General features: G+C 70.3%; 53 protein-coding genes (2 of these 53 only partly in view). 30 read left to right on the plus strand and 23 right to left on the minus strand.

All coding sequences use genetic code 11. The features are described 5' to 3' along the window. Together ACLQ29_RS11290 and ACLQ29_RS11295 are read right to left on the minus strand one after the other, a co-directional pair. Window positions 1-1,051: the 5' portion of an arabinofuranosidase catalytic domain-containing protein gene (locus ACLQ29_RS11290; RefSeq protein WP_425771554.1), read on the minus strand. Its footprint begins 554 nt before the window's first position; only the first 1,051 of its 1,605 coding nucleotides appear in the window; its start codon is at window positions 1,049-1,051; its stop codon lies beyond the left edge, outside the window. Between the two features lie 180 nt (window positions 1,052-1,231). Continuing rightward, on the minus strand, window positions 1,232-3,067 hold the full coding sequence (locus ACLQ29_RS11295) for an RICIN domain-containing protein (RefSeq protein ID WP_425771555.1): 1,836 nt from the start codon (window positions 3,065-3,067) through the stop codon (window positions 1,232-1,234). Window positions 3,068-3,364: 297 nt separating this feature from the next. Between ACLQ29_RS11295 and ACLQ29_RS11300 the strand changes: the two genes are divergently transcribed. From ACLQ29_RS11300 to ACLQ29_RS11315, 4 genes are read left to right on the plus strand one after another with little or no spacing between them, the layout of a single operon-like run. Next, window positions 3,365-4,603, plus strand: coding sequence for a sugar ABC transporter substrate-binding protein (locus ACLQ29_RS11300; RefSeq protein ID WP_425771556.1), 1,239 nt, complete (start codon window positions 3,365-3,367; stop codon window positions 4,601-4,603). Window positions 4,604-4,621: 18 nt separating this feature from the next. Beyond that, complete coding sequence (locus ACLQ29_RS11305; protein ID WP_425771557.1) at window positions 4,622-5,593, plus strand: carbohydrate ABC transporter permease; 972 nt, start codon at window positions 4,622-4,624, stop codon at window positions 5,591-5,593. After that, the gene (locus ACLQ29_RS11310; RefSeq protein ID WP_425771558.1) at window positions 5,590-6,414 is read left to right on the plus strand and encodes a carbohydrate ABC transporter permease; all 825 of its coding nucleotides are present in this window, start codon (window positions 5,590-5,592) and stop codon (window positions 6,412-6,414) included. Before ACLQ29_RS11305 ends, ACLQ29_RS11310 begins: the two co-directional genes overlap by 4 nt. A gap of 32 nt (window positions 6,415-6,446) precedes the next feature. Then, complete coding sequence (locus ACLQ29_RS11315) at window positions 6,447-8,159, plus strand: amylo-alpha-1,6-glucosidase (protein WP_425771559.1); 1,713 nt, start codon at window positions 6,447-6,449, stop codon at window positions 8,157-8,159. Here ACLQ29_RS11315 and ACLQ29_RS11320 read toward each other — a convergent pair. Beyond that, window positions 8,146-9,183, minus strand: coding sequence for a LacI family DNA-binding transcriptional regulator (locus ACLQ29_RS11320; protein ID WP_425771560.1), 1,038 nt, complete (start codon window positions 9,181-9,183; stop codon window positions 8,146-8,148). The genes ACLQ29_RS11315 and ACLQ29_RS11320 overlap by 14 nt on opposite strands. Before the next feature lie 325 nt (window positions 9,184-9,508). On the opposite strand from ACLQ29_RS11320, the gene ACLQ29_RS11325 reads away from it, so the two are divergent. From ACLQ29_RS11325 to ACLQ29_RS11335, 3 genes are all read left to right on the plus strand, one after another. Then, on the plus strand, window positions 9,509-10,954 hold the full coding sequence (locus ACLQ29_RS11325) for an arabinofuranosidase catalytic domain-containing protein (protein ID WP_425771561.1): 1,446 nt from the start codon (window positions 9,509-9,511) through the stop codon (window positions 10,952-10,954). A 244-nt stretch (window positions 10,955-11,198) separates the two neighbouring features. Then, complete coding sequence (locus ACLQ29_RS11330) at window positions 11,199-11,555, plus strand: YciI family protein (RefSeq protein WP_393367231.1); 357 nt, start codon at window positions 11,199-11,201, stop codon at window positions 11,553-11,555. After that, window positions 11,552-12,784: an RNA polymerase sigma factor gene (locus ACLQ29_RS11335; RefSeq protein WP_425771562.1), complete on the plus strand. Its 1,233-nt coding sequence runs from the start codon at window positions 11,552-11,554 to the stop codon at window positions 12,782-12,784. Before ACLQ29_RS11330 ends, ACLQ29_RS11335 begins: the two co-directional genes overlap by 4 nt. 20 nt (window positions 12,785-12,804) lie before the next feature. Here ACLQ29_RS11335 and ACLQ29_RS11340 read toward each other — a convergent pair whose 3' ends face one another. Continuing rightward, window positions 12,805-13,233, minus strand: a complete 429-nt coding sequence (locus ACLQ29_RS11340; RefSeq protein WP_425771563.1) for a hypothetical protein — start codon at window positions 13,231-13,233, stop codon at window positions 12,805-12,807. A 663-nt stretch (window positions 13,234-13,896) separates the two neighbouring features. Between ACLQ29_RS11340 and ACLQ29_RS11345 the strand changes: the two genes are divergently transcribed. Then, window positions 13,897-15,198, plus strand: coding sequence for a cellulose binding domain-containing protein (locus tag ACLQ29_RS11345; RefSeq protein ID WP_425771564.1), 1,302 nt, complete (start codon window positions 13,897-13,899; stop codon window positions 15,196-15,198). Between the two features lie 121 nt (window positions 15,199-15,319). Here the strand turns inward: ACLQ29_RS11345 and ACLQ29_RS11350 are convergent, their stop codons facing one another. After that, window positions 15,320-16,057, minus strand: coding sequence for a TetR/AcrR family transcriptional regulator (locus tag ACLQ29_RS11350; protein WP_425771565.1), 738 nt, complete (start codon window positions 16,055-16,057; stop codon window positions 15,320-15,322). A 94-nt stretch (window positions 16,058-16,151) separates the two neighbouring features. Here ACLQ29_RS11350 and ACLQ29_RS11355 point away from each other — a divergent pair, with 94 nt between their 5' ends. Further along, entirely contained in the window at window positions 16,152-16,382 is a 231-nt protein-coding gene (locus ACLQ29_RS11355; RefSeq protein WP_425771566.1) for a hypothetical protein, read from the plus strand. Between the two features lie 169 nt (window positions 16,383-16,551). After that, on the plus strand, window positions 16,552-17,571 hold the full coding sequence (locus tag ACLQ29_RS11360) for a hypothetical protein (protein ID WP_425771567.1): 1,020 nt from the start codon (window positions 16,552-16,554) through the stop codon (window positions 17,569-17,571). Between the two features lie 30 nt (window positions 17,572-17,601). Here ACLQ29_RS11360 and ACLQ29_RS11365 read toward each other — a convergent pair whose 3' ends face one another. After that, window positions 17,602-18,117 carry a hypothetical protein gene (locus ACLQ29_RS11365; protein ID WP_425771568.1) on the minus strand — a complete coding sequence of 172 codons (516 nt, stop codon included), beginning with the start codon at window positions 18,115-18,117 and terminating at the stop codon, window positions 17,602-17,604. A gap of 248 nt (window positions 18,118-18,365) precedes the next feature. Between ACLQ29_RS11365 and ACLQ29_RS11370 the strand changes: the two genes are divergently transcribed. Next, window positions 18,366-19,616 carry a cellulose binding domain-containing protein gene (locus ACLQ29_RS11370; protein ID WP_425771569.1) on the plus strand — a complete coding sequence of 417 codons (1,251 nt, stop codon included), beginning with the start codon at window positions 18,366-18,368 and terminating at the stop codon, window positions 19,614-19,616. Window positions 19,617-19,935: 319 nt separating this feature from the next. Here ACLQ29_RS11370 and ACLQ29_RS11375 read toward each other — a convergent pair whose 3' ends face one another. Beyond that, on the minus strand, window positions 19,936-20,406 hold the full coding sequence (locus tag ACLQ29_RS11375; RefSeq protein WP_425771570.1) for an RrF2 family transcriptional regulator: 471 nt from the start codon (window positions 20,404-20,406) through the stop codon (window positions 19,936-19,938). A 116-nt stretch (window positions 20,407-20,522) separates the two neighbouring features. Between ACLQ29_RS11375 and ACLQ29_RS11380 the strand changes: the two genes are divergently transcribed. Next, window positions 20,523-20,990: a cupin domain-containing protein gene (locus ACLQ29_RS11380; RefSeq protein ID WP_425771571.1), complete on the plus strand. Its 468-nt coding sequence runs from the start codon at window positions 20,523-20,525 to the stop codon at window positions 20,988-20,990. 129 nt (window positions 20,991-21,119) lie between these two features. On the opposite strand, the gene ACLQ29_RS11385 is transcribed toward ACLQ29_RS11380, so the two are convergent. After that, window positions 21,120-22,388, minus strand: a complete 1,269-nt coding sequence (locus ACLQ29_RS11385; RefSeq protein WP_425771572.1) for a cellulose-binding domain-containing protein — start codon at window positions 22,386-22,388, stop codon at window positions 21,120-21,122. A gap of 454 nt (window positions 22,389-22,842) precedes the next feature. Between ACLQ29_RS11385 and ACLQ29_RS11390 the strand changes: the two genes are divergently transcribed. Then, entirely contained in the window at window positions 22,843-24,825 is a 1,983-nt protein-coding gene (locus ACLQ29_RS11390; protein ID WP_425771573.1) for a GTP-binding protein, read from the plus strand. A 70-nt stretch (window positions 24,826-24,895) separates the two neighbouring features. After that, window positions 24,896-25,813 (plus strand): fructosamine kinase family protein, encoded by a 918-nt coding sequence (locus ACLQ29_RS11395; protein WP_425771574.1) that lies wholly within the window; start codon window positions 24,896-24,898, stop codon window positions 25,811-25,813. A gap of 16 nt (window positions 25,814-25,829) precedes the next feature. Here ACLQ29_RS11395 and ACLQ29_RS11400 read toward each other — a convergent pair whose 3' ends face one another. Together ACLQ29_RS11400 and ACLQ29_RS11405 are read right to left on the minus strand one after the other, a co-directional pair. Then, window positions 25,830-26,285, minus strand: coding sequence for a hypothetical protein (locus tag ACLQ29_RS11400; RefSeq protein WP_425771575.1), 456 nt, complete (start codon window positions 26,283-26,285; stop codon window positions 25,830-25,832). Further along, the gene (locus tag ACLQ29_RS11405; protein ID WP_425771576.1) at window positions 26,282-26,683 is read right to left on the minus strand and encodes a DUF6069 family protein; all 402 of its coding nucleotides are present in this window, start codon (window positions 26,681-26,683) and stop codon (window positions 26,282-26,284) included. The genes ACLQ29_RS11400 and ACLQ29_RS11405 overlap by 4 nt, the downstream gene beginning before the upstream one ends. A gap of 130 nt (window positions 26,684-26,813) precedes the next feature. Between ACLQ29_RS11405 and ACLQ29_RS11410 the strand changes: the two genes are divergently transcribed. The 3 genes from ACLQ29_RS11410 (at window position 26,814) to ACLQ29_RS11420 (ending at window position 29,574) form a co-directional block, all read left to right on the plus strand. Further along, the gene (locus tag ACLQ29_RS11410) at window positions 26,814-27,974 is read left to right on the plus strand and encodes a sensor histidine kinase (RefSeq protein ID WP_425771577.1); all 1,161 of its coding nucleotides are present in this window, start codon (window positions 26,814-26,816) and stop codon (window positions 27,972-27,974) included. Next, window positions 27,962-28,624: a response regulator gene (locus ACLQ29_RS11415; protein ID WP_425771578.1), complete on the plus strand. Its 663-nt coding sequence runs from the start codon at window positions 27,962-27,964 to the stop codon at window positions 28,622-28,624. The genes ACLQ29_RS11410 and ACLQ29_RS11415 overlap by 13 nt, the downstream gene beginning before the upstream one ends. Window positions 28,625-28,719: 95 nt before the next feature. Further along, window positions 28,720-29,574 (plus strand): DUF4253 domain-containing protein, encoded by an 855-nt coding sequence (locus ACLQ29_RS11420; protein ID WP_425771579.1) that lies wholly within the window; start codon window positions 28,720-28,722, stop codon window positions 29,572-29,574. 87 nt (window positions 29,575-29,661) lie between these two features. Here ACLQ29_RS11420 and ACLQ29_RS11425 read toward each other — a convergent pair whose 3' ends face one another. Continuing rightward, window positions 29,662-30,930 (minus strand): hypothetical protein, encoded by a 1,269-nt coding sequence (locus ACLQ29_RS11425; RefSeq protein WP_425771580.1) that lies wholly within the window; start codon window positions 30,928-30,930, stop codon window positions 29,662-29,664. Further along, window positions 30,927-31,448: a SigE family RNA polymerase sigma factor gene (locus ACLQ29_RS11430; RefSeq protein ID WP_425771581.1), complete on the minus strand. Its 522-nt coding sequence runs from the start codon at window positions 31,446-31,448 to the stop codon at window positions 30,927-30,929. Before ACLQ29_RS11430 ends, ACLQ29_RS11425 begins: the two co-directional genes overlap by 4 nt. Before the next feature lie 120 nt (window positions 31,449-31,568). Here ACLQ29_RS11430 and ACLQ29_RS11435 point away from each other — a divergent pair, with 120 nt between their 5' ends. Then, window positions 31,569-32,093: a hypothetical protein gene (locus ACLQ29_RS11435; RefSeq protein ID WP_425771582.1), complete on the plus strand. Its 525-nt coding sequence runs from the start codon at window positions 31,569-31,571 to the stop codon at window positions 32,091-32,093. 40 nt (window positions 32,094-32,133) lie between these two features. Here ACLQ29_RS11435 and ACLQ29_RS11440 read toward each other — a convergent pair whose 3' ends face one another. The 4 genes from ACLQ29_RS11440 to ACLQ29_RS11455 all read right to left on the minus strand — a co-directional run bounded on the left by ACLQ29_RS11440 (window position 32,134) and on the right by ACLQ29_RS11455 (window position 35,964). Beyond that, the gene (locus ACLQ29_RS11440) at window positions 32,134-33,633 is read right to left on the minus strand and encodes an FAD-dependent monooxygenase (RefSeq protein WP_425771583.1); all 1,500 of its coding nucleotides are present in this window, start codon (window positions 33,631-33,633) and stop codon (window positions 32,134-32,136) included. 118 nt (window positions 33,634-33,751) lie between these two features. Beyond that, window positions 33,752-34,372 (minus strand): TetR family transcriptional regulator, encoded by a 621-nt coding sequence (locus ACLQ29_RS11445; protein WP_425771584.1) that lies wholly within the window; start codon window positions 34,370-34,372, stop codon window positions 33,752-33,754. Between the two features lie 112 nt (window positions 34,373-34,484). After that, window positions 34,485-34,745: a hypothetical protein gene (locus ACLQ29_RS11450; RefSeq protein WP_425771585.1), complete on the minus strand. Its 261-nt coding sequence runs from the start codon at window positions 34,743-34,745 to the stop codon at window positions 34,485-34,487. A gap of 295 nt (window positions 34,746-35,040) precedes the next feature. Continuing rightward, window positions 35,041-35,964, minus strand: coding sequence for an oxidoreductase (locus ACLQ29_RS11455; protein WP_425771586.1), 924 nt, complete (start codon window positions 35,962-35,964; stop codon window positions 35,041-35,043). A 56-nt stretch (window positions 35,965-36,020) separates the two neighbouring features. Between ACLQ29_RS11455 and ACLQ29_RS11460 the strand changes: the two genes are divergently transcribed. The 3 genes from ACLQ29_RS11460 to ACLQ29_RS11470 all read left to right on the plus strand — a co-directional run bounded on the left by ACLQ29_RS11460 (window position 36,021) and on the right by ACLQ29_RS11470 (window position 37,588). Further along, window positions 36,021-36,515 (plus strand): MerR family transcriptional regulator, encoded by a 495-nt coding sequence (locus ACLQ29_RS11460; RefSeq protein ID WP_425771587.1) that lies wholly within the window; start codon window positions 36,021-36,023, stop codon window positions 36,513-36,515. Between the two features lie 197 nt (window positions 36,516-36,712). After that, window positions 36,713-37,165 carry a pyridoxamine 5'-phosphate oxidase family protein gene (locus tag ACLQ29_RS11465; protein WP_425771588.1) on the plus strand — a complete coding sequence of 151 codons (453 nt, stop codon included), beginning with the start codon at window positions 36,713-36,715 and terminating at the stop codon, window positions 37,163-37,165. A gap of 84 nt (window positions 37,166-37,249) precedes the next feature. After that, window positions 37,250-37,588 (plus strand): hypothetical protein, encoded by a 339-nt coding sequence (locus ACLQ29_RS11470; RefSeq protein ID WP_425771589.1) that lies wholly within the window; start codon window positions 37,250-37,252, stop codon window positions 37,586-37,588. 43 nt (window positions 37,589-37,631) lie between these two features. Here the strand turns inward: ACLQ29_RS11470 and ACLQ29_RS11475 are convergent, their stop codons facing one another. Then, a complete protein-coding gene (locus ACLQ29_RS11475; RefSeq protein WP_425771590.1) occupies window positions 37,632-38,432 on the minus strand; it encodes an alpha/beta hydrolase in 801 nt (266 codons plus the stop codon). Window positions 38,433-38,678: 246 nt separating this feature from the next. Between ACLQ29_RS11475 and ACLQ29_RS11480 the strand changes: the two genes are divergently transcribed. From ACLQ29_RS11480 to ACLQ29_RS11490, 3 genes are all read left to right on the plus strand, one after another. Next, the gene (locus ACLQ29_RS11480; RefSeq protein ID WP_425771591.1) at window positions 38,679-39,767 is read left to right on the plus strand and encodes a hypothetical protein; all 1,089 of its coding nucleotides are present in this window, start codon (window positions 38,679-38,681) and stop codon (window positions 39,765-39,767) included. Window positions 39,768-39,901: 134 nt separating this feature from the next. Then, the gene (locus ACLQ29_RS11485) at window positions 39,902-41,662 is read left to right on the plus strand and encodes a DUF1996 domain-containing protein (RefSeq protein ID WP_425771592.1); all 1,761 of its coding nucleotides are present in this window, start codon (window positions 39,902-39,904) and stop codon (window positions 41,660-41,662) included. A 370-nt stretch (window positions 41,663-42,032) separates the two neighbouring features. Next, window positions 42,033-42,167 (plus strand): hypothetical protein, encoded by a 135-nt coding sequence (locus ACLQ29_RS11490; protein WP_425771593.1) that lies wholly within the window; start codon window positions 42,033-42,035, stop codon window positions 42,165-42,167. A 35-nt stretch (window positions 42,168-42,202) separates the two neighbouring features. Here the strand turns inward: ACLQ29_RS11490 and ACLQ29_RS11495 are convergent, their stop codons facing one another. Then, the gene (locus tag ACLQ29_RS11495; protein WP_425771594.1) at window positions 42,203-42,547 is read right to left on the minus strand and encodes a hypothetical protein; all 345 of its coding nucleotides are present in this window, start codon (window positions 42,545-42,547) and stop codon (window positions 42,203-42,205) included. Between the two features lie 184 nt (window positions 42,548-42,731). On the opposite strand from ACLQ29_RS11495, the gene ACLQ29_RS11500 reads away from it, so the two are divergent. Then, window positions 42,732-43,559: an SAM-dependent methyltransferase gene (locus ACLQ29_RS11500; protein WP_425771595.1), complete on the plus strand. Its 828-nt coding sequence runs from the start codon at window positions 42,732-42,734 to the stop codon at window positions 43,557-43,559. Window positions 43,560-43,980: 421 nt separating this feature from the next. Here ACLQ29_RS11500 and ACLQ29_RS11505 read toward each other — a convergent pair whose 3' ends face one another. After that, window positions 43,981-45,030, minus strand: coding sequence for a hypothetical protein (locus ACLQ29_RS11505; protein ID WP_425771596.1), 1,050 nt, complete (start codon window positions 45,028-45,030; stop codon window positions 43,981-43,983). Window positions 45,031-45,226: 196 nt separating this feature from the next. Between ACLQ29_RS11505 and ACLQ29_RS11510 the strand changes: the two genes are divergently transcribed. Beyond that, window positions 45,227-47,320 (plus strand): TIR domain-containing protein, encoded by a 2,094-nt coding sequence (locus ACLQ29_RS11510; RefSeq protein ID WP_425771597.1) that lies wholly within the window; start codon window positions 45,227-45,229, stop codon window positions 47,318-47,320. Window positions 47,321-47,385: 65 nt separating this feature from the next. Here the strand turns inward: ACLQ29_RS11510 and ACLQ29_RS11515 are convergent, their stop codons facing one another. Beyond that, the gene (locus tag ACLQ29_RS11515; protein WP_425771598.1) at window positions 47,386-47,613 is read right to left on the minus strand and encodes a ferredoxin; all 228 of its coding nucleotides are present in this window, start codon (window positions 47,611-47,613) and stop codon (window positions 47,386-47,388) included. After that, window positions 47,610-48,839, minus strand: a complete 1,230-nt coding sequence (locus ACLQ29_RS11520; RefSeq protein ID WP_425771599.1) for a cytochrome P450 — start codon at window positions 48,837-48,839, stop codon at window positions 47,610-47,612. Before ACLQ29_RS11520 ends, ACLQ29_RS11515 begins: the two co-directional genes overlap by 4 nt. A gap of 205 nt (window positions 48,840-49,044) precedes the next feature. On the opposite strand from ACLQ29_RS11520, the gene ACLQ29_RS11525 reads away from it, so the two are divergent. Beyond that, on the plus strand, window positions 49,045-49,587 hold the full coding sequence (locus ACLQ29_RS11525) for a hypothetical protein (protein WP_425771600.1): 543 nt from the start codon (window positions 49,045-49,047) through the stop codon (window positions 49,585-49,587). Between the two features lie 93 nt (window positions 49,588-49,680). Here the strand turns inward: ACLQ29_RS11525 and ACLQ29_RS11530 are convergent, their stop codons facing one another. Then, window positions 49,681-51,183, minus strand: coding sequence for an endo-1,4-beta-xylanase (locus ACLQ29_RS11530; protein ID WP_425771601.1), 1,503 nt, complete (start codon window positions 51,181-51,183; stop codon window positions 49,681-49,683). Window positions 51,184-51,496: 313 nt separating this feature from the next. On the opposite strand from ACLQ29_RS11530, the gene ACLQ29_RS11535 reads away from it, so the two are divergent. Further along, window positions 51,497-51,805: a hypothetical protein gene (locus ACLQ29_RS11535; protein WP_425771602.1), complete on the plus strand. Its 309-nt coding sequence runs from the start codon at window positions 51,497-51,499 to the stop codon at window positions 51,803-51,805. 137 nt (window positions 51,806-51,942) lie between these two features. Here the strand turns inward: ACLQ29_RS11535 and ACLQ29_RS11540 are convergent, their stop codons facing one another. Next, window positions 51,943-53,724: a hypothetical protein gene (locus tag ACLQ29_RS11540; protein ID WP_425771603.1), complete on the minus strand. Its 1,782-nt coding sequence runs from the start codon at window positions 53,722-53,724 to the stop codon at window positions 51,943-51,945. Window positions 53,725-54,453: 729 nt separating this feature from the next. On the opposite strand from ACLQ29_RS11540, the gene ACLQ29_RS11545 reads away from it, so the two are divergent. After that, entirely contained in the window at window positions 54,454-55,056 is a 603-nt protein-coding gene (locus tag ACLQ29_RS11545) for a lytic polysaccharide monooxygenase auxiliary activity family 9 protein (RefSeq protein ID WP_425771604.1), read from the plus strand. Between the two features lie 135 nt (window positions 55,057-55,191). Further along, window positions 55,192-56,156 carry the 5' portion of a PQQ-dependent sugar dehydrogenase gene (locus ACLQ29_RS11550; RefSeq protein ID WP_425771605.1) on the plus strand. The gene runs 280 nt beyond the window's last position, so the window shows 965 of its 1,245 coding nt (coding positions 1-965); its start codon is at window positions 55,192-55,194; the stop codon falls past the right edge of the window.

Below are 56,156 nucleotides of genomic sequence, written 5' to 3' on the forward strand. Positions count from 1 at the left end.
TCGGCACCCCGGTGAGGTGCCCGTCGCGCCAGTAGCTGTTGCCGGGGTTGATGTAGAGCGAGTACGCCTTGGCGCCGCCCACGCTCAGCGACTCGGTCGTCGCGACCGCCGGCCTGCTCTGCGGGCTGCCCGGAACCACGCTCGACCCCTGGTACCAGAGGTCGTTGCCGCGCCCGGACTGGTCGAAGACGACGGTGATGACGCAGGTGGTGCCGGCGCAGAACGAGTCCTGGGTCGCCGCGTTCGCGGTGCCACCCGTGCCGGTCAGCCCGACATTGCGGGTCGTGTTGTCCGATGAGCGCCGGACCTGGTAGAGGTTGCCGGTGTACGCCGCGTAGAGCGCCCGCGTCGTGCTGTGCGCCGCGACGCACGCAGTGCCGCCGGAGGCGTAGATGTCGCACGGACGCGCGCCGCTCGGCGGCGGACTGGTCGGCGGCGCCGAGGTCGGCGGCACGGAGGTCGGCGGCGTGTTCGGCGAGGCCCACTGCTGGTTGGCGCCACCGTTGCAGGCCCAGAGGATGACCTTCGTGCCGTTCGCGGTGGCGGCGGCGTTGGCGTCGAGGCAGAGCCCGGACTGCACGCCGGTGATGGTGCCGTTGCTGTTGACGTTCCACTGCTGGTTGTTCTGGCCGTTGCAGTCCCAGATGATCGCCTGGGTGCCGTTCGTGGTGCCCCGGCCGGAGGCATCCAGACACTTGTTGCCATACACCTGGATCTGCTTGCTCGACGTCCAGGTCCAGGTCTGGCCGGCGGCGCCGTTGCAGTCCCAGAGTTGCGTCTGGGTGCCGTTCGTGGTGCTGGAGTTGGGCACCTCGAGGCAGCGACCGGACGGCGTGCCGACGATCGGAGTGCTCTGCCCCGGCTGGATGGTGGCCGCCACGGCGGCCCCGGCGGCGAGGGGCGAGCTTCCGGGGGTGGTGCCGACGCCGATGCCGACGACGACGAGCACCCCGGCCAGGGCACCGGCCAGGAGGGTCAGACGTCGGACGCGTTGGCGTCTCGGGATGAGGTCGCGGGCTGTTCCTGGCCCGCTGCGGGACGGGGTTCGCACGAGGTGGCTCCTCGGAGTCGGGGAAGCGCGGGGAGATCGTCGACGCGCCACGGGCGGGTGGTGGCATGGCGGATCGCAGCGAATCGTATGACCTTTGTTGAATTCATGTCAATGAATGCGGTGCCGGGTGGCGCGCTGGCTGCTGGGCGGACAGCCAGCGCGTCACCTCCCCCGGGGCGACTACCGCCCCAGGATCCGCCACGTCTGGTTCAGGGTGCCGCCCTGGTTGACCGCCTTGCAGGTCCACTGGTGGACCAGCGCGCCGGCCGCCGTGGAGACGCCACTGACATCGACACACTTGCCGCTGTGCCGCGCGACGAGTTGGTAGTCGTGCGAGTCGTTACCCGAGTAGGTCACCTTGCGGAGGGTGAACTGCTGGTTGGAGGTGTTCAGGCAGGTCCACTGGTGCACGGCGGCGCCGTCGGCGGTGGACACGCCGCTGACGTCGAGGCACTTGCCGCTCTGCTGGTTGACCACGGTGTACGTGTTGGCCACGCCGGCGACCGGGCGGAAGTTCCAGAGCTGCTGGTCGCCGCCGTCGCAGTAGTTCTGCTGCTGGACGTTGCCGTCGGCGGTGCTCAGGCCGACGTTGTTGAGGCACTGCTGGGAGTGCTGGGCCACCGCCACCGACTGGAAGCTGGCCTCGGCCGGGGGCAGCAGGGTGACGGCGTAGGTGTCGGTCTGGTTGGTGTACGGCAGGGTCACCGTGGCGTTGTTGTTGGACACGCTGACCACGCTGTTCGAGACCGTGATCGGCCCCGGCACGGCGCCACCGTTGTTGTGCGGGATGCGTTGGGTGAGGACCCGGACCTGGTTGTTCTGCACGATGCCGCTCGTGGTGTCCAGGCCCTGCAGGTTGACGGTCAGGTTCCCGGTGGTGCGACCGCCGCCGATCAGGATCTTGGCCGTGCCGGCCGCCTTCGTGGCGTACGCGTCGAACGACTGGCTGGGGGTGACCCCGGCGATCTGCCCGGTCTGGGAGGCGTAGAAGCGGTAGTTCCACCACTCGCCCTTGGGCTGGTGCTGCCCGGCCGAGTTGCGGATCAACAGGTTGCCGAGGTCGTTGTGCAGGCTGCCCCCGCTGGCCCAGTTCGCCCGCAGGCCGTCGGCCCGGGCCCGTTCCAGCCGCGCGATGTACCAGGCGCCGTCGGCCGGGTTCTGCTCGTCGGGCGCGCCGTACTCGTTGATCTGGTAGGGCCGTGGGTGGGCGATGCCACGGGGGTCGAGGGTGGCGTTGGCCGCGGCGACGTTGGCGACCGGGTCGCCCGGCAGCGAGTGCCAGCTGATGATGTCCGGCACCGTGTTCGTCGAGCGGACGAAGTCCAGGTACTGGTTCCAGAAGGCGTGGTTCGTCGACGGGACGCAGGCACAGCTCGGCCCGACGATGAGCTGGTTGGGGAACTCCACCCGGAGGCGCTGGTAGGTGCGGCGCCACAGTTCGAGGTACTGGGAGATCGGGCGGTTCCAGAAGATGGTGATGTTGGGTTCGTTCCAGATGTCCCACTGCACGTTCAGCCCGGACGCGCGGACGTCGCCGATGAGCCGGGTCAGAAAGTTGTCGTAGTCGGTCCAGTTGCCGTTGTCGCCGGGGAAGCGCGAGATTCCGGCGCCGTCGGCGCCCCACAGGTCGTGCGGCAGGATGATGAACTTCCCGCCGAGGGCTGTGGTCCGACGTGCCTGGGCGAGTGTGGAGTTCCACCGGCGGTCGTACGTGCCGCCGACCCAGCCGCTGCCCGGGAGCTGCGCGCCGCCGGCCCGCATGGACTGGAACTTGACGTCTCGGTAGAAGTGGTCCGCCGGACCGCTGGCGTTCTCGGTCATGCCGTAGATCCAGCCGGACGCGCGGTAGGTCGGCGTGCCGTTGTCCGTGGCGAAGTTGACGCTTATCGACTCGTTGCCGGCCTGCGCTGGAGGCGCGGCGACGGTGACGGCGGCGGTGGCGGCGAGCAGGCCAACCGCGAGTCGGGCGGCGAGCGCGCGGGCGCGGCCTGACCTGCCGGGGGACGGGGTTTTCACGGGCGGCTCCTTGGTGGGGCGCGGGGGACGCTCTCCGGAGGGCTGCTTGCGAATCGATTCGCACGGATCGTAGGACCAGGAACTGAACCATGTCAATGAAGTGACGACGCGGTGAAGGTGGCGTTTCACAGCGCAGCCTTCGGAACACCCGATCATCTCTTGACCTGCCGACAGCGGCGGACCTATCTTCGTGCGAACCGATTTGTCGAATCGGTTCGCCTCATGGTCGGACGGTGTCCGACCCCGCGACGGTCAACCCGCACACCCACCTGACGATCGACTGAAGTGAGGCAACACATGACAGGACTCAGTCGTCGACGGCGCCTGGCCGCCGTCGCCGTGATAGCCCTTGCCGCGGTGACCGGCAGCGCCTGCTCATCGTCCTCCGACGACGGGGCCAGCGACGGCGGCGCCTACCTCGTCTGGGACCCGTATCCGCAGTTCGCCGCCGACTCCGAGTGGGTCGCACTGCTCAAGAAGTGCGGCACCTCGGCGGGGGCGGCGACCGTCGAGCGGACCGGCTACGACACCACCGACCTGACCAACAAGGCCCTGCTCGCCGCCCAGCAGAGCAACTCGCCGGACGTGCTGATCGTGGACAACCCGGTCATCTCGACACTGGCCGAGGCCGGGGCGCTCACCACCACCGAGGACAACAAGCTCGACGTCTCGGCCATGGCGCCGAACCTGCTCGGCGCCGGCCAGAGCGCGGGCAAGACGTACGGGGTGCCGATCGGCGCGAACACCCTCGCCCTCTACTACAACAAGGACCTGCTGAAGGCCGCTGGCGTCGATCCGGCCTCGATCAAGGACTGGGCGTCGCTGACCGCGGCACTGAACGCGGTCAAGGCCAAGGGGAAGAAGGGCATCACCTTCTCCGCGATCGGCACCGAGGAGGGCAGCTTCCAGTTCCTGCCCTGGTTCTGGGGCTCGGGCGCCCAACTGACGAGCCTGGACTCACCGCAGGCGGTGTCCGCGTTGACGCTCTGGACCGACTGGCTCCGGCAGGGCCTCGCCCCGAACTCGGTCATCAACAACACCCAGACCACGAGCTGGCAGGAGTTCGCCACCGGCGACTTCGCGTTCGCCGAGAACGGCACCTGGCAGCTGGCCAACGCGGAGAAGCTCGGCTTCTCCTACGGCACCATCGCCATCCCGGCCAGCGCGGGCGGGCCGGCGCCGGCGCCCACCGGCGGCGAGTTCGTCTCCATTCCGGTGCAGAAGAAGACCGCCAGGTACGAGACGTCGCAGAAGATCGTCGCCTGCCTCACCAACGCCGACAACCTGCTCACCACCGACACCACGCTGTCCTACGTCGCACCCGTCGCCGCCGTGCAGGACCGGCAGGCCGCCTCCGACCCCAAGCTCAAGGTCTGGGTGGAGGCGGTCCGGGCGGCCAAGGGCCGCACCGGTGACAACCTCGGCACGAAGTACCCGAAGATCTCGGAATCGCTGTGGACCGCGGTGCAGTCGGCCCTCAGCGGTGGAAAGTCACCGAAGGACGCGCTGACCGCCGCTCAGGCCGCGACCAGGTAACCGCGCCGAACCGACACCATGCTCCCCTCGACACACAGCTCCACTGCCGTACCGGATCCGGGTGGGGCGGCGAAGTCCGCCCCTCCCGGGCCTCCGCCGTCCCGCGCCCGCCGGCCCAACCGATGGCTGGCGTGGGGCTTCCTGGCGCCGGTCACCCTCTACCTGGTGGCCTTCTACGCCTACCCCCTCTACCGCAATCTCGACCTGAGCCTGCGCGAGTACACCGTCCGCTCGTTCGTGCAGGGCGGCGCGCCCTTCGCCGGCCTCGACAACTACCGGACGGTCCTGACCGATCCGGCCTTCGGGTCCACCCTGTCGCACACCCTGATCTTCACCGGCGCGTCGCTCGTCTTCCAGTTCGCCATCGGCATGGCCCTGGCGCTCTTCTTCCACCAGCACTTCCCGCTGTCGCGCACGTTGCGGGCGTTGATCCTCGTACCGTGGCTGCTGCCCCTGATCGTCTCGGCCTCGACCTGGTCGTGGCTTCTCAACAGTGATTCCGGGCTGGTCAACGCCGCGCTCGGAGTCGTCGGGATCGACCCGGTCAACTGGCTCACCTCGCCGGGCTGGTCGCTCGCCTCGGTGATCATCGCGAACATCTGGATCGGCATCCCGTTCAACCTGGTGGTGCTGTACAGCGGGTTACAGGCGATTCCGGTCGAGATGTACGAGGCGTCCGCGCTGGACGGCGCGTCGAGCTGGCAACGGTTCTGGGGGATCACCTTTCCGCTGCTCCGCCCCGTCTCCGCGATCACGCTGCTGCTGGGGCTGATCTACACGCTCAAGGTCTTCGACATCATCTGGATCATGACGAAGGGCGGCCCGAGCAACTCCTCCGCCACGCTCGCGACCTGGTCCTACCGACTCGGCTTCGGCAACCTGCTGCCCGAGTTCGGTCCGGGTGCGGCCGTCGGCAACCTGCTCATCGTGATGGCCCTGATCGCCGGGCTCGTCTACATCCGGATCCAGCGGAGGCAGAACCAGCCATGACCACCTCCACACCTCGGGTCTGGTGGAAGACCGCCGTCGGTCTGGTGCTGACCGGACTGATGCTCTTCCCCGTCTACTGGATGATCAACGTGTCCTTCACCCGGGACCAGGACATGCGGGCCAGTCCCCCACACCTGTTCCCGACCAACGGCACGCTGGACGGCTACCGGGCCGTCCTCGACCAGCAGTTGCCCTACCTCGGCACCAGCTTCCTGGTCGGTCTCGGCACGGTGGCGCTGACCGTGGCGCTGGCCGCCCCCGCCGGGTACGCGCTGGCGAAACTGCGGCCACCCGGCGGCACGGCACTGAGCTTCGTCCTGCTGATCGCGCAGATGATCCCGGGCATCATCATGGCGATGGGCTTCTACGCCATCTATCTCAGTTTCGGCGTCCTGAACACGCTGCCCGGACTGATCCTGGCCGACTCGACGCTCGCGGTGCCGTTCGCCGTGCTGATCTTCACGGCCTTCATGTCCGGAATCCCCGACGAGCTGCTCCAGGCGGCCGTGGTCGACGGCGCCGGTCGGCTGCGGACCTTCTGGTCGATCGTGCTTCCGGTCAGCCGCAACTCGATCGTCACGGTGTCGCTGTTCGCGTTCCTGTGGTCGTGGTCGGACTTCATCTTCGCCTCGACGCTCGCCGGCGGCGGCGACCGGCAGCCCATCACCCTCGGCATCTACCACTACATCGGCAACAACAACCAGCAGTGGAACGCCATCATGGCCACCGCTGTCGTCGCCTCCATCCCCGCCGCGGTGCTGCTGATCCTGGCCCAGCGCTACGTCTCGATGGGCGTGACCGCCGGCGCCGTCAAGGACTGACCACCCGCACCACAGAAAGGCACCCGCCACCCATGACCGTCGCCCCGTCCGGTCCGGAGTTCCCCGTCCAGGACATCCCGTTCAGCTACCGAGGAGCCTGGTTCAACATCTCCCCGGTGGTCGCCGAGAAGACGTACGCCGACGATCTGCACCTGGTCTCCCACCAGACCGGGCTACACCCCGTACTGCGGCTCTCCCCCGCGGCGGCCGATGCCACGATCGTCGCCACACCCGCGCTGCTGACCTGGCGAAACGGCACCGACCGGATCGAGGCTGTCTACGACGGCCCGGACACCCTGCGGATCCGGGGCCGACGCCTCGGCCTGCGGGTGGCAGCGGCCGCGCCCACCCTCACCCCGTTCAGCGGCACCTACCTCTACCACGACCCGGTCGACGGCTCCCACGTGTTCACCTCGTACGAGACCGGTCGCCGCTACCGGGTCACCGTTCTCTCCGGAGCGCTCCATCGCACCGCGGGGGTCGAGGCGCTCGGCAGCGCGGACCGACACGTGGACCTTCCCGGCGACCAACCGTGGGAGATCGCGATCGAGGAGTACGCCACCGCACGCCGCCCGTACGCCGGGGCGGCCACCTTCGACCAACTGTGCCGCGACCGGGCCGCCGAGTTCACCGCGTTCGTCGACGCTGTCGCACCGTGGCGCGGTGCGGAAACCCCGGCCGCCGAACTCGCCGCCTACGTCCTGTGGTCCGCCACCGTCGCCCCGGCGGGCTTCGTCACCCGGCCCGCGGTCCTGATGTCCAAGCACTGGATGGACAAGGTGTGGAGCTGGGACCACTGCTTCAACGCGATCGCCCTGGCCGCCGGCGAGCCGGAGCTGGCCTGGCACCAGTTCCAGCTGCCCTTCGACCACCAGGACGAGGCCGGTGCCCTACCCGACTCGGTCACGCACTCCGAGGTCCTGCACAACTACGTCAAGCCCCCCATCCACGGCTGGGCCCTGCGGCACCTGCGTCGCCGCCTTCCCCAGCCACCGGACCGGGCGGCGCTGACGCAGACGTACGAGCGGCTGGCCCGCTGGACCCGGTTCTGGCTCGACGCGCGTCGGGCCCCCGGCCACGACCTGCCCCACTACCAGCACGGCAACGACAGCGGCTGGGACAACGCGACCACCTTCGACGCCAACCGGGTCCTCGAGACGGCCGACCTCGCCGCGTTCCTGGTGTCCCAGCTGCGCTGCCTCGCCGACCTCGCCGGCGAGCTGGGTGAGCCCGCCGAGCAGTGGTCCCGGGAGGCCGACCGGATCCACGGCGCCATGCTGCGGGACCTGTGGGACGGCGAACGCTTCACCGCCCGCAATCCGCACACCGGCCAGCGGCGGGCGAGTCGGAGCCTGCTCGACCTGATGCCCGTCGCGCTCGGCGCCGACCTGCCGGCCCCGGTGGCCGCCGCGCTGGCCCGGGGCGTCGAAACCCACCTGACCACCCACGGGCTGGCCACCGAGCCGGTCGACTCGGCGCACTACCTCGCCGACGGCTACTGGCGTGGCCCGATCTGGGCACCCTCCACCGTCCTGGTCGAGGACGGCCTGCGGCGGGCCGGGCAGACCAGGGTCGCCGACGAGATCAGTCGACGGTTCCTGGCGCTGTGCGAGAAGTCCGGGTTCGCGGAGAACTTCGACGCCGAGACCGGGGCCGGGCTCCGGGACCGCGCGTACACCTGGACGGCCAGCAGCTACCTGATCCTGGCCGCCGGTCAGGAGGAACGGCGGGTCACGAAGGGGTAGCCGCGTCGACTCTCCGGGCCCGCACCGGACCGGTGCTGGAGCGCAACGAGATGGGCGGGCTGTACAGCCGGTGGCGTGGCACGGCGTCGGGGGCGGCGATGCTCTCCAGCAGCAGCGACACGGCCTCGGCGCCCATCTCGACCATCGGGACGTCCGCCGCCGTCAACGGGGGGCGAAAGTCCTCCGCCCAGTGTTGGGCGGCGACACCGGTGACGGAGAAGTCGCGGGGCACGGACAGGCCGGCGCCGGTCAGCGCGCGCTGCATGCCGGGCAGCGCGGCCTCGTTGATGGTGGCGACGGCCGTCACGTCCGGATGTGTCACGAGCAACTGTTCCACGCACGCCTCGCCGGCGGCGGTGTCGTCGCCGCTGCAGACCTCCACACCGGTCAGGCCCCGTTCCATCGCCGCGGCCCGGAAGCCGGCCAGCGCTCGATGGCTGGGGCCGTAACCCGCAGCCACCAGCTCGGCGGAGCGGTTCACGAGCGCCACGTGCCGGTGCCCCAGATCGGCCAGGTGGTGCACGCAGCGGGCGATCAGCCCGGAGTAGTCGATGTCGATCCAGCTCATCTCGTGCGGCTCGGCTATCCGCCCGATCGTGACGAACGGCAGACCGGCCCTGGTCAGGCGGGTCACCCGGTCGTCCGCCAGGCGAATCTCCATCAGGACCACGCCGTCCACCCGACGCCCGGTGACGATCCGCTCGAACGACCGGTCATGGTCACCACCGGACGGGGACAGCAACACATCGAGATCGTGGCGGGCGGCCGCCTCGACGACGCTCGCGACGAACCCCAACTGCATGTCGGTCAGCCGCTGGCTCGCCGGGGGAATCACCAGGCCGAGGGTGCGGGTGCGGCCCTCCTTCAGCGCGCGGGCACTGGCGTTCGGTCGATAGTCCAGCTCGTCGATGACCGCCTGGATCCGCTGCCGGGTCGTCTCCGACACGGTCCGCTTCCCGCTCAGCACGTAGGACACGGTGCTGCGGGACACCCCCGCCCGACGGGCGATCTCCCCGATGTTCATACCGCGCCCTCGAATCGATTATTGCCCCGACACGGGGACGCACCGTCTTTCGCTGACGAGCATATCCGTCCGGAATCCTCGGCCCGAGTCCGGAAGTTCCGCAGCCAGCACGGGCACAGCCGGCGATTCCGACACGTCGTGGAACCGGTGCCTGACGAGATGGATGTCGGTGGGCGCCGAACCGGACGCGCGGGCCGCGGAAGGTGGCGCAATAGATGGATGCACATTAATGTAAAAAGGTGTGACGTGTGATGTCGCTTACCACCGCACCCCACCACACCGCCGAGAGGATCCAATGAATGTGAAAAGACGCTTGCGTCGCCTGATGGCCGCTGCGGGAACCATGCTGGTTCTCGCCATCGGTGCCAGCATCTACGTGGTCTCGGACGCGCCGGGCGTCGCCCACGCCGCCGGCACGGGACCGTGCGACATCTACGCCTCGGGGGGCACCCCGTGCGTGGCCGCGCACAGCACCACCCGCGCGCTGTACGGCGCGTACAACGGCCCGCTCTACCAGGTCCGGCGGTCCTCGGACAACACCACCCGCGACATCGGCGTGCTGAGCGAGGGTGGCTACGTCAACGCCGCCACGCAGGACACGTTCTGCGCCAACACCAACTGCGTCATCACCATCCTCTACGACCAGTCCGGCCGCAACAACCGCCTCACCCAGGCACCCCCCGGCTATTTCGTCGGCCCCGCTGCCGGCGGATATGACAACCTCGCCGACGCGAAGGCGGCCCCGATCACCGTCGGTGGCCAGAAGGCGTACGGCGTCTACATCGCCCCGGGCACCGGCTACCGCAACAACAACACAAACGGTGTCGCCACCGGCGACCAGCCCGAGGGCATCTACGCCGTCGTCGACGGCACGCACTACAACCAGTGGTGCTGCTTCGACTACGGCAACGCGCAGACGAACAACCTGGCCGACGAGCGCGCCATCATGGAGACCGTCTACTTCGGTGCCAACAAGCAGTGGGGCTACGGCGCCGGCGCCGGGCCGTGGATCATGGCCGACCTGGAGTGGGGGCTGTTCTCCGGGGTGAACGCCGGGTACAACAACATCGCGTCCATCAACCACCGCTTCGTCACCGCGATGGTCAAGGGCGAGCCGAACCACTGGGCCATCCGGGGTGGAAGCGCGCAGTCGGGCGGCCTGACCACCTACTTCGACGGGCGTCGCCCCAACGGCTACCACCCGATGAAGAAGGAGGGGGCCATCCTGCTCGGCATCGGCGGCGACAACAGCATCACCGGGCGGGGCACCTTCTTCGAAGGTGTGTTGACCTCCGGCTACCCGACGGCCGTGACCGAGGATGCCGTGCAGGCAAACATCGCCGCCGCCGCGTACGCACCGAGCGGTGGCGGTAACCCGCAACAGGGCGTGCAGGTCGTGGGCGGCCAGTCCGGCCGCTGCGTCGACGTGCCGAACGGCACCACCACAAACGGCACCCAGGTGCAACTCTGGGACTGCGTCGGCAACACCGCCCAACGCTGGACCCAGACCGCCGGCAAACAACTCCAGGTGTACGGCAACAAGTGCCTCGACGCCAGCGGCCGGGGCACCACCAACGGCACCCAGGTGATCATCTGGGACTGCAACGGGGGCACCAACCAACAGTGGAACATCAACTCCAACGGCACCATCACCGGCGTCCAGTCCGGGCTCTGCCTCGACGCCAACGGCGCGGGGACAGCGAACGGCACCAAACTCCTCCTCTGGGCCTGCAACGGACAGCAGAACCAGCAGTGGTCCACCCGTAGCTGAACCCGCGTCACCACACGGTCGGTCGGGCCGCCTCCGCGCACACCGCGGAGGCGGCCCCTCCTTTCCGCCCGCACCGCGGCCGGCCGCGTCGCCCGCGCACTCGTGACCGGAACCCGGAGCCTGCGATGATCCTCCGGTCGTCGGATCGAGAATGTCGTCCCGGCTGTCGATCCAGAGCCCTGCTGGCTCGTCGTCAGAGTAAAGGCCACGACCGACGGGGCCAGCACACGATGGGACACGAGACATGGCCAAGTACATGATCCTCATCTACGGGGACGCGCAGCAGTGGGACGCCATGACCGACGAGCAGTGGAAGGCGCACGACGCCGCCCACGTGGCGTTCGTCGCCGAGGCCGGCGAGCGGATCCTCGGCGGTCAACAGCTGGAACCGGCGCCCACGGCCACCGCACTGCGCTCGGACGCGCTCGGCCAGCTCGACACGACCGACGGGCCGTTCCTGGAGACCAAGGAGGCGCTCGGCGGTTACTACCTGCTGGAGGCGGCCGACCTGGACGAGGTGCTGTCTCTCGCGGCACTGCTGCCCGAGGTGCGCGCGGCACACAGCGGCGTGGAGATCCGTCCGGTGGTCGACCACGGATGAACGACATGGTCGTCGCGGCGGTCGCGCAGGCGCACCGCCGCGACTGGGCCCAGGTGCTCAGCACGACCGCCCAGCTGACCCGCGACCTCGACCTCGCCGAGGAGTGCACCCAGGACGCGTTCACACAGGCCCTGGAGACCTGGGCCGAGAGCGGCATTCCCGACCGGCCGGGCGCCTGGCTCACCACCATCGCTCGCAACCGGGCCCGGGACGTCCTGCGCCGTGAGTCGGTGTTCCGTCGCAAGATGCCGTTGCTCGTCGCGGACGAGACGGTGCCGGGCCCCGAGGATGGTCTGGTCGACGACCGGCTGCGCCTCATCTTCACCTGCGTGCACCCCGCACTGTCCCGGCAGGCGCGGGTCGCCCTGACCCTGCGGTTGGTGTGCGGATTGTCCACACCGGAGGTGGCGCGTGCGTTCCTGGTGCCACCGACCACCATGGCTGCCCGGATCACCCGGGCCAAGAGGAAGATCGCCGCGGCCCGCATCCCGTACCGGGTACCGGGCCCGGACCAACTCGGCGAGCGGGTCGGCGCCGTCCTCGAGGTCGTCCATCTCATCTTCACGACCGGACACACCGCACCGGTGGGCGCGCACCTGGTGCGGCAGGACCTGGTGGACTGCGCGATCGGTCTGGCCCGCATGCTGCACCTGCTCATGCCGACCGACACCCAGATCAGCGCCCTGCTGGCACTGCTGCTGCTCACCACGGCACGGCAGGAGACCCGCTTGTCCGCCGACGGGCGGCTGGTGCTGCTGTCGAAGCAGGACCGCACACGCTGGAACCGGCAGCTCATCGGCGAGGGCCTGTCGTTGTTGACCGACGCGCTGCGCCGACGGCCACCGACCCGGTACGCCCTGGAAGCCGCCATAGCCGCCGTGCACGCCGAGGCGCCAACCTGGCAGGACACCGACTGGAACGAGATCGTCGGGCTCTACGACGCCCTGCTCCGGCTGTGGCCGTCACCCGTCGTCGGCCTCAATCGCGCCGTCGCGATCGGGCTACGCGACGGCCCCGAGGCCGGACTCGACGCGCTCACGCCGATGCTCGCCGATCCGGCCCTGGCCACCTACGGATATCTGAGTGCCGCCCGCGCCGACTTCCTGCGCCAGCTGCGGCGGTGGCCCCAGGCGGTGACTGCCTACGAGGAGGCGCTGACCCTTACCGACAACGACGTGGAACGCGCCTTCCTCAGCGATCGGTTGACCGACGTCAAGCGGCCAAGGTAGGGGCGGCGCCGCAGCCGACCTCAGGCATCCTGGTTGCTCGGCGCCGTCGCGCCTCGGCTGGCCATGGTGGCTATCGCCGCCGCCCCCAGCAGCAGGGCCGGAAGGGCGAACCGGAGACCGATGCCGAGGCCAAGCAGGAGCGCCCACGCCAGCATGACCAGCGCCCCGACCGTGGTGGTCGTGGCGACGGCACGGTGGGCCAGGTCCGCGATGAGGGGACAGATCACCGCGACCACCGGCACACCCAACAGGTAGAAGGCGGCAGCACCGCTGTCCTCGATCGTGAACGGCACCAGCGCAACGACGATCCAGGCGGTGGCGGCGACCGCGAGGAGTCTCAGGAGCTGACCGACGGAGTCGGGAGTGGTACCACGTCTGCGCAGACTCACGATCGCTGCGGCGACAACGAAGAGCGCGACGAGGCCGCCGACTATGGTAGCGACGTTCATTTCGCTTCCCCCGTCCTCATGACGTCAGCGGGCCTCTCGCCTCGCACGTGTGGACCGGCCACTTCTTTCGCGACGAGTTGGCGAGCTGGCGCGGGTGTTCGTCCTGACGGTACGCCGTCAGCGTGGATTTGACACGGCAGGCAAGCGCCTCACCCCCGGCCACTCGTGCGGTCCGGTAGGGGCTGCGGCAGAAGGCGGCAGGCTGACGAGCGACGCCTGCTCAGAGCGCCTGGGAACGACTCGGGCGGTTGAGCATTATATAGATGACATGCTATCTTTTGGCGCGGGAGTGAAGGGCACGCTCCCGATCACCTGAGTCGATCGACAAGGCACGCCGAGGGCGACGCCCTCCGGCCGCCCTTGCCAGTCGGTGACCAGTCCGGGCCGCTCCGCCGATGCCAGGCGAGCGCAGGCGGTTGGCGGACGATCTCGGTCCGACCGCATGCCCCAGCTTCCCCCTCCCGTCGCGGGCAACCCGACAGCGGCGGTACGGCCCGCACACCACCCGTGCCCGCCGCGCCGGCCCGATCCGTCTCGCTGACGGCGAGCGGACGGTGGGGTGTGAGCCGCCACCCACAACCTCGGTGTCACAACGGGCACGGCCGGCGGTCGCCGGCACCGCTCACCACCACCACAGGACGACAAGCGGCAAGGAGTCAGGCAATGGCGAAACATAGACAAGTCCTCTCGTTCATCGCGGGCGCGGCGGTTCTCCTGGCGGCGACCGCCGGTGGCGTGCTGAACGGCGGCCTGCGCGGAGCGGCGGTGGCCGCGACGAACGGCACGCTCGCGGCCACCGCCGGCTGCGGCAAGGCCCCCACGCTCACCAACGGGACACGCACCATCCAGAGCAGCGGCCAGAGTCGCACCTACATCCTGCGGATCCCGGACGGTTACGACCGGAACAACCCGTACCGGCTGGTCTTCGGCTTCCACTGGCTGAACGGCTCGGCCAGCAACGTCGCCTCGGCCGGCTACTACGGGCTCGCGCCGCTGTCGAACAACACCACGATCTTCGTTGCGCCCCAGGGCATAAACGCCGGCTGGGCCAACACCAACGGTCGCGACCTGACCCTCTTCGACGACATCTCGCGGCAGGTCGAGAACGACCTCTGCGTCGACACGACCCAACGGTTCGCCCTGGGCTGGAGCTACGGCGGGGCGATGAGCTACGCCGTGGCCTGCGCCCGACCCACGGTCATCCGCGCGGTCGCCGTCCTGTCCGGCGCCAATCTCAGCGGTTGCAACGGCGGCACCCAACCCGTCCCCTACTTCGGCATCCACGGCATCTACGACAGCGTGCTGAACATCTCGCAGGGCCGGGCGCTACGCGACACGTTCGTCAGGAACAACGGCTGCACCGCCCAGAGCCCGCGCGAACCGAGCCGGGGCAGCGGCACCCACATCACCACCACCTACGCGGGCTGCCGGTCGGGGTATCCCGTGCAGTGGGCCGCGTTCGACGGCGACCACACCCCGAGCCCGGTCGACGGGTCCGGCCCGAACGACTCCAGGACCTGGACCTCGGGGGAGATCTGGAGGTTCTTCAGTCAGTTCCAGTCCACCACTCCCCCCACGACCCCTCCGCCGACCACGCCGCCCCCGACCACGCCGCCGCCGACCACCCCGCCGCCGACCACCCCGCCGCCGACCGGGGAGCCGGGCAGCTGCGTCGCCACCTACCGCATGGTCAACAACTGGCCCGGCGGCTTCCAGGGTGAGGTCACGGTCACCAACAACACCACCGCCACAATCAACGGCTGGACCGTCGGCCTGACCCTGGCCAGTGGCCAGGCCATCAGCAGCCTCTGGAGCGGCACCAACACGGGTACCACCGGCAGCGTCACCGTCCGGAACGCCGCCTACAACGGCACGTTGGCTCCGAACGCGTCGGCCACCTTCGGGTTCACCGCCACCGGCGACAGCGCAACCCCACCCGCAAACATCACCTGCACCAGCCCCTGATCGACGGGCGACACCGGAGGCCCGGAGCCAGTGGCTCCGGGCCTCCGGGCCGGTCGGGGTCGTGCGCCAGAGCCGCGTGAGCTGGTGGACGGTCCGCACGGTCCCGCCGGCGGCGCGCCGGTCAGCGCGGCAGCCCGGACCGCGCCGCTGCCCGAAGGATCCCGTCGAGGCCCTCCTCGAACAGCAGGTCGTCGTCCCATCGGGTGTCGTCGAGGTGGCCGGAGGCGTCGAGGGTCGGGTACTCGTCGGCCCGCGCGGCGATGTGGTCGCGGGCGGCAGCCCGCGCCCGCGGGTCCGCGGTCTGGTGCCAGGTGGCTTCGGTGAGCGCGGCACCGATGACGTAGTTGGCAAGCATCCGCGTGGCCACCGCGAGCGGAAGTCCGCGACAGCCGCCGCGCACGAGCGCCGCCTGGAGGAACTCGGTGCGGGCGAGGACGTTGGGGCCGAGCATCGGACGTCCGATGAGATTCGGCGCCCAGGGATGGCGCAACATCGCGGCGCGCCAGGCTCGGACGAGGAGCCGGGCGTCCTCCAGCCAGTCGTCGCTCACGTCCGGGATGGTCACGTCGCCGAAGATCCGGTCGACGGCCAGGTCCAGGACGTCGTCCTTCGTCGTCACGTGCCAGTACAGGGCCGTCGCCGTCACGTCGAGTTGCTGGGCGAGGCCGCGCATGGTCAGACCCTCGATGCCACGCTCGTCCAGCAGGGTCACCGCGGCGTCGACGATGCGTCCGAGGGTCAGCGGCGCCTTCCGTCGCGGACGAGATGGCTCCGCGCGTAGCCACACCGGTGGTGACGTGCGGCCCTCTCGTGGCCCGGCCGGGGGCGTCGGCGGTACGCCCGGATCTGCGCTGGTCATGGCACCACCCTAGTCCTGCGGACAGGAAACTTAACGTCGGTAAGCCAGCTGAACATCAGACGGCAATCCGATACGTCGGCAAGGAGGTTGGCGAATGCCCCTGCTCCGAATCCACCTCGACAGCGACCGGATCACCGCCCAACGCGTTCTGCGGCTACACCAGGACGGCAAGACACACCACGAGTCGCGGGAAGCCGCACGGGCGGAGGCGTGGCGCCAGGGTCGCACCCCGGCCGGCGACCCGACCTTCGTCGGCATCACCAACGGCCGCCGCCACGTGCAGCTGCTCTACGACGTGGAGGTCTATTCCGAAACGGCCCGTTGAGCGGAGCCCGCGGCCGCCCCCTCGACAGAGGGAGCCCGCTCCCCTGCGCCGGGGAGGAGGAGTCGTCCACCGCCGCAGATCATCGACTCATGACTGCCGGTGTGTGGCTGCTGGTCGCCGAGACGGACGGCAGGGCTAACCGGCGCGAGACCGTCCACAGGGGAGTGACATGTCCGACCGTACCGCTCGTCCGCACCGACCCCCAGCCGCCGACCGGGTAGGACCGTGGGCGCTGGCGTGCGCCCTCTTCCTCGTCGGCGAAGGGGCTCTGCGTCTGTTCTGGATCGCCGGTGGCCGATGGGCGTACACCGCCTGTGACCGGACCGATCTGGTCGATCCGGCCGGGGGATGCGGTGCCGACCGCGTCGAGACACTGCCCTTCTGGGCGGGCTGGGGACCGCTGGCAGTCGGCGTCGTCCTCGCGCTTGTGGTCGTGGGCGCGGTCCGCTTCCCCGGTCGGGCCGCGACCACGGGTAGCTGGCTCGCGGCGGCACTGCTGCTGGTCACCGCGTTCCCGCTGCACCTGCTCTTCGAGGTCCCGGCGGCGTTGGCGGGACGTCCCTCGGACTGGCGTGACCTCGGTGCCCGGCTCGCCCTGCTGGCCGGTGGCATCCTGTTCACCGGGCTGGCGAACGCGTCCGGGCCCCGACGCGGGCCGGTGACTCCCGGCTACCGGCCGGTGCCCCGGTGGACACGGCGATGGGCGTACGTGGCGGTCACGCTGCCGGTGGTCGGCTGGGCCGTACCACACGGGCTCTGGGTGCTCGGGGTTCCGTTCGGCATCTCCGAGCGGGAACTGCACGACATCAACAACACCCTCTCGACGACGACGGGGGTGGCGATCACCGTCGTCCCACCGCTCGCCGGGCTGCTCGCTCTCGGGCTGGTGCAGCGGTGGGGGCAGCACATTCCGCGGTGGGTGCCGGGGCTGGGTGGGCGCGCGGTGCCCCGGCTGCTGGCGGTGGCCCCGGCCGGGGCCGTGGCGCTCACGCTCGTCACCTACGGCGTGCTGAGCAGCGTGGTGTTCGTCGGCCGGCTGGTCGCGGGCGACCTGCCCTGGTCGGACCTGCTGGACGGGTGGGCGGTGACCGCCACGCTGCTGGTGTTCCTCGGCTGGGGCGTGGCGCTGGGCGTCACGACCGCCGGCTACGCCCTGACCACCCGATCGCGTCAATCCTCCACCACCTGAGCCGAGCCAAGGGGATTTCGCCTCGCGGTGTCAGCGGTGTTCCAGGCCCCGCAGGATCAGCAGACGGGTGGACCCCATGCCGTAATGGTCGACCTCGCCGGAGATGTCGGCGACGGCACGAATGATGGGCGCGACGTCCACCCCGCGTCCGCGCGCCCTGGCGCACAGTTCCCAGATCCCGACGAGGTCGTCACGGGGGTCCTCCGACTGGTCCCGGGCCGAGATGTGCACCAGCCGCCGGCGCAACTCGGCGGCGGGGGACGACCACCGACCCGTGAGGCGGACGCCCCAACCAAAGTGGCGGTGTGCCCGGAAGATCTGGCGGACCTCGTCCCTGACCCCCTCGTCACCGGATTCGTAGGCGTCCAACAGAGTTGTCAGGGCCGCTGCCGCCTCGGCCGCCACTCCGGCCTCCTCCGCCGGCGGCAGCCCGGCTGACAGCTTCGCCTGCCAGTTCGGATCCGTCAGGTCCACCGGACGGTGGCCGATGTCCCGGAGGAGGATGTCGATGACAGCGACGTCTTCTCGAATCGCGGCGAGATCCATGCCGGCGATTGTCCTCCCCGTCACCGGCTTGGCGGGTGCGGCAACCTGAGCGGGCGAGCCCCCACGAGCCCGCCGACGACCTCCGACTGCTGGCGCTGTCGAGTCAGGCCACACATTGACACTTATCGTTACGACAGTGATAGTAACTGCACACACAGCTCCCCTCGGACCGCCTGCGGGGCCCGCGATCGGGTGGCCGACACGCCCGCGTGCCAGGAGCGTGATCGACGCATCCGCTGGAGGAGCGAATGAGAAGAAGATCGAAGATCTGCGTGGGACTGGCGGCCGCCGTCGTCCCGATCACATCCATGCTCATGGCGCTCGGCGCGACACCGGCGGACGCCGCGATCGGCGGATCCGGCCCCTATCCCGCCGACTACGAGACCTCGACCAGCCTGGCCAACCACACCATCTTCCGGCCACAGACACTCCCGTCCGAACGCCTTCCGATCGTCGTCTGGGGCAACGGCGGCTGCTCGGCCAACGGCCTCTCCCAGGGCAACTTCCTCCGCGAGATCGCCTCCCACGGCTTCCTCGCCATCGCCAACGGGGCGCCGAACGGATCCGGCTCCACCACCTCCCAGCAGCTCACCCAGTCCATCGACTGGGCCGTCGCGGAGAACTCCCGGCAGGGCAGCAAGTACTACAACAGGATCGACACGACGAAGGTCGCCGTCGCGGGCTTCTCCTGCGGAGGTCTGGAGGCCTACGCCGTCTCCAACGACCCACGCGTCACCACGACCGGCATCTTCAGCAGCGGCCTGTTGAACGACGCCGACGACTACCAACTCCGGAGACTGACCAAGCCGATCGCCTACTTCGTCGGCGGACCCAGCGACATCGCCTACCCGAACGCCATCGACGACTGGGGCAAGCTGCCAGCCGGGCTGCCCGCCTTCATGGGCAACCTGAACGTCGGGCACGGCGGCACGTACGACCAGCCCAACGGCGGTGAGTTCGGCCGGGTGGCGGTGCTCTACCTCAAGTGGCGGCTGAAGGGCGACACCACCGCCGGCGCCAACTTCGTCGGCCCCAACTGCGGTCTGTGCCGCAGCCAGTGGAGCGTCCAGCAGAAGAACCTGACGCTCGACGACGGCACGCCGCCCACCACGCCGCCCCCGACCACGCCGCCCCCGACCACACCGCCGCCCACCACGCCGCCCCCGACCACACCACCCCCGACCACGCCGCCGCCCGGCGGCACCCCCGCCTGCACCGCGGTCTACTCCGTCCAGGACCAGTGGAACGGTGGCTTCGTCGCCACCGTCACCGTCACCGCGGGAACCACCGCGCTCTCCGGCTGGCGGGTCTCCCTCAACCTGCCGAGCGGAGCTTCGGTCACGTCGGTGTGGAACGGCGTTGCCACCGGCAGTAGCGGCACGATCACCGTCGCGAACCAGACCTACAACGGACGACTCGCCGTGGGTCAGACCACCACTTTCGGCTTCCAGGGCACCGGAAACGGCACCGGGACCACCGCCACCTGCACCGGAAACTGAAGCCCACCGGATCGACCAGGCCGCTCGGCGGGCCGCTGCCACAGCGGCCCGCCGAGCGCGGTGTGGTCCTTCACCCCCCGAGTCGCAAAGTCCACGGGCAGAACACCTCGCGCGCGTCATAGCCCCTGGCCGGCCTGGACACCGACACACGCCCTAGGGCCTGTGTCAAAGCTCCTGGCCGGCCTGCGGCGGGCCCAGACGACGACCGGCCGCGTTGGAGATTCGTCCGGATACAACACCGGTATCCGGACGAATCTCCGCCTTGCCGGATCGCCGCCTGGACTCCGCCTCGGCTCGACCGAAGGCTTTGACACAGGCCCTAGCGCAGTCGCGCGATCCTGGCCCGGGTGTCGGCCGGCGCCTCGGGGTGCCCGCGCTCGACGTCGGCCCGGACGTCGGCCAGTGTCGTGCCGGCCAACTCCCGCCGCCAGGCCAGGTCGGCGCCCCGCATGGCCTGGGCGAACGCGCAGGACTGCCGATAGTCGACACCCGCGTGCTCCCCCGGCCCCTGGCGGAGGATCTGGTCGCACTGGAACAGCTCCTCCGGGCCCTCGATCGCGGTGACGATGTCCAGCAGGGAGACCGTCTCCGGCGCACGGGCCAGGTGGAAACCCCCGCGCGGACCCGAGGTCGACGTCAGGATCCCGGCCCGGACCAGGGCCTGCAGCGACTTGTTCAGGTAGGCCGGCGGCAGCTCGTAGAACGCCGCGAGGGCACCCGTCGGCACCGGGGCGTCCAGCCAGCTCAGGTTGAGACACGTGTGGAGGGCCCGTTCGACACCCTGACTCATCCGCATAATCCTGGACCCTACCTGTCCAGGAAATGGGATCAGTGTCACCCTCTCTGGCCTCGACCGTTCCTGGACATCTAATGTCTAGAAATCAGCGATCATCGAGGGAGTCGACAATGACACTGGTACGCGCGGCCCAGGCCGAGGTTCTCGACAGCGACCCGACCAGCGTGATCACACTGCTCCTCGACCCGGAGCACACCGATGGCGCCCTGACCAGCAATCGCACCCTGCTCAAGCACGGCGCCGACGGCGCGCCACCACACCTGCACACCCGCTCCGGCGAGCTGTTCTTCGTGCTCGACGGCGCCCTCGAGATGCTCGTCGGCGACGAGTTGCACACCCTGCACAGGGGAGACACGCTCTTCGTCCCGCCGAACATCCCGCACGCCTTCGCCCCCGCCGACGGACAGGACGCCGACTTTCTGGTGGTGATCACCCCCGGCAAGCCCCGGTTCGACTACTACCGGCTGCTCGACACGGTGCACCGGGGCGAAGCCACCTGGCAGGACGTCCGCGAGACCCAGGACCACTACGACAACCACTACGTGGACAGCCCGCTGTGGGCAGGCCGGCGCGGCTGACCACGAGCCGCCAACCACGCGCCGACGGATCGTGGAACCCCGCCCCGCGGTGACGTGCCCCCTGCGCGACGACCGATCGACGCGCAGGGGGACGTGAGCCACCATGCCGGACTCACCCGGCTCGACGGGTCAGCAGCCGATTCGGCTGGACCCCATCGCGACGTCGTCGTACCAGAGGGTGTCGGCCCCGCCGCCGTAGCTCTCCCAGCCCAGCTTGAGGTCGGTGAGCTGGGGCCGCCAGGTGCGGTTGTACCACTGGCCGTCGATGTCGTGTGTCGGTACGCCGTCCGCGGTCAGCCCGGCGATGGCGGTGCCGTCCAGCCAGGTACGGAGCTGACCCGCCGAGCCGTCCACCATGAACTCCAGGCAGGTCCACCGGTTGGTGGGCAGCGGAACGCTCTGCGCCACCCCCGCCGGGCTCTGCTCGGGCAGGGTCGCGTCGTCCGAGGCGCGGTTCCACTGCAGGGCGCCGTTCTGGCCACCGATCCGCAGGTCCTTGTTGCCGTCCGCGGCGTCGGTCATCGCCATCATCGTGGTGTGCTCGGTGGGCTGGGCCGTGGTGTGCCGTACCCAGATGCGGCCGTACCGGACACTGCCCAGGCTGCCGAGGTTCTTGGTGGACCTGATGAAGACGTGGTTGCAGTAGCCGGCCGCGCCGCTGATCCGGACCGCCCGGCTGCCGCTGTGCGTGGTGGCCGTGTCGATGGTGGCCGTGCCGGCGCCGGAACAGTCCGGATTCACCACGGTCCAGTCGCCGGACGGCGTCGAGCCGGTCTGGTTCTCGAAGCCGTCACAGAGCACCGCCCCGGCACACCCGGTGGGCGGCGGGGTGGTGGGCGGCGGCGTCGTCGGTGGCGCGCTGGTGGGCGGCGGGGTCGTGGGCGGCGCGCTGGTCGGCGGGGGCGTCGTCGGCGGCGCGCTGGTCGGCGGCGGGGTCGTCGGGTTCAGCGTGGTGGGCACACCCGTCGGGCTCGGCCCGGCGCCGTTGCACGGTACGCCGTTCAGGCTGAACCCGGTCGGCGCGCCACCGCTGGCGCCGTACGTGCCCTGCACGCCGAACTCGGTGACCCCGGCGGCCGGGATGCTGCCGTTGTACGACATGTTGCGGGCGGTCACCGTCGAGCCGGACTGGCTGACCGTGGCGTTCCAGCCGTTCGTGACGCGTTCGTCGCCGGCGTACGTCCAGGTGACGGTCCAACTGGAGACGGCGGTGTCGCCGGGTGACACCTTCACGTTTGCGGTGAACCCGCCGGGCCACTGGTTGGGCGTGTAGTCGACCCGGCAGCCCTGGGCGGCTGCGGCCGGGCTGGTGAGCAGGACCGTTCCGGTCGCGGTCACGGCGGCCAGTGCGGCGACGACCGCCAGGGTCGGACCGGGGCGGGCGCGGAGAATCGTCATGAGAGGTCCTTCTGCCATCGAGCGGGAGGGTGGCGGCGCGGCGACGCGCGTCCTGGACGGACACGGCACGCCAACGCGCCCTGGATGCGGCGCGGCGGCGCGCCACAACGGCTGGTCGGTGCGTACGACCGCGGTGCCCGGCTCGGGTTGGACCTGTCAGTCGCCGACGGCCCGGTTACCCGGAACCTCGGCGACGCCCCGCCTCAATCTATTGACGCGAGGCGATGTAATCAAGCGTCACCCGTCCGGGTGGGAGCACGCCACGTGACGGCCGGCCACGCGTTATTCGGTGGACCGGTCGCCCCCGGCCGTGCCAGCGTGACCCGAAGCTGGCCTGGGCCACCATCGGTCCGGCGTCACCAGGGGCAACTAACGACCGACGGGAGCACGGCGATGCGCGGACTCGAAACCTTCCCGCCCATCCGGACGCGAGCTTTCGAGGACCCGTCAGCCCATGCAGACCATCAACCTCGGCATCGTCGCCCATGTCGACGCCGGTAAGACAAGCCTGACCGAACGCCTGCTGCACGCCACCGGCGTCATCGACCGGCTCGGCAGCGTCGACGCGGGCACCACCCAGACCGACACCGGCGACATCGAGCGCCGCCGGGGCATCACCATCCGCAGCGCCGTGGCCGCGTTCGGCTTGCCCGACTGCCAGGTCAACCTGCTCGACACCCCCGGGCACAGCGACTTCGTGGCCGAGGTCGAACGCGCGCTCGGGGTGCTCGACGCGGCGATCCTGGTGCTGTCGGCCGTCGAGGGAGTGCAACCGCACAGCCGACGGATCATGCGGATCCTCCGATCGCTCCGGCTACCCACACTGATCTTCGTGAACAAGATCGACCGGGTGGGCGCCCGCACCGACGAGCTGGTCGCGGACGTGCGCCGACTGCTCACCCCGACCGTTGCCCCGCTGGGCACGGTCCGCGCGCCCGGCACCCCCGAGGCCGCCTTCCGGCGAGACGATCAGCGGTACGACCACAGCCGCGCCCACCGGCTCGCCGAGGCCCTCGCCGAACACGACGACGAGCTGCTGGCCGCCCTGGTGGACGACCTGCCGCCCGACCCGGATCGGATCGACAGGGCGCTCCGGGTCCAGGTCGCGGCCGGGCAGATCCACCCCCTGCTGTTCGGCTCGGCGATGTCCGGAGCCGGCGTACCGGAGCTGCTGGACGTCATCGCGACCCTGCTCCCGGCGTCACCACCGGCGGAACCCGAGCCGCGGGCCCGGGTCTTCGCCATCGAACGCGACCCCGCCGGCGAGCGGGTGGCGTACCTGCGGTCGTACGGCGGGAAGCTCCTGGCCCGCCAGCGGGTCGTCGCGTACCGCCGGGAGCCGGACGGCCGGGTCACCGCGACCCCCGCCCGGATCACCAGGCTCGACGTGGTCGGCGCGGCCACCGACCACGCCGAGCCGACCGGGCGGGACCATCCGCCGGCCGCGCTGACCGCCGGGTACATCGCCCGCGTCGCCGGCCTGACCGGGGTACGCCTCGGCGACCAGCTCGGCAGCCCGGCCGGCCTCGACGGGCGGTCGTACTTTCCGGCGCCGACCCTGGAGGCGGTGGTGCGACCCCGTGATCCGGCCCGGACGCTGGCCCTGCACGCCGCGCTGCTGGACATCGCGGACACCGACCCGTTCATCCGGACCCGGGTGGCCCCGGACGGCGGCACGAGTGTGCTGCTCTACGGCGAGGTGCAGCGGGAGGTGCTGGCTGCCACGCTGGCCGAGGCGTACGGGATCGAGGCCGAGTTCGGGTCGGGTCGACTGATGCACGTCGAGCGGCCAACCGGCACCGGCACGGCGGTGGAGATCATCGGGCACGGCTTCTTCGGCACGGTCGGGCTCCGGGTCGAACCCGGCTCCGGGGTGGACTACCGGCTGGAGGTCGAACTCGGCTCGCTGCCGCTGTCGTTTCACAAGGCCATCGAGGAGGCCACCCGGGCCGCTCTCGACCAGGGTTGCCACGGCTGGCCGGTCACCGACATCCGGGTCACCCTCACCCACAGCGGCTACTGGTCGCCGATCACCACGGCCGGGCACTTCCGGGACCTGACGCCGTACGTCCTCATGCGGGCGCTCGACGAGGCGGGCACCCGGGTCTTCGAGCCGTGCCGCCGGTTCGAGGCGGAGGTGCCGACCGACCGGCTCGGCGCGGTCACGTCGTACCTGGGCCGGCTCGGCGCCCGGATCGACGGCACCGACGAGAGCGCCGCCGGTTGGCGGATCGGCGGGGTGCTGCCGGCGCGGCTCGAACCGGAGGCGCAGCGGCGGCTGCCGGACCTGTCCAGCGGGGAGGGGCTGTGGTCGTCGGCGCCCGGCGGGGACCGCCTGGTGTCCGGCGACCCGCCGTGTCGGCCCCGCACCGACGGCAACCCGTTCGACCGGGTGGAGTATCTCCGCTTCCTCGCCCAACCACGGAGCCGGCCCTGAGGCGGCTCAGACCCTTCGTCGGTCCACCATGGACGCATCCGGTAGGTGTTTCGCCAACGCCTAAGCTGTGGTGACCGAGCACGCCGACCATGAGGAGTGCGCCCTGATGCGCTCGACGACGATCCTGTGGGAACGCCTACTCGCGGCCCGGATGGGCGAGGTCGTCGCGGTGCGGCCGGTGGCCGGCGGGGTTGCGGCGCTCGCGGGCATAGCCACCCGCCGGGACGCGCCATCGGTGTTCGTCAAGGCCTTCGCCGACGCGCCGGCCGACGGGGTCTTCCGCGCGGAGGCCGACGGGCTGGCCGCCCTGCGCGAGCTCGGCGGCGTGCCGACACCCGAGGTGCTCCTGGCGGACCGTGAACTGCTCGTGTTGTCGGTGTTGCACCCGAGGCCGCACAGCGAGACCTTCTGGGAGCGGCTCGCGCACCTGCTCGCCGACATGCACCTGAACACGACCCATCCCCGCTTCGGTTGGCACCACGACAACTGGCTGGGCCGCCGCCGCCAGGTCAACACGTGGCAGGACAACGGCCACGTGTTCTTCGCGGAGCACCGGCTGCTCCGGTGGCTCGGGGAGCCCCGGGTGGAGGCGGCACTCGACGCCGGAGACCGGGCGGCCCTGGAACGGCTCTGTCACCGGCTGCCCGACCTGCTGCCGGACCGGCCCGCGTGCCTGACGCACGGCGACCTGTGGACCCAGAACATCCTGGCCACCGCGGACGGGCAGCCGGCGCTCATCGACCCGGCGGTGTCCTACACGTGGGCGGAGGTCGACCTCGCCCACGTCTGGTCCACCTCGCCCCCGCCCGAGGCGCGACGGTTCTTCGAGGTCTACGCGGACCGGACCGCGCTTGACGACGACTGGCGGACCCGGATGCCGATCGTCCAGCTCCGACAGCACCTCGCCGTGCTGGCGCAGTTCGACGACGACTGGGGCGCGGCCGACCAGATCCGTGCCGTGCTCGCCCCGTTCCGGCCGCGTACCTGACCCGAGACCCCGGCGGTCACCCACTCGCCGCGCTGACGACCGCCATCATGATCAGGGTGCGTCGCCGCCGCTGACTCATCAGCGCGAAACAGGCGGTGAGCACCACCAGCTCCACCTCGGCCCACTCGCCGGTGACGTCGACGCGGATCGGTCCACCCGATCGGCGAGGAAGGCGCACCGCGAGGCGGTGTCCGTCGCGTACCAGCTCACCACCGCCACGACCGGGCACCCAGCGCACCACCCCGCCGGGCCCCGGCACGTGCGACCGACTCGGGTCGAGCCGCACCGCCACGCCGTGCCCGCCCCGGGCGATGAACCCGACGCGTGGGCGGCCGGTCGGTTCGACAGTCCAGAGGCCGGCGCCGGTGCGGATCTCACCGCACCGCCAGGTCCAGCCGGTACGCAGCGAGGCGCGCGCCCCGGAGTCGAGGACGAAGGCCCCGTCCTGCTTGCGGACGGTCAGCGCGGTCATCGGTCCAGCATTTCCGGGCGCGGCCGGGACAGGCCGAGGATGAGGACGACGCCGACGCTCAGGTGCAGCAGCGCGAGAGTCGCCTTCGCTCCCCCGCCGACGCCACTCGGCGGCCCGACCAGGAGCGACAGCAGCAGGACCGGGACCGCGACCGAGGTCCACCAGACACGGGGGCGGTTGGTCAGGCGTTCCAGCGCCGCGAGCAGCGCCCAACCGGCCAGCGCCGCGACCGCGGCGGCCACGACGACCGCGGCCACGGTGATCTGCCGGGTCGAATGTCCCGACCGGACCGCCAGGTCGACGCCCGCCACCGAGTGCAGCAGCGCGAACTCGGCCGTCGCCACCAGGATCGTGCCGGCCGCCACCGCGGCTCGTCGCGGGAGAAGGTTGTTCGTCATGCGCCGAGTCTGTGCGCCGGGGCCGGCCGGGCACGTCGGTCCGGACGCCGCGGCACGTACGTCCGCCGGCGGTGGGGCGTACTACCAAAGGAGGTGGTCCGCCCCGCCGCGAGCCCAGTAGCCTGCGCGAATGGATACGGCGACGTGCGAGGTAGCGCAGCCGAGGACGTGGCGTTCCGTCCCGGTGGGCGTGACGACTGTGGCGATCGGCGTCCTCGTCGCGTCCATGCTGTGGTCCGCCGTCCGTGCCAGCTCCGCCGCCCTGGTCGGCACCGACATCGCGCTGGCGGTGGCCGCCCTGACCCTCGTACCGGTGGTCGTCCGCCGCCCGGAGATCGGTGGCGTGCTCGCCGGCCTGCTCGTCGCGCTCTCCCCGGTGGCCACGCCGGTGGCCAGCTTCGCGGTGCTGTTCACCGCCCGCAACCGGCCGTTTCGGCAGGCAGCGACGACGGCGGCGGTCGGCGTGGCGGGCGAGGCGGTACAGGCGATCTGGCGGCCGGTGCCCAGCCTGCCGTACGGGTGGCGGCTGCTGCTGCTGGCGATCGCGTACGCGGCCCTGCTCGGCTGGGGCACCTGGGCGCAGGCCCGGCACGCCCTGCTGGCAGCACTGCGGGACCGGGCCCGGCGGGCCGAGCAGGAGCAGGAACGACGGGTCGTCGAGGCGCGGGCGGCCGAGCGCAGCCGGATCGCGCGGGAGATGCACGACGTGCTGGCCCACCGGCTGTCACTGCTGGCGGCGGCCGCCGGCGCGATGGAGTACCGGCCCGACGCACCGCCCGAGCGGCTCAGCGCCGCCGCCGGGGTGATCCGGGCCAGCGCGCACCACGCCCTCGACGAGCTGCGCGAGGTCATCACGCTGCTGCGCCGCGACGACGCCGAGTCGCCGACCGACGCACCAGCCGGGCAGACCCTCGCCGACCTGCCGCGCCTGCTCGACGAGGCTCGGGCCGCCGGGCAACAGATCGAGGTCGACGACCCGATCGGGCCGCCGGTCGACATTCCCCCGGCGGTGGGCCGCACCGCGTACCGGATCGCACAGGAGGCACTGACGAACGCCCGCAAGCACGCGGCCGGGCAGCCGGTCCGGCTGGTGCTCGGCGGCGCGCCCGGCTCCGGCCTGAGCATCGCGGTGAGCAACCCGACCACGCCCGACAGCGGTGCCACCGGCAGCATCGGCACCGGTCTGATCGGGCTCGCCGAACGGGCCGCGCTCACCGGTGGTCGCGTCGCGCACCACGTCGACGCCGCGGGGCGGTTCCACCTCACCGCGTGGCTGCCGTGGCCGACGTGACGGGCCCGATCCGGGTCGTCATCGTCGACGACGATCCCCTCGTCCGGGGGATGCTCACGCTGATGCTCGACGGCGCCGACGGGATCGTCGTCGTGGGCGAGGCCGCCGACGGCGCCACGGCGATCACCGCTGTGGACCGGCACCTGCCCGACGTGGTGCTGATGGACATCAGGATGCCCGGTGTCAACGGCATCACCGCCACCGAGCGCCTGCGTCGGCGCCACCGGCCACCCGAGATCATCGTGCTCACCACGTTCGACACCGACGAGCACGTGGTGCGAGCCCTCCACGCCGGTGCCAGCGGCTTCCTGCTCAAGGACACCCCGCCGGAGCAGATCAGTCAGGCGGTCCGCGCGGTCGCCGCCGGTAACCCGATGCTGTCTCCGGGCGTGACGCGCCGCCTCATGCAGCGGGTCGCCTCCGGGGCCGCGTCCTACGAGCGGGCGCGCGAGCGCCTGGCCCTGCTCACGCCCCGGGAACGCGACGTCGTGCTGGCCATCGCCCAGGGGCGCTCCAACGCCGAGATCGCCGGCGAACTGCTGATGAGCGTGACGACGGTGAAGGCCCACGTCTCGCACATCCTGACCAAGTTGGATCTCGACAACCGTACCCAGATCGCCCTGCTCGCCCACGACGGCCGACTCCTCTGACCAGGGCCTCCGCGCCCGGACCTCGGCCTCCGATCGTGGAATGCCGCAGCCATCCGCGCCCCCCGGAATCGGGTCGAGTCGGGGATACTCTCGCCGTGCGCAACGACCTCGACCAGATCGAAGCGGCATTCGTCGGCACGCCACTTGCCGGTCTGCCGATCGGGCACGGCCCGTCGGGCACCATCCTCGTCGCCGACGTCGACCCCGAGCGCCTGCGGGAGGCCTGGCAGGCGGCCGACGCACTGGTGCCGGTCACCGGACGGCTGCCGGTTCTGGTCACCGACGACTTCGACGACATGATTGCCATCCGGCCGGAGCCCGAGCGGGGTCCGTCGACGTCGGAGCTACACGCGTTCGTCGAGGCCGCGCGGTCCTCCGAACCCTGGCTGGCCTACCGCCACCACGGCGACGACCACGTGGCCGACGAGGGTGAGATCGAGTTCCACGCGCGCGGCGTGGCCGGTGTCGACCTGTCGGCCCTGGTGTCGGATGTGGTGCTGCCGACTCCGGTCCCCGAGTTGGAGCGGACGCTGTACGAGCGACTGCTCACCGACACCGACCTGCACGCCCGGGTGCTGGACAGCGTGCGGTTGGTGACGCAGTTCGACTACTGGTACGCGCCGGACAGCGTTCTGCTCATGCTGCTGCCCACGAGCGACGTCCGCGGTTGCGCGTACTGGGTGGACTTCTACGGTGCGCTGACCCTGGCGGACCAGCAGCGGCTCGCCGAGGTGCTGGCGCAGTGGCGGCACCAGTGGGACGCCCGGCTGGTCGCGTCGTGGGGCACCATGCTCCAGTTCCAGGTGGGTCATCGCCCGACGCCGGGCGACGACGCGTGGGCCGCGGCCGGCCAGCTCAGGGCACTCGCTCCGAACCTTGAGCTGAGCCGGTGGGAGGTCGCCGTCGCCCTGCCCGCCGGAGACGCGTGGTTCGTGCACAACCGCCCCTGACGTTGATCGACTCGTTCTTTCTGAAACCGGGGTGTCCGGGCTCGACGGACACCCCGGCTTCAGCGAAGCTGGCGCCGAGGTCCTGGTTCAGGACCCGACGGGGACGCTTGTCGTGGTGCCGTCGGCACCAATGACACGTACGTCGGTGGCGGCGGCGGGTAGGAGTGCCGCGTCGCGGCCGGCGTCCTGCCACTGCCCGTCGCCGACCCGGTAGCTCAACGCCGATCCCTCAGCGGCGACGAAAATGCCCTGGTTGTCGGGCAGTCGTAGCCGCACCGGCAGCGGCGCCAGCCAGTCCGCGGTCGTGCTGGCGACCGCTTCGAAGGGCAGGTCCTTGCCGGCGAGCAGGGCGATGGCCCGGGTCGGGTCGTCGTCGTACTGGATGGTTTCCACGAGCAGCCGCCGGCCGTCGGGGGTTGCCCCGTAGACCGACAGACGGGGAGATCCGTTGTGCGTGTGTATGCCCACCGGGTCGAGGTAGCCGGTGAGGGCTTCGGCTGACGCGCTCACCTGCTCGGCAGCCGGGTCGCCGCCCCACACCTGCTGCGTGCCGGGCAGCGTGTGGCGGAACAGCGGTGACGCCGGCCGGTCCTGGTTGTCGGGCGTGAGGATCAGTTGCGTGTTGTAGATGTGGATCGCGTTCGCCCGGCTGACCGGCGTCCGGGCCAGCGCGACGGTGAGCTTCGTGCGCTGCGGCGCCACCGACAGCACCGCCGCGCCGTCTTGGAACGCCACCGGAGTGAAGGTCCGCTCGACCCTGCCGTCGGGCAGATACCGCAGGTCCGCCGAGAACTCCACCTGCTGCCCGAAGTCGAGCACCAGGAGCACGTCGCGCTGCGAACCCAACAGTGCGGCCTGCTCGAGGCCATCCGTTCCGGAATCGTCAAGTCGCGTCAGGGTTTCGACGCGTGGGCCGTCGGCGGTGGGTTCGACGAACCCGACAGATCTGTCGTTCGTGGTGTCCCCGGCGACGTAGGCGGCCGGGCCAGCGGGTGTGTTACCGGCCCAGACGACGTGCGGCTCGCCGCGCATCCCCTCACCCATCTGCTTCAGTTGGCGCTCCCACGCCTCACGGACCTGCCGCAGGTACCCGTCGTCGGCGGCCAGGTCACCGCGGGTGGGCTCGTGGAACAGCGGCACGGCGGCCGGCGCCCCACCTCCGTCGTCGGCCAACCGGAGCCCGCCGGCCACGGGGAGGGCCACGACGGCCACGCAGACAGCCGCCAACACGGCCCGGCGGCGCACCGCCCGCCGCTGCCCACCCCGGCGTACCGCACCCAGCAGCCCCGCCGGGACGGCCAGGTCATCCGTCGCGCGACGCAGGATCTCGCGCACCTCACTGTCGTTCATTGTCATCGCGAACTCCTGGATTCAGTGATGGGCATGGCGAGACCTGTCTCCGCGAGCGCCTCCCGCAGCCGGGCCAACCCACGCGAGGCGTGACTCTTCACCGCGCCCGCGGAGCACCCCATCGCCGCCGCGACGTCGGCGACCGGCAGATCTTCCAGGTAACGCAGCACGACCGCGGCCCGCTGCCGAGCCGGCAACGCCCGCAACGCCCCGACGACCAACTCGCGTACCGCGACGGCGTCGGCGTGGTCCCGGGCCACCCCGTCGTGGTCACCAAGCGCCCGCTCCGGACGCCGGGCACGCCAACGCCACCTGTTGATCGACCGGTTCACCAGCGCACGTCGCGCGTACGCCTCCGGGCTGCTCCGCACCCGCCGCCAGCGCACGTACACCTGCTCCAACACCTCCTGGAGCAGGTCCTCCGCCGCGTGCCGATCCCCGGTCAACAGGAAGGCAACCCGCAGCAGCACCACCGACCGTGTGCGAACGAAGTCATCGAACTCCGCCCCACGCGAATCACTCATCGGACCTCCCGGGCCTCGTCAACAAGCAAGACACCGCGTCGGCCCGCGCGGTTTACCGGTCCGGCGATTCGCTTGACCGCCGGGTTTCGCCGCCTGTCGCTTTCGGGTAGCGGATGGTTCATGAACCGCAATCTCGTCAAGGCACTCCAGGTTGCCTGGGGCATGCCGGAGTTTCGCAGCGGGTTGTGCCACCTCATCGATCTCGAGGAGGTGGCGGTACTGCTGGCCACGCTGTCCGTGGCGGATCATGACCGCGAGGTCGAGCGCAGCCTGGTGAACCTGCTGCGCTCAGCCCTGGACACGCTCGAGATTCGGGAAGCCGTGTTGCTGCTGCTGGAGCAGGACGAGGTGCGCCGGCCACTCGTCGCGGCCGCGGTGGAGCCGCTCGCCGACCGCCCGGGTCAGGCTGCCGCCATCGCCTCGGCGGCCGACGATCCCGCAGTACGGCGGGAGCTGCGAGCCGTGCTGGACAGCTCCACCGTGCGCGAGTTGATCTGGCAGGCACTCGACAACCAGGCACGCGACAACAGGTTCGGCCTGATCCGCCAGGTGGCCGTGCTGTTCGTGCGGCATCCGAGCGTCCGGCGGCTCGTCTGGGCCGCGCGTCGGCACGGCGTGTTGCGCGAACTACGGCGCAAGCCCTGATCCGCGTGCGGACGGCGGGCATCCGTGAGCCGGCGGCCCCTCATTCCGGCAGGCCGAAGTGCTGGGTGAGCGAGGCGCGCAGCGTGGCGGGGTCCCCGGCGGACCAGGCGACGAAACAGTCGGGGCGCACGAGCAACGCGGTCGCGGTCGTGCCCTCCAGGGGGCCGGTGATCACGTCGACCCGGTCTCGCCACGGCGCGGCGACCCCGCCGTAGGCACCCGTGGAGTCCAGCAGCAGCGGCCGGGCGGAGCGGGTCAGCTCGGCCAGGCGCACCGGGCCGTGGTCACCGTGCACGACCACGTCGGGTGCGTAGCGACCGGCCAACGGGTCCGCGGGGTCGGCGGGGTAGCGGATGTCCGCGCCGGACATCAGCGCCGCGATGTGCCCGGTCACCTCCGGCTTGCGCAGCAGTTCGGCGAAGAGTTCCCGCAGGCCGGTGATCTCGTCGCCGGGGCCGGTGAGCGCCGACTGGGCCTGGGTGGACATGACGACACGTTCGGCGACGGGGCGACGCTCGCTCTCGTACGTGTCGAGCAGACCCTGCGGCGCCCAGCCGTGGACGGTCGCGGCGAGCTTCCAACCCAGGTTGACGGCGTCCTGGAGGCCCAGGTTGAGGCCGGGACCGCCCATCGCGGGGTGCACGTGCGCGGCGTCGCCGACCAGCAGCACCCGGCCGGCGCGGTAGCGGGCGGCGATGCGGGTGTTGCCACCGGCCAGCCGCCGCAGCAGGCCGGGGCCGTCCGGTGCGCCGACCGGGACGTCGACGCCGAGCACCCGGGTGACGCTGGCGCGTAGCTCCGGCAGGCTCATCGGGGTCTCGTCGCCCGGTGGCGTGTCGGGCCACTCCGTCGTGCTCAGGATCGCCGGACGGCCGGGAAACGGGGCCCAGACGATCAGACCGCGTGCGGTGCGGGTGTGCTGGAACGGCGGGACGACGCCGTAGCCGGGGACGCGCAGGCCGCCGGTCTCGGGATCGAGGGATGACGCGGGAACGGTCACGGTGGCGGTGCGGGAGACCGACAGGTCATTCGTGACACCGGGGAAATCGATGCCGGCGAGGCGGCGCACCGCGCTGCGGCCACCGTCGGCGCCGACGAGAAAGCGGGAGTTGAGCCGCGTACCGTCGGCAAGGCTGACCTCGACCGCGTCGGGGCGTTGGCGGAGGTCGACGACCTCGTGGCCGCGGCGCAGGTCGACGCCGAGCTCGGCGGCTCGGGCGGCGAGGGCGGCCTCGAGGTGGGCCTGCGGCACGCCGAGCGCGTAGTGCGGGTTCTCCGCGAGCATCGTGAGGTCCAGCGGGAACGCGCCGAAGACGAAGGCTGGTCGCGGGCTCGGCGGGGTGCTCTCGCCGCTGAGTCGCGCGTAGAGGCCACGCCTGTCGAGCAGGCGGACGACCTGGCCGACGAGGCCGTTGGCGCGGGGCTCGCCGGTGGGCGTGGCGTGACGTTCGAGGACGACCGGGTGGACGCCGGCGAGGGCCAGTTCGCAGGCGAGCATGAGGCCGTTGGGGCCGGCCCCAACAATGAGGACATCGATCATTGCCGTGATCCTTTTCGGGTGTGCGTCATCGCCAGGGCAGGCGCGGCGCGCGGCCGGCCCACCGCGGGGTACGCGGCTGAGGACGTGGGTGAGGTGGTGCGTGAGCCGAGGTCGGGCGTCAGCGGGGCGGTGCCGGGAGGCCGGCGGCGAGCTGGGTGAAGGCGTCGGTGATGAGGCGTTCGATCGGGGTGGGCGGGTCGGCGCTGTCGAGATAGTGCTGCATGGCGACGGCGACGGCGGCGCTGGCGGCGGCCGCGACGAGCCTCGGATACATCTCGGTGGCGAGGTCGGTGCCGGTGCGCTCGGCGACCGCAGCGGCCAACTCGGCCTCGGCGACCGCCACGGCGCGCAGCCGCTCGCCCTGTAGCGCGGGCTCGGCGAGCATGGTGCGAACGCCGGCCACCCACTGGGCGTGGGCCGGGGATGGCATCGCCTCGACCTCGGGGCCGCGGGTGAACTGCTCGAGCGCGGCCTGGGTGAGCGCCGCCCAGAGCGGCTCGTCGGCGGGGCGTTCGCGAAGCGCGGCGGCGGTGCGCAGACTCCGGTCGAGGTGGCGGGAGGCGATCGCCTCGGCCTTGCTGGAAAAGTAGTTGTTGAAGGTGCGTGGGGACACCCCGGCCGCCTCGGCGATGTCCTCCACGCGGACGTTGTCGTAGCCGCGCTCCGCGGTGAGATGGATCGCGGCCCAGCCGAGCGCCGCCCGCGTCTCGGCCTTCTTGCGCTCCCGCAACCCCGTCATGCCCCCACGGTAGCACTACTTGCGTGGCACGCAAATATGCGTGCCACGCAAGTAAGCTTGCTACCGGAGCGGCTGCACGCGGCGACCCGGGCGCTCGTCGCCGGAACGGGTCCTAGTAGGTGAAGCTCCAGAGGAAGTAGAAGCCCGGAGCGTTGGGGCCGTACTGGCGATACTCGCAGTAGTACCAGCTCCACAGGCCGGTCCGGACGCCCTCGCTGCCGTAGCTGTTGCAGAACTGGCCGTCGGAGTAGACATTGCGCAGCGTCCCGCCCTGCGGGTCCGCCGCGGCCGGAGTGGCGCCGGTTCCGACCAGCCCACCCAGCGCGAGCGTCGCCGCCGCCACCACCAGGGTCGCCCATCTGCGTCCGCGCATGAAGTCTCCTCCCACCACCGTCCGCGGCAGACCAACGCTCCCCATCGAGCCAGGGGCCTGGACATCGAAGGTTGTGAAAGTAAGGCGTGCATGGACGCGCGTGAAGCGATTCCCGACAACGGGCGACGCCACCGCGATCCGCCAGCGTGATCTCCGTCGAACGGGCAACCGCCCTGGCCACGCGGGGTCGGCTGGCGCGGCAGTTGGCGACCGCCGATCAGGCGCATCGCCGGCAGCGGCCACCGTGAACCTGCCGCAGCTCTTCTCGAACAAGGGCGCGAGCAGGCGGCAGGGGTCAGGCGCGGTCGACGAGGTCGAGTCCGGTCAGGTCGGCCGAGAGCGCCCAGAGCCGGGCCGCCGTACCGCTGTCGTCGGGGCTGCCGTCGGTGACCTGGCAGTCCACGCAGTAGTCGCCGCCGTACGAGTCGAGGTGGGGTGACGTGGCGGCCCACACCTGGGTCGCCGCGCCCTGCTCGACGGTCTTGAACAGGCCCGGCGCGGGAGTTCCGTCCACGTCGATCCAGCCGGCGGCGACCATCTCCTCCACCGCCAGGTGTCGTTGCAGCGGAGTCTGGATGTAGCCGGGGTTGACGGAGAAGGCGCGGACCCCGTGCGGTCTGCCGAGCAGGCCGAGGTGGCGGGCGAACAGGATGTTGGCGAGCTTCGACTGGGTGTAGGCCTCCCACTTGTCGTAGCCGCGCTCGAACTGCACGTCGTCCCACCGGATCCGCCACGACGGGTCGCGCCCGGAGGCGACCGAGACGACACGGGCAGCACCGGAGGCGGTGAGCGCGGGCCACAGCAGGTTCACAAGCGCGTAGTGGCCGAGGTGGTTGATCGCGAACTGCGCCTCCCAGCCGGGTCCGACCCGGGTCTGGGGGCACGCCATGACCCCGGCTCCCGCGACCAGGATGTCGAGGACGGGACGGCTGCGGAGAAACCGTTCGGCGAACGCGCGGACGGAGGCGAGGTCGGCGAGATCGACCTGGTCGACCTCGACCCCGGCCGCGCCGCCGAGTGCCTGCTGTGCCGCGTCCGGTCGGCGAGCGGGGACGACGACCCGAGCCCCGGCCCGGGCGAGCGCGCGGGTGGTGGCCAGTCCGAGACCGGAGTAGCCGCCCGTGACGACGGCTGTCCTGCCGCTGAGGTCGACTCCGGCGAGGACGTCTTCGGTCGTACTGTGGGCGCCGAACATGGCGTGGGTCGTGTCGCTGGTCATGTCAGCGAAGCTAGGTGCTGGACCGCGGTCTAGGTCAACGGGTTACGGTCGGCACCGTGTCGGACAATGACCTGAGCATCGGACAGGTGGCGCGGCGTACCGGGTTGAGCGTGCACGCCCTGCGGCTCTACGAGCGCAGGGGCCTGTTGGCAAGCGAGGTGCGGCGGGACGGGTCCGGCAGGCGTGTCTACAGCGCCTGGGACGTGGAGTGGCTGGCGAACTGCGTGAAGTTCCGCGCCTCCGGGATGCCACTCGCGACGATCAGCCGCCTGGCCCAGCTCGTCCGCGAGGGCAGCGGCAACGAGGCCGAACGGCTCGAGCTGCTCCGCGAACACAGGCGTCACATCACCGAGCAGCTCACGCGGCTGGGCGACTGCCTCGATCTCGTGAACGGCAAAGTGGCCAGCTACGAGGAACACCTCGCCGCCGGCGCGACCGGAGATCCCTGGCAACAGCAACCCCGGACCACGGCGCAGGCCGAGAGGTACGCGCTGCCCGTCCCCGAGAACCTCCGACACCAGGGCGACGGCGCAGAATCTCGGGGTGAGTAGCCGCAAGGAAGTGTTGCAGGGCAACGTCCGTGGGCCAGGATCTGGACCGAGGACGGTCCCTACTGGCTGGCAACCGCCGACTACCTCGACGCTCACCGCGACGCATGGCGGGCAGGGCTGGAGTGATCAGGGTGGACCCGGCTGATCGACGTCGGCCGGGACCGCGAGGATCGCTCGCGGGGTGGGAGGATTTCGACGTGGCAGCCGAAGCGCCGCGCACCGCGCAGCAACGGAAGCAGGACACGCTCACCCGCCTCGGTCGCGACCTGGACGCGTGGGTCGCCTCAGCGGACCGGGAGGGCAACGCCCACCTGGTGCCGCTCTCCTTCCTCTGGGACGGCGGGGCCCTGACCCTGGCCACCGCCGAGTCCAGCCCGACCGCGCGCAATCTGCGTGCCTCGCAACGAGTGCGGATGTCGGTCGGTACGACCCGCGACGTGATACTCATCGACGGCACCGTCGAGACGTTCTCGCGCGAAACCGTACCTGTCGATCTGGCCGACGCGTTCGCCGCGAGGCTCTGGGACGCGCGCGTCGGCACCACCCGCTACGCGTACTTCCGAGTGACACCTCGCCGGATACAGGCGTGGCGGGAGGAGAACGAGATCGCCGGTCGTGACCTGATGCGTGCCGGTCACTGGCTCGTCTGACCGCTCAGATCCGGGGCCCGGCCGAGAGGACGTCGAGTGCTGACACCACCACGACCACGACGACGGCGACGCCGGTGGCTGGCGATGGGTCTGGGCGCCCTGTTGCTGGCGGTGGGCGCGGCGTTGGTTTCGGCGTACCCGTCGGTCGTCGCCACCACCTGCCCCCGTTGCTACGGGCTGGTGCCGGTGCGGGACGGCCTCTACGCCGAACGCGGGTTGTCGAACGCTGACCGGCAGCCTCTCGTCGAGGTGTACGACGACGCGAACCAGCGAGTCGATGCCTTCTACCGGGGACGCAGGAGCCGTCCGACAGTGCTCGCCTGTGTCACGGCCGGCTGCTACGACCGGATCGGTGGTGGCGGTGAACGGGGAGTGGCCGTCCTCAACCGCGGCGAACACTTCCCCGCGCTCGTCGACGGTTGACCTGCGGAGGGGCTGCCGGACCGGCCTCCCCGCACCCGGGCGGTTACCGGAGGTGGCGTCGCATCCACACAAGTGTGGCGTCGGCGATCTCGCGCCAGCCGCTGTCGATCGGCATCGAGTGCCCGCGGTCGGCGAACTCCTGGTAGTCCGTGACCGCCGAGGAGGCGCGGTATCGCTCGACCGTGGCCCTGACGACGGCCGCGGGCGCACTGTGGTCCTTTCCGCCGGCCAGCATGAGCAGTGGTCCCCGGGCCGCGTTGGCGGCGTCGATGGTGGCCGGTGAGCGCCGGGAGAGGTTCGCGGACACCAGCTCGAAGACCGGCCTGCCGGGTGATGGGATGACCCACTGCCGGTACAGCCTGTCGGATTCGGTGGTGGTGAGCGCGTTGCCGTGGCTGTATCGAAACTGTCGTGCGGTCGGCGACAACGCCCGCCGCCGGTTGGCCGGGTTGCGCAGCAGGGGCCAGCCCACCGGAATGCTCGACGGCGCACGGTTTGCCACACCTCTGATCGGTGGAGGTTGCAGCGCCACCGCCGCCACGGCGAGATCCTGATCGAGGAGGCGCTGGGCCACCAGGCCGCCGGTCGAGTGGCCGACGACGACCGGCCGTGTGCCGAGCGTGCCGACGATCTGCGCGTAGTGCGCGACGATGTCATCGATGCCGGTGCCGGCGACCCGGTCCGGCTCCTGCCGCGCTTCCGCGACCGTGCTCGGCTCCCCCGGCCAGCCCGGATTCAGCGGGGCAAATCCCGCCGTCCGAAACAGCTCGACCCAACGGGCCCAGGACGCGGTGTACAGGAACATGCCATGGACGAAAAGCACAGGCGTGCCTGTCGCTGCCATCTCTTCCCCTCCCGTGGGCGTCCGGACCAGAAGCCGCGGCGCTCCACCGCCAAAGGCGGTGGCGCGGCCTCGATCACGGGTGCCAGGTGGCTACCTTACGAACCGGCGCGGCCGGACGTCGTCCCCCAGCCGAGGGATCACCTCCCGCAGGCGGGTGCCGGTGGGCACGGCCCGCGGCGTGCCGCACGGCAGATCCGGAGGTACGCGTCAGGTCGCGCCGGCGAGGTGAGCCGTACGCTCCTGGACATGCCTGACGTCGCGGCGCGATTCGCCCAGCTCGCCGACGAGTACGAGTCCCGGAAACGGGAGGCAACCGCGCTCGTCGCGTCGTGGGACTGGTATACCTGGCCGGGTCTTGATCTGCGCCCGTTGCGCTTCGAGCGGGACCTGCTCAGGCCCGGGCGTCGCCTGGAGGCCCGTCCGCCGGTGGATGCGGACGTCCTGCGGCTCGGGTTCGATGCCCAGGGCCGGGTGGCAGTGGTCCAGGAGTACAGCGGCTTCCTGCACGGCCGCCTGTACTACGAGACGTTCTTCCGCCACGGCCACGAGGTTGTCGAGGCAGCGCACTTCGACACGGACGGCCCGATCTACCTGCACCAGTACCGCTTCGAAGATGGGCTGATGCGCGCGGCGAACATGGTCGCGCGGCACGGCTCGGGGCGCGAGACGTACACGTACACCGATGGGCGGATCAGTCGCGTCGAGATCGAGCACCATGGCCATCCATCTGCCATCCTGATGGCCGAGCATGACGAGCTCGGCCTGCGCGCGCTCGTCGAGGTCGCCGGCAGAAGGTCGCGGGAGCTGTACGTCCGGCCCCCGGCGGGGTTCGACCTCGACGCGGCGTGCCGCGCCCTCGAAGACGAGTTGGTGGCCCTGATTCCGGACGCGGCGGCGCTGCTGCCGGTCGACGACCCGGTCGCCTGTCTCGCCCTCAGTTATGCCGGGCCCGCGCAGCTGTCGCTCGGCATCAGCGCCGCCACCACCGACGAACGGGACGAGCTGCGCACGGTGGAAGCCCGCGCTGCCTGGTCGCCGGCGGACTTCGACACCAGCACCGACATCGACCTCGGGCCGTCGCGGCTGATACGGCAGGAACTCGCCCTACTCGACGCGGACGACCCCGACGTCTCGGCCGGATCCGAGACCCTCCGGCGACTGATGTGCGCGGTCGCGGCTCGGCTGAACCTGCGCGACTGGTCGGCCACGCTGCCGGTCACCGACGATTTCGTGGTGTACGCGGTCGACCTCGAACTGGTTGACCTGGAAAAGAACCTGACCAGTTGCCTGCCACCGGACCGGCTCGCCCTGATCCGCGAGCGGGGCCTGCTGTAGCGGTTCGCTCCCCCGCCGGACTTCTTACCGAACCATGACGTGCCCGGCGGCCGTTGACCGTTGAGCGGTCGTCGGCCCGTACCGACTGGGGACAGCACATCACCGGAGCCGCTTGCGGCTTTGAGGAGATTCCGATGAACCGCAGAAGAAACGGGACCGCGCTGGTCCAGACCCGGCCGGTCCGGCTCGCCATGGCCGTGCTCGTGCTGGCGGCCACCGGTGCGCTCACCGCCACCTTCGTCTCCAGCGGCGGCAGGGGCACCGCGGATGCCGCCACCAGCCTGGACCAGTTCGTGCCCATCGAGAACGTGCCGCCGAACGTGCCGAACCCGAGGCCGGCCGCCGGTGCGTCGACAGGCCGGTTCACCGTCGACTGCGGCACGAACGAGAACGGCAAGTTCAGCCCGGACAACCCGGTGGCCCAGCCCGGCATCCGCAACGGCGCCGAACACGTCCACGACTTCGTCGGCAATCTGGCCATCACCGCGAACTCCTCGGACGCCGATTTGGACGCCAGTGGCACCACCTGCCGCAACGGCGACAAGTCGTCCTACTTCTGGCCGGTGGTGCGCATCGACAAGACCGTCCGCAGCGGCAGACACGTCCAGCAGGCCCTCGCCCAGACCCAGCCGATGGTCGTCTGCCCCTCGGTCGGCAAGAGGCTGCGGGCCGTCCCCGCCTCGGCCCGCGACACCGTCGACCGCCTGCTGGCCGAACTGGAACGCCAGCAGGCCGCCGCGAACCAGCGGATGACCGCCAGCCGAGGCCGGATCGACGCCGCGTTCAACCGCGAGGTCGTCGACGCGCTGCGGGCCCGCCGGGCCGTACTTCTCAGGCAGATCAGCACCACGATCACCGCCGGCGGCGGCAACCAGCCCGGCCTGGTGTCGCTTGTGGATTGTGACGTCAGCTACGACGACATGCACGCCCGGATGCCCGACAGCGCCCACCGCGCGAGCGCCAGGGCCGCCCAGGCCGCGAATCCGCGGATTCAGTGCCCCGCCGTACGGGACCGGCTGCCTGGCGTACCCAATCGGGCTCTTGCCGAGGTGAACCGCAACCTCGACGACCTCGACCGGCAGGTCTCCGAGGCCAACGAACGCCTGGTCAGTAGCCGTGGCCAGGGCGGCCCGGCCTTCGTCGACAACGCCATCCTCGGACCGCTGCGCGCCAAGCGGGCCGCCGCGCTCGAGCGGATCGCCATCGCGATCGGTCGGCAGGGTGCCCGACCGCAGGGTCTCGACGCGCTCGCCGCCTGCAGGCTGGACCAGGCCCCCGCCACCCCGGCGGCACCGAGCAGCGCGCCCGGCACGGCAACCGCACTGCCCGATCCGCAGGGACCCAACTTCGAACTGCCCGGCAACACCGGCGGCATCGTCCGCCCCGCGCAGGTGCTGATCGAGTACCGCGGCAACCCCGTCGCCAAGGTGGTGCCGATGCCGAAGTTCCTCCGGGCCCTGACCGGCGACGCCAAGCCCACCAGCCGCGGTCCGGCAAACGCCCGTGCCACCTGGACCTGCTCGGGCTTCGCCGATCGGCTCTCCGACAAGTACCCGATCTGCCCCGCCGGCAGCCGGGTGCAGCGCGTGCACGACTTCCCCGGCTGCTGGGACGGCAAGAGCATCGACAGCGACAACCACCGCAATCACGTCGCGTTCGCCGACAGGGCCACCGGCGCCTGCCCGCAGGGCTTCCAGGCGATCCCGCAACTGCGCATCACCGTGGCCTACGACATCGCTCGCGGCGTGCAGGTCAAGGGCCAGTACGCCCTCGACTCCTTCCCCGAGGAGAACCACAACCCCTTCTCCGACCACAACGACTTCGTCAACGTCAACTCCGCCCAGACCATGCAACGCATCGTCACCTGCATCAACAAGGGAAAGACCTGCTCCTGACCCTCGGGGCGATCGCCACGATGCCCGTTGCCGGTCGTTCCGGTGACGGGTGTCTTGGCGGCGGGTATTCGTGGCCGGCCCTGCCGCCGTCGAAGGAGGCGCCGCATGACGAGATCACCCAGATTGTTGATGGCGCAAATTTCCACCGGCAATCTCGGGTCAATCCATCGATGTTTGTCGAAGTAAGTGTTCCGTCTACAACTACACCTCCCGTAACGCCGAGATCAGCTGGTCCTACACGTACCTCTCGGGGGCGCAGATGTCCGGCGTACTGTGCGCTCGCGCCGGCGAAGGAGGGGACCTGTATGTGCCCATGTTCGCGACAAAGGTGAGCTGGCAGACGCGCACCTGCTGACCCTCGGTGCCGGCGGTGAGCGGCGTGCGTGTCTACCGGGCCGCCAACAACACCGAATCGAAGCGGCTTGGCCGGATCATGGGCCTCGCGTCGCTCGCCGCCGCTGTCCTGCTTGTCGTAAGAGGCGTCGTCACGGACCATCTTTCGTGAGCTATTCCGTCGTCACCCCACCCGGCGGCCCTGGCTCACCGTGAGTCAGTCACTGGCCAGCCTCGGCGTCGCAGTTCGTCAACCACCGTGCCGGCACGAAGGGCCCAGAAGATGACCGCCCCGTCGTGGCCGTTTCGCGCAATTCTGATGCCGTCGGCCAGCACGGGGACACGGCCGAATCGGGAGATCGACACCAGGTTCGCGCGGGTGACACGGAACTCCCCGAACAGGGACGAGACTGCGAGATAACTCGTTCCCACACGGAGCCGAGCGAATGGCCACGTCGCGTGTTTGTCGCTCCGGTAGCCCAGCCTCCACGACCGCACATCGGAGTCAACGTAGGCAACGCCACCGCGCGTGCTGAACTCCCGGTCAATCATCTGCTGATCATCACTGACACCCGCAACATCCGGGCGTACGGCTGGCGCGGATGCGGGGCTTCCTGTTGTGCCGCGTACCAGAGTCGGGGCGGAAATCGACTCTCCCGATCGCTACACTCGCCGCAACGCCGGCACCGCCCGCAGACCTCAGCCTGCGCCAATCCCCCGACGAACGGAGACGCCTGTGACCCGCGACAAGGCGGCACCCCCCGGCATCGACCCCAGCATTCCCAGCGTGGCCCGGGTCTATGACTTCTTTCTGGGCGGCAAGGACAACTTCGAGGTCGACCGAAAGGTCGCCGAGCACGCCCTGCAAATCACGCCGGACGGGCCGGCGGCCGGCCAGGCGAACCGGGCCTTCCTGCGTCGGGTGATTCGCTTCCTGGTCGCCGAGGCGGGCATCGACCAGTTCCTCGACATCGGATCGGGGCTACCCACCCAGGGCAACGTGCACGAGGTCGCCACCGCGCACAACCCGAAGGCTCAGGTCGTCTATGTGGACAACGACCCGATCGTCCTGACACACGGCCGAGCCCTGCTCGCCGCGGAGGGCACCGCGACGGTGATCCAGGCGGACGTTCGGGCACCGCAGGACATCCTCCACCACCCGGACGTACGCCGGTTCGTGGATTTTGACCGGCCGATCGGTCTGTTGCTGTTCGCGATCCTGCACCACCTCGGTGACGACGAGGATCCGCGAGCGGTGGCGGCGGCGTTGATCGACGCGCTGCCCTCCGGCAGCTACGTGGCGATCTCGCACTTCCGCGACCCCGCCGAGCGAGACCCGGAGGGCTCCCGCAAGGCCCGCGAGGTCGAGCGGGTCTTCAACGAGTCGCTGGGCACCGGCCGTTGGCGTACCGACGAGGAGATCCTCTCGTTCGTCGATGGCCTGACGGTGCTGGAACCAGGACTGGTCCCGCTCGCCGAGTGGCGTCCGGAGCCGGATGCGCCCGCTCCGACGCAGACCGACACCTATCACACATTTGTCGGGCTCCTCGCCCGCAAACCGTAACCCCGAGGCGGTGCGGTCCGTCGGCGAGCGCGTGCCCCGCCGACGGACCCGCCGCGGTGGATCCGACCCCGCGCACAAGCACAGACCCTAGGTCCACTCGCTGACGTCCTGTTCGTCGTACGCCGAGAGTAGGGCCAGGATGGCCAGGCTTCCGCCGGGCCACTTCAGGGCACCCCAGAAGACGCGATACGACCCCAGACGACTGACGATCAGGCCGTCGGCTCCGACCTCGTGGTCCTCGGCGAGGCGGGGTGCTCGAGGGGAACATGGGTGGGCTTCCTCAGTGGTCTGGGCGGAACGCGTACCCGTGCTGTCCGTGCCTGGTCGGTCCTCGTCTGTGGTTCCTCCGGGCTTGTCACGTGCATTCCTGGCGGCGCCGCCGCCTCGATGGTGGACCGGCTCGTCGTGGCGGGGCCGCATCCTACGGCTGGGAGAATGGCCGTTCGGCAAGCGCGTCGACGTTGCGGAGCCGGGCGAATACTCGGTCCAGTGTGTATCCCGCCGTGAGCCCGAGCGGAATGAGCAGCCAGGCGAGCCGCCGAGTGGCCTCCGCGTCCAGCGGGTCAGGGTTGGTGAGGGTCTGCGAACCCATATACAGCATGGTGGCCAGGGTTCCGGCGCCCAAACCGCGGGCGAGCGCCCACGGAAGGTTGGGCTCCTCCCCGGAAGCGTCGTTGATGAGGGCGCCGGCGGCGGCTATCAGCAGTGAGCCGCCGATCAGGTATCCCACCGCCGTGAGGGTCGTCCCGGTGCCGTAGGCCAGGACCACGGTCAACAACGCCACGGCGATCGCTGCCGCGGCGACCAGGCCGTTCACGGTCCGCGCACGCCGGACGCGGGAGTGGTCCCGCCGTGCGGCCCGCTCCGCCTCCCGCATCCGGGAACGCTGCTCCGACAGGCTGGCGACCAGCTGCTCGGCCGCGTCGTCGCCCCAGGGCGCCGCCATCCGGCTGATCGCCTCGGGCGTGGCATCGTTCTGGTGTCGGTCGAGGTGCTGCCAGACGCTGAGCGCGGCGCCTCCGAAGTGGGCCATCGCGACGAGTGGGATGCGCCGGGCGACCGCCAGGATCCCGGCGATCCGGGTCGCCCGCCCGCCACCGACCACGATGAGGCCGTCAGCCTCGAACACGGCGCGGTAGTACGACACCTCCCACTCCTCGGCCGAGTCCGGTAGGACGCGCAGGACGTGCGTGAGATGCGGCGGAACATCGAACGACGCCACCCGGTCGAACGGCGCCCTCACCATGACGGTTGCGCCGTCCTCGACCCGCACCGCGGCCAGGTAACCGCGGACGACATCCTTCTCGATGTAGTTGTCACTGCTGGAGAAAACGATGAGATCGCACCCGGCTCGCGCCAACTCCCGGCCGACCGCCTCGCAGGCGCCGGGCACGAGGTCGATTTCCTTCATGTCCGGCGTGTACTCACGGTCCGGGTTGGCGCTACCGACGACGGCGATGGACGGACGCATCGGAATCTCCTCGGATGGGCTGCGAGGGGCGGACCGCTGATCGTACGCATCAGATCGCGGACGAAGAAGGACATGTCCTCGATCGGCACTACCCGCATCCGCTTTCGACATCGCTGTTCGGGATCGGTTTGACTCGAAGCGGCCGATCGGACAGGTTGGTCCGTACCCCACTGTCCTATTGAAACCTGGAGGCGACGTGGCCACGCAGACGACACCCGACGACTCCGCGGTCCCTATCGTCTCGTGCGACATCGTCGGCCACTCCGCAACCGTTGACATACAGGTTCAGGAGAGCCGCATCGCCGCCGTCAACCACATCGTCGCCGCGGCGATGGAGACCGCGGGCGCGGACAAGGCCGTATGGGCATCCGGTGGGGACGGTGGTCACGTCATCTTCTGTGGCAGCGGTTGGCAAAGTGCCGCGCTTGATCTTGTTGTGGCACTGCGCAGGTGGTCGATAAACGAGAAAGTTCCCTTACGGGTAACCGCGCATGCCGGCCCGGTGCGATTTCTGGCCGGCGCGGACGGCCGCCGGCAACCGGTAGGCGCCGGTATCAACACAGCGGGATGGCTCCTGAGCCGCGGGCCGGCCGCTGGCGTGTTGGTATCCCGCGCGTTCCGCCGGGCGATCGAGGACGCAGACCTTGCCACACGTGTTGTCTTCGATTGCGAGCGGAGGCTCCGCGACAAGAGTGGCCAGGAACAACACCTCGAACTCATGTCCGTTGGCGAGGACCGCTCGGCCTGGGACGACCCGACGGAGGAGGACCGCCGACGGCTGGGATCCGCGGAGAGAGTGGGTGCGGGATGGGAGAGCATCTACTGGGCAAAGCGCATCCTGCAGATTGACAGCAGCGATGGCGAGGCGGAGGCGGCGATTCGGAAACTGCAGCGCCGCCATCTCGGCTATCTCCGCGCAGAGGTACGGGGACAGCCGAACCCGTTCTTCGAACACCTCACACAGACGGATCTTCGCGACGTCATCCTGGCCGGCCAACTCGTCGAGCGGGCCTACAACGAATATATCTGCCGTACCGGCGACGGCGGCGAGACGATGTTCGTCATCCTGCGTGGCCAGGTGGGGGTCTACCTGCCCGGCAGAAAGGGCGACGCGGCGAGCCTGGCCCAACCGGATTTCATCCACGAGGAGGGTGAGATCGTCGGTGAACTGGCGTTCGCCATGTCGCGGCGCAGGACAGCCGATCTGGTCGCACTGACCGACACGACCCTGCTCACCTTCGACATCAAAGAGCTGAAAGCTCGGCTGCCCGCAGATGTGTGGACAAACGTACGCGCGTTCATGCGGGCACGAGCGCTCGAGCACGTCGGGCCGCGAGTCCAGTTCCTCGGAGGAAACGACAACTCCCGCCCCCTCGCTCGTGCAGGGCGCTCCTGGGAACACATTCGCGCAAAGATCGAGCAGCACTGCGACCTGATTCAGATCGAGCGTACGAGGTCAACGCATTTCGCGTACGACCTGGTGCGGGATGCCCACCGGAAGGAAGACACCCAGGGGCGCGGCGTGGAGGGCGATCCGAGCACAGGTCATGGCGCGTACCTGCTCGTCGGCGGACAACTGCGAGAGGCGACCCGGTCGGAACCGTCCGATCTCGACAGACGGCCGTTACCGGAAAGTGAGGGCTACCCGCTACTGTGGGTCAACCTACCCGGCACCATAGTCCTGCCGAAGCGCGAATTCCACATCGAGGAAGAGCCGGTGACGGTTCTTCACCTCCGTGAGAGCGGGCTCCTTGGCCTGGACGCCCAGCAGCGCGACGCCTTCTACCGAGATCTTCGCCTGACCGCCGCCAGTTGTTTCGAGTACGACGCGTTCATCTCGTACAACGGGGGCGACGCGGAAGCCGCTGATCGGTGGCAGAGCGCGTTGAAGGACGCCGGACTGCACGTGTTCCGCGACGTCCCGAGAACCGGCGAGGAATTCCCGCACAGAATAGCGGAGGCAATCCGCCAGTCTCGGGCACTCGTAGCGCTTGTGTCGCCCCACGTCATGGTGAAGCCCGAGACCGAAAACTGGGTCGTCAGAGAGATCAATGCGCACCGGTACTACTTTGATCACAGCCGCGTGTTCCCAGTCATCCTTCCCGGGGGCAACCACAAGAACATCGTGTCCGGCTACGCGCCAATCAAGGCGGATCGAGACGAGGCCGCCGCGATGACGCGGCTGATCGACGAGTTGAAAGGCCTGCGCGACGGCCTACGGGAGCCCCCGTACAGCCTCACCGAGAAGCCCGGAGCGCCGCACGCTTTCCTCAGCCCGCCCGCCGAGTGACACCGCTGCTCGCCACCGTCGCGACGCGCCGCTTCCCACCGCAGACGGGCGGGCTCGATCTCGGGTCACGCCTCCGGGGCGATCAGCCGGTCGTCGGTGGCGTCGCGGACCGTGATCGCCTCCACCGGGCACGACTCGGCGGCGTCGAGGATGACCTCGGCCGGGGCGACGACGTCGGCCAGCGGCGCGGACCGGCCGCCGACCACGTGGAAGTGCTCGGGCGCGGTGCCGGCGCAGATGCTCGTGCCGATGCAGCGGTGCGAGTCCACCCCGATCCGCCACGCGGTACTCACCAGGCCACCGGCATGCCGAGCAGGCCCCGCACCAACATGCCCCGCTTCCACTCCAGCTCGGCTTCCCCTACGGCGAGCCGCAATCCGGGCAGGCGGGTCACGAGGGTGGCGACGGCGACCTGCAATTCCATGCGGGCCAACTGCGCGCCGACGCAGTGGTGCACGCCGTGCCCGAAGCCCAGGTGCGGGTGCTGCTCGCGGTCGAAATCCAGCCGGTCCGGGTCGGCGAAGACGGTACCGTCCCGATTCGCCGACGACAGTGAGCCGAGAACCGGCTCACCCACCCGGACCAGCACCCCGCCGACCTCGACGTCCTCCTTGGCGTAGCGGGCGAAGGAGGAGCCGACGCCGAGCGGCACGTACCGCAGCAGTTCCTCGACCGCGACGGGCACCAGCGACGGGTCGGCCCGCAGCCGAGCGAGCTGGTCCGGATTGTGCAGCAGGACGTAGACGAAGTTGGGGATCTGGGTCACCGTGGTCTCGTGGCCGGCCGCGAGCAGCCCGCCGGCCAGCTCCACCAGCTCGGTCTCGCTGAGCCGATCCTCATTCTCGTCGCGGGCCCGCACCAACGCGCCGAGCAGGTCGTCGATCCCCGGCTCGCGGCGGCGCTCGGCGACCAGATCTCCGATGTAGCCCCAGAGGCTGTTCAGGTACTCCTGGATCGTTTCCATGGGCAGGCTGGTGGTCGAGACGATCGCCTCGGACCAGGTGTGGAAGCGGTCGCGGTCGGCGTACGGGATCCCGAGCAGCTCGCAGATCACCTGGATCGGCAGCGGCGTGGCGACGTGCTCCACCAGGTCGGCCGGAGGACCGAGTCGGACCAGGTTGTCGACAAGAGTGTCGGCGATCTCCTGGGTTCGGGGTCGCAGCGCCTCTACCCGACGTGCCGTGAACGCCTTCGCCACCAGCCGGCGCAGCCGAGTGTGATCGGGCGGGTCCATGGTCAGCATGCCGCTGTACTGCTGGCGTGGGGTGAGCCTGGGCTCGTCGCGCTGGACGGCCGGGGCCCGGCCGAACCGCGCGTCACCGAGGACGGTACGGACGTCCTCGTAGCGGGTGGCGAGCCACGCCTCCTCGCCGTAGGGGAGCTTCACCCGGGTCATCGGCTCGCTGTCGCGCAGCTCGCCGTAGGTCGGGTCGACGACGAGGCGGTCGGGCACACTGAACGGGTACGGCCGCGCGGGCGGAACGATTCGGCTCTCGGTGGTCTGTGCGCTCTCCGTCATTCGGATTTCCTTCGTCGAGACGGCGTGATCCTCAGGCCGGCACCACGTTCGTAGCGGCGCCGGATTGCCAGCGTCCGAGGTTTACGGACGGCGCACATCAACGCTCAGTGATTCGTCGATATCGGATCGTAGTGGCAGATGTCGATGATCGCCATGGCGGCCCTGCACGATGGGAACCTCGCTGCCGACCGGGTAATTTTCAGCCGTGACCGAGTACGGCACTCTGCTGCACGCCTACGGCCTCGCCGTGGACACCCCCGGCCATCTGGCGGCGCTCGTCGGCGACGACCCGGCGGCCCGCGCGGGGGCGCTCAAACACCTGTGGTCGGCGATCATCCATCAGGGGACACCGTGGACGGCGACCCCGCCGGCCGCCCTCTCTGTGGCCGCGCTCCTCGCGGACCAGCGGGTGGCCGATTCGGTCGTGCGTGCCGAAGTGCTCACCTTCCTGGCCGCGGTGGCCGAGGCGGGCAGCAGCGCGGACAGAGACCTGCCCGAGCCAGACTTCGACGTGGACGCCGCGCTGGCCCAGGCCCTCGCCGACGGCGACGAGGAGGGGATCTGGGAGGACGGGCGGCTGCAGGGCGCCCTCTACGTCCGGGCCGTACTCGGTTGTCGGCAGATCGTGCCGACGTTGCTGGCCACGGCCACCGCGGCGATGTCCGATCCGTCCCCGCAGGTCCAGACCGCGGCCGCGCACCTGATCGGCGCCTGCGGTGGGGTGACGCCTCTCGCCGCGGGGAATTGACCCGAGCCGTCGCCGACGACGGCACCGGGCCCGGAGCCGGTGGCTCCGGGCCCGGTCAGCCTCCCGACGCGGAGGGCCGGTACGTGTCGCTGGTCAGGGGCTGGTGCAGGAGAGGCCGCCGGGCGCCGTGCTGCTGCCGTTGGCCAGGAAGCCGAAGGTGGTCGAGGCGTTCGCGCCGAGAGACCTGTTGTAATCGGCGTTGCGGACGCTGACCGTCCCGCTGGTGCCGGTGTTGATGCCGTTCCAGACGTTGGCGATGGTCTGCCCACCGGCCAGCGTCATCCGTACGGTCCAGCCGCTGAGGGTGGTGGAGCCGTTGTTGGCCACGGTGACCTCGCCCTGGAAGCCACCGTTCCAGTTGTTGACCATCCGGTACGTCGCGCTACAGGCACCCGGCGGAGCGGTGGTCGGCGGAGCAGAGGTCGGCGGAGCACTCGTCGGCGGAGCAGACGTCGGTGGAGCAGACGTCGGTGGAGCGCTCGTCGGTGGAGCAGAGGTCGGCGGAGCGCTCGTCGGCGGAGCAGTGGTCGGGGTCGTCCCCGGCACGGTGGTGGAGGCGGCGTTGAGAGCGTTGAGGACTGCGGTGTACGCCGCCTTGGGGTTGCTGTTGCGGTCGAAGAGCAGCGGGCTCTCGTTGCCCCGCCAGGAGTCGCTGTCCCGAATGCCCCACGTCGTGATGCCCACGCAGCGGGGGACGTTCATGCAGGCCTGCGTCAGGCCCTGGTACTGGCTGGTCGAGGCGTTCGTGACGTCGGCCTCGGTCAACGCCACGTCGACGTCGAGAGCGGCGAAGCTGGACAGCGTCTGCTGGAAGTTGCCCGGCAGCGAACTGCCACCGGTGAAGTGGGTCTGGAGGCCAACGCAGTCGACCGGGACGCCGCGGGCCTTGAAGTCCCTGATCATGTTGTAGACGCCCTGCGTCTTGGCGTACGTCCAGTTCTCGATGTTGTAGTCGTTGTAGCACAGCTTCACGCTCGGGTCGGCAGCCCGCGCGGTCCGGAACGCCACCTCGATCCAGTCGTTCCCGGTGGCCTGCAGGTTCGACGACCGCCGGCTGCCGTTCTCGGCGTAGGCCTCGTTCACCACGTCCCAGTAGGCGAATTTGCCCTTGTAGTGGGCCATGACGCCGTTGATGTGGCTGATCATCGCGGCGCGCAGGGCGCTGCCGCTGAGGCTTCCCCAGAACCTGGGCTGCTGGCCGTGCCAGGCCAGGGTGTGACCACGGAACCGCATGCCGCGCTCGGTGGCCCAGTTGTAGATCGCGTCACCGCGACGGAAGTCGAACTGGCCCGGGTTGGGCTCGGTCGCGTCGGGCTTCATCTCGTTGACGGCCGTCATCATGTCGAACTCGCGGTTCGCGATGGTCAGGAAGCCCGAGTCGGTGAGACGGTCCGACCCCATGGCGGTGCCGAAGTACCGGCCGCTGCGCTCGGCGGCGGCCTTCAGGGTGGTCCCGGGCGGTCCGCTGAGATCGGCGCTGGCGAAGGTCGCCAGAGCCATCGAGGACACGGTGATCGCCAGGGCGCAGGCCCCGCCCAGAAGCAGTCTGTAGGCACCCCTGGTTCGGCGTTTCGGTTGCGCGGGTACGTCGTTCATCTGTGCTTTCTCCTCGGTGTTCTGTCTGGTCCATTGCGCTGGACCAGCACGCCGCAGGTGACGCCGAGCCGGCGTCAACCCAGCCGCGCCCGAATCGGTGGCCACCGCCGGCGGCCCGGTCCGCCCGGTGGATGGCGATCACTCCGCGCCGTACGCCCTGCGGAGTAACACTGCCCCGCCGCGATGCTATATCGAATCCATTCGATTTGCTTGGTCCATCGGCGTCCAGGCCGGTCCGTTGGCGTCCGCGCCTACCGTCACCCAACTGCTGGGATGGTCAACTAGGATCCGGTGACCACACCGGAGGGGTCAGATGGAGACATGGCGTGTCGTGGCGGCTGTCGTCACTGGCCCGGCGGTGAGCCTTCTGGGCGTCGCCCTGGCCACCAACTTCCGCGGCGTGACGGAGTGGCACATCCGGCGGTCGATGTCCGCCGCGGGCGTGCTACGGCGAGTTCCGCCGTGGCGCTGGCTACCAGACGCCCCGCACGAGGAGCGTCTGGCGCGCTTCATCCTGCTGGACCGGCTGGTCGGCATAGCCATCGCGGCGGGCGGCGTCATGATCTTGGCAACTGTCGGCTACAGCGTCTTGACCGGTCAGCCGCTGGATACGGTGAAATAGACGGCATCGTCGGACCAACCACGACCACGGAGCCCGACCACAGTCGGTGAGCTGCTGTTCAACCTCTGGGACTGAACGCCAGTGGCCTCAAACGGTCGGGGGCAGCACGACGGCAGAGACGGACGCACGACGGCGACCTATTCGGTGATCTTCTGGCGGGCGGCGATGGCGGCGGCGTGCAGCATTTCGTCCGCGCGCATCTCGGCGTCGAAGTCGCCGATGTTCATCCCGGCTCGGTGCCGGGAGGCCACGAATCGATCCAGCCGGTCCAGTACCGGCCGCGCGTGCGACCCCATCGCGGCGAGGACCCGCAGCGCCTCTCGCCCGCACAGGTCGTCGTACAGGTAATCCGGTAGCACCTCCAGCAGTTCGGCGGCTACCGCTGGACCCTCGTGCAGCCACAGTGCGCCGGCGGACCTCAACTGCCCGAATCCGGGAGCCCGGAACAGGGTCCACAGCTGCCTGTGCTGGCGGGCAGTGAGCCCACCGTGCTCGGCCAGCCAGGTCAGCAGCGCTGATGCGATCCCGTCCCGGCGAACAGGTTGTTCCGGCCGGCCGGCGAGATACGTGTCGGCCACCGCCCGGTCCGAGGTGACGTGGAGGAGGGCAAGTGTCGCGCCCTGCGTCGGGTACCGCCGCAGCGGCGCTGCCGCGGCCGCGGCGGCTGGCCCGATCCTTCCCAGGACGTGGATCGCACAGCTCGGGGTGTCGTTCTCGGCCCCTTCGAGTCTGGCGATGAGTTCCGGCACCGCGGCAGCAGCAGCCGGACCGAACGCGGCCAGGACCCGCAGCGGCAGGTCCGGCGCGCACGTGTCCGGCAGCCCGGCCAAGATCTGCCGGGCGGCGGCCACCGGCGCCTGTGGATCGGCGCCCGCTCGGGCAACCGCCGTGAACGCCTCGGCCAGGCGTGGCTCGTCGCTGTCGGAGAGCATCAGCCGCACCAGGTGCGGCACCGCCCGGTGGTCGCCGACGCTGCCCAGCGCGGTGGCTGCCACCGCGCCGAGTTCGGGATCATCGAGCAACGTCGTGAGTTCGTCGGCGGCCAGACGGGACGCGGTCAACGAGGCTGCAACCGTGTGCAGCGCCGCCGACCGCACCTCGGAGATCTCGTCCCGCAGGAGGCCGGTCAGTATCGGCGTCAGCCGTCCGGGCGCGGCGCGCCACTGGCGCATCGCCGCGAGCGCCATCCGTACGCCTTCGAGCCTGACCTGTGGGCTCTCGGACCGGTTCGTCAGCCGTTCCGCCCAGGCGTAGCAGTCCTGCTCTCGATCGAGGCCGGTCAGCACCCGCGCCCAGTGCTCGCCGCCGGTCAGCTCGAGACGGGATCCTGGCCAGTTCAGCTCTCCCACGCACGGTTCGAGATCGGCGTGGATCGCGTCGTCGAGCGTCGGCCAGGCCCCCGGGTCTTCCCGGGTGAACACCGCGATATTCGCCAGTAGCCGGACGGCCGGGACAGTATCCGTCCGCAGACGTTCCAGGATGGCTTGGTGCTGCGCGCCCCTGTTCCAGGAAATGGCGTCCACGAGGGCGATCCGGACGACCGGATCGGTCGAGGCATCCAACGCTGACAGGGTCCGACCAGGTTCGGCGGCGCCCACCAGTAACGCTGCCGCGCTCCGCCGCACCTGCGAATCCACGTCGTCCAGAGCCGACTCGGCGGCGGCTGCAAGACGAGGCCAGTGGGAGTTTCGGAAGCACAACTGGTGCAGCAGCGCGAAGACGGTCCGCCGTGCCGACAGGCGGCGGTCGGTCGTGCAGGTCAGGAGGTGATGGATCACCGGCCCGTCCCGGTCGGCCTCCACCGCAGACCAGATCTGGGACCGCACCTCGTTGCCGGGGACGAGAACATCGCCGGAGACGACTGCCGCTTCCAGCCATCCCCAGTCGCCGAGCGGCGACACCAGCGCCGGGCCCTTCACTGTGCGAGGCGCGCGGCGCCCTTCCCGTACGTCATGAACCTGATCTTCCTCCACCGACATCGCGGTGCGCAACGCGAATCCGCCTCCCGCCCGCTTCTCGGCCGCTTCTCGGCAGGTGGGCCACCCGCGGATGGTCGTCGCCGGGCCGGGCCGAGCCGACACTGACGCGCGTCGATGTTGCGAGGGCGGGCCCAGATGTGCTGGAATGGCTCATATCGCCGCAGCGCGGGGGCAACCGTGCTGAGAACGGCCAGCACGGGAGCAGCACCAGGCCGGCAGCGCGTCACTGTGACAGACGCTCGCATGCCCCACCGCCGGGCCATCGCCACAGGGGCGGGCATTGCGCCGGCAGGCACTTCCGCCAGCCACAGGCATCCCCCGGTGCGCGTCCACGACGGCCGACGCGCTCGACGCCCGACCTGTCCTGGGCATCCGATTCGGACTGCCGGCGCGCCAGAACCGGCGACGAGGCGAGCAGGCCAAACGGCCAGGCAGGACACGGAGACCGGTCATCGATCCGGCGATCCGGGACAGCTCGCTCCACATCCACCTATAGATAGATCAGCATTGATATTTGAGTTAATAGATGCAACAGTGGCCCTGGGAGCGTTCCCATACTGACATCTCGTCCCGATGAACGGAGGATGAACAGTGCGTTTACACAAGCCCGCTCAATCCGGGGGACGACCCCGGTCAACCGTCCGTCGGTCCCTCCAGGCACTCGTCCTGATGTTCGCCATGGTGGTCGGCACGCTGCCGTTCACCGGAGCGGCTCAGGCGCACGGCACGGTCATCAATCCGGCGACTCGTGCGTACCAGTGCTGGAAAGCCTGGGGCAGCCAGCACATGAACCCGGCCATGCAGCAGCAGGACCCGATGTGCTGGCAGGCGTTCCAGGCCAACCCCGACACCATGTGGAACTGGATGAGCCAACTGCGGGACGGCCTCGGCGGCCAGTACCAGGCCAAAACCCCGGATGGGCAACTGTGCAGCAACGCCCTCTCCAGGAACAACGCTCTGAACCAGCCCGGGGCGTGGAAGACGACCCCCGTCAGCCGCAACCTCACGGTCCAGATGTACGACCAGGCCAGCCACGGTGCTGACTACTTCCAGGTCTACGTCACCAAGCAGGGGTTCAACCCGGCCACCCAGCGGCTCGGGTGGGGCAACCTCGACCTGATCACGACGACCGGGCGGTACGCGCCGGCGCAGAACATCTCGTTCAACGTCTCGCTCCCCGCACGCAGCGGGAACCAGATCCTGTTCGTGCTCTGGAGGGCGTCACACCTGGACCAGACCTACATGTGGTGCAGCGACATCACCATCAGCTGACCAGCAGGTCCGACCAGCACGTCACCACTCGGCCCAGGGCGCGTTGACGCCCTGGGCCGGGTAGCTCTGTCGGTCACGCCAGGAGCCGGAACGATCCCCGACCACACCCTCCGCCACCTGCTCAAGGAGCTGAACATGCAGCGACGGCGTTATCGCCCGGCCACCATGCTGGCAGGGCTGCTCATCCTGACCCTGTCCGCGCTTCTGTCGCCACCGGCGTCGGCGGCCAGCACCGCGGCAGCCGGCACACCCCACACCCGTGCGGCGCCACTCAGCGAACTGACCGTGGTATCCGAACGGGTGGCGTTCGGGCTGCAGCGTCCGATCGCGCTCACCGGGCTGGCGGACGGCCGGATGCTGATCGCGGAGAAGAACGGCACCGTCCGCGCGTACCACCCGGACACCGGCCTGGCAGCAGAGCCGGTGCTCGACCTGACCGCCCGGATCGACACGTCGGACAACGAACGCGGCCTTCTCGGCATCACGCCCGCGCCGAACTTCGCGCGGACCGGGATGCTCTACGTGGCCTACACGAGCCTGCCGGCCGGCGCGCTGACCCTGGCGCGAGTGCCCATCGGTGCTCCCGACCGGCTTCAGGTGCTGCTCACCCAGGAGCACGCCGAGTTCGGCAACCACAACGGCGGGCAGGTGGCCTTCGGCCGCGACGGCTACCTCTACTGGTCCCTCGGCGACGGCGGCAACGCGAACGACCCGTTCAAGTCCGGTCAGAACCTCGGCACCCTGCTCGGCAAGATCCTGCGGATCGACGTCAACCGTGCCTGCGGGGGCAAGCGCTACTGCGTACCCTCCGACAACCCGTTCGTCCGCACGCCGGGCGCGCGGCCGGAGATCTGGGTCTACGGGCTGCGCAACCCGTGGAAGTTCTCCATCGACCCGGCCGACAACTCGCTGTGGATCGGTGACGTCGGCCAGGGTCTGATCGAGGAGATCAACCACATCCGCCCGTGGCAGCGTGGCGCGAACCTCGGCTGGTCCTGTCGGGAGGGCACGCCGGTCTTCGACGAGACGCAATGCCGGCCGGGCGTGCGGCTCACCGACCCGGTCGTCGAGTACGACCACTACATGACGGAGAACTGCTC

The organism is Micromonospora sp. DT228, from assembly GCF_049841595.1.
Classification (GTDB): Bacteria; Actinomycetota; Actinomycetes; order Mycobacteriales; family Micromonosporaceae; genus Micromonospora.

Coding starts and splice junctions, on each gene's coding strand:
- ACLQ29_RS11300 (WP_425771556.1), top strand. CDS start 3,365: ATGACAGGACTCAGTCGTCGACGGCGCCTGGCCGCCGTCGCCGTGATA.
- ACLQ29_RS11305 (WP_425771557.1), top strand. CDS start 4,622: ATGCTCCCCTCGACACACAGCTCCACTGCCGTACCGGATCCGGGTGGG.
- ACLQ29_RS11310 (WP_425771558.1), top strand. CDS start 5,590: ATGACCACCTCCACACCTCGGGTCTGGTGGAAGACCGCCGTCGGTCTG.
- ACLQ29_RS11315 (WP_425771559.1), top strand. CDS start 6,447: ATGACCGTCGCCCCGTCCGGTCCGGAGTTCCCCGTCCAGGACATCCCG.
- ACLQ29_RS11320 (WP_425771560.1), bottom strand. CDS start 9,183: ATGAACATCGGGGAGATCGCCCGTCGGGCGGGGGTGTCCCGCAGCACC.
- ACLQ29_RS11325 (WP_425771561.1), top strand. CDS start 9,509: ATGGCCGCTGCGGGAACCATGCTGGTTCTCGCCATCGGTGCCAGCATC.
- ACLQ29_RS11330 (WP_393367231.1), top strand. CDS start 11,199: ATGGCCAAGTACATGATCCTCATCTACGGGGACGCGCAGCAGTGGGAC.
- ACLQ29_RS11335 (WP_425771562.1), top strand. CDS start 11,552: ATGAACGACATGGTCGTCGCGGCGGTCGCGCAGGCGCACCGCCGCGAC.
- ACLQ29_RS11340 (WP_425771563.1), bottom strand. CDS start 13,233: ATGAACGTCGCTACCATAGTCGGCGGCCTCGTCGCGCTCTTCGTTGTC.
- ACLQ29_RS11345 (WP_425771564.1), top strand. CDS start 13,897: ATGGCGAAACATAGACAAGTCCTCTCGTTCATCGCGGGCGCGGCGGTT.
- ACLQ29_RS11350 (WP_425771565.1), bottom strand. CDS start 16,057: ATGACCAGCGCAGATCCGGGCGTACCGCCGACGCCCCCGGCCGGGCCA.
- ACLQ29_RS11355 (WP_425771566.1), top strand. CDS start 16,152: ATGCCCCTGCTCCGAATCCACCTCGACAGCGACCGGATCACCGCCCAA.
- ACLQ29_RS11360 (WP_425771567.1), top strand. CDS start 16,552: ATGTCCGACCGTACCGCTCGTCCGCACCGACCCCCAGCCGCCGACCGG.
- ACLQ29_RS11365 (WP_425771568.1), bottom strand. CDS start 18,117: ATGGATCTCGCCGCGATTCGAGAAGACGTCGCTGTCATCGACATCCTC.
- ACLQ29_RS11370 (WP_425771569.1), top strand. CDS start 18,366: ATGAGAAGAAGATCGAAGATCTGCGTGGGACTGGCGGCCGCCGTCGTC.
- ACLQ29_RS11375 (WP_425771570.1), bottom strand. CDS start 20,406: ATGAGTCAGGGTGTCGAACGGGCCCTCCACACGTGTCTCAACCTGAGC.
- ACLQ29_RS11380 (WP_425771571.1), top strand. CDS start 20,523: ATGACACTGGTACGCGCGGCCCAGGCCGAGGTTCTCGACAGCGACCCG.
- ACLQ29_RS11385 (WP_425771572.1), bottom strand. CDS start 22,388: ATGACGATTCTCCGCGCCCGCCCCGGTCCGACCCTGGCGGTCGTCGCC.
- ACLQ29_RS11390 (WP_425771573.1), top strand. CDS start 22,843: ATGCAGACCATCAACCTCGGCATCGTCGCCCATGTCGACGCCGGTAAG.
- ACLQ29_RS11400 (WP_425771575.1), bottom strand. CDS start 26,285: ATGACCGCGCTGACCGTCCGCAAGCAGGACGGGGCCTTCGTCCTCGAC.
- ACLQ29_RS11405 (WP_425771576.1), bottom strand. CDS start 26,683: ATGACGAACAACCTTCTCCCGCGACGAGCCGCGGTGGCGGCCGGCACG.
- ACLQ29_RS11410 (WP_425771577.1), top strand. CDS start 26,814: ATGGATACGGCGACGTGCGAGGTAGCGCAGCCGAGGACGTGGCGTTCC.
- ACLQ29_RS11425 (WP_425771580.1), bottom strand. CDS start 30,930: ATGACAATGAACGACAGTGAGGTGCGCGAGATCCTGCGTCGCGCGACG.
- ACLQ29_RS11430 (WP_425771581.1), bottom strand. CDS start 31,448: ATGAGTGATTCGCGTGGGGCGGAGTTCGATGACTTCGTTCGCACACGG.
- ACLQ29_RS11435 (WP_425771582.1), top strand. CDS start 31,569: ATGAACCGCAATCTCGTCAAGGCACTCCAGGTTGCCTGGGGCATGCCG.
- ACLQ29_RS11440 (WP_425771583.1), bottom strand. CDS start 33,633: ATGATCGATGTCCTCATTGTTGGGGCCGGCCCCAACGGCCTCATGCTC.
- ACLQ29_RS11445 (WP_425771584.1), bottom strand. CDS start 34,372: ATGACGGGGTTGCGGGAGCGCAAGAAGGCCGAGACGCGGGCGGCGCTC.
- ACLQ29_RS11450 (WP_425771585.1), bottom strand. CDS start 34,745: ATGCGCGGACGCAGATGGGCGACCCTGGTGGTGGCGGCGGCGACGCTC.
- ACLQ29_RS11455 (WP_425771586.1), bottom strand. CDS start 35,964: ATGACCAGCGACACGACCCACGCCATGTTCGGCGCCCACAGTACGACC.
- ACLQ29_RS11470 (WP_425771589.1), top strand. CDS start 37,250: ATGGGTCTGGGCGCCCTGTTGCTGGCGGTGGGCGCGGCGTTGGTTTCG.
- ACLQ29_RS11475 (WP_425771590.1), bottom strand. CDS start 38,432: ATGGCAGCGACAGGCACGCCTGTGCTTTTCGTCCATGGCATGTTCCTG.
- ACLQ29_RS11480 (WP_425771591.1), top strand. CDS start 38,679: ATGCCTGACGTCGCGGCGCGATTCGCCCAGCTCGCCGACGAGTACGAG.
- ACLQ29_RS11485 (WP_425771592.1), top strand. CDS start 39,902: ATGAACCGCAGAAGAAACGGGACCGCGCTGGTCCAGACCCGGCCGGTC.
- ACLQ29_RS11495 (WP_425771594.1), bottom strand. CDS start 42,547: ATGATTGACCGGGAGTTCAGCACGCGCGGTGGCGTTGCCTACGTTGAC.
- ACLQ29_RS11505 (WP_425771596.1), bottom strand. CDS start 45,030: ATGCGTCCGTCCATCGCCGTCGTCGGTAGCGCCAACCCGGACCGTGAG.
- ACLQ29_RS11520 (WP_425771599.1), bottom strand. CDS start 48,839: ATGACGGAGAGCGCACAGACCACCGAGAGCCGAATCGTTCCGCCCGCG.
- ACLQ29_RS11530 (WP_425771601.1), bottom strand. CDS start 51,183: ATGAACGACGTACCCGCGCAACCGAAACGCCGAACCAGGGGTGCCTAC.
- ACLQ29_RS11535 (WP_425771602.1), top strand. CDS start 51,497: ATGGAGACATGGCGTGTCGTGGCGGCTGTCGTCACTGGCCCGGCGGTG.
- ACLQ29_RS11545 (WP_425771604.1), top strand. CDS start 54,454: ATGTTCGCCATGGTGGTCGGCACGCTGCCGTTCACCGGAGCGGCTCAG.